This window comes from Enterobacter sichuanensis (assembly GCF_002939185.1).
Taxonomy (GTDB): Bacteria; Pseudomonadota; Gammaproteobacteria; order Enterobacterales; family Enterobacteriaceae; genus Enterobacter; species Enterobacter sichuanensis.
In genome coordinates this window covers 1-48,923 of record NZ_POVL01000040.1, presented here as the reverse complement: position 1 = coordinate 48,923, position 48,923 = coordinate 1, and the positions used below count along the sequence as shown (strand labels likewise).

General features: G+C 57.1%; 38 protein-coding genes, 2 pseudogenes and 1 riboswitch. Of the genes and pseudogenes, 23 read left to right on the top strand and 17 right to left on the bottom strand.

Annotated features, from left to right (window positions below):
* Positions 1–284 (bottom strand): annotated as a pseudogene (locus C5687_RS17145) (DUF4225 domain-containing protein); the annotation flags it as partial.
* A gap of 229 nt (positions 285–513) precedes the next feature.
* Positions 514–610, top strand: a riboswitch (TPP riboswitch).
* Between the two features lie 35 nt (positions 611–645).
* On the opposite strand from C5687_RS17145, the gene thiM reads away from it, so the two are divergent.
* The 3 genes from thiM to C5687_RS17130 are packed head-to-tail and all read left to right on the top strand — an operon-like array spanning position 646 to position 3,002.
* Positions 646–1,416 (top strand): hydroxyethylthiazole kinase, encoded by a 771-nt coding sequence (gene thiM, locus C5687_RS17140; RefSeq protein WP_104557434.1) that lies wholly within the window; start codon positions 646–648, stop codon positions 1,414–1,416.
* Positions 1,413–2,213, top strand: a complete 801-nt coding sequence (gene thiD, locus C5687_RS17135) for a bifunctional hydroxymethylpyrimidine kinase/phosphomethylpyrimidine kinase (protein WP_095450418.1) — start codon at positions 1,413–1,415, stop codon at positions 2,211–2,213. Before thiM ends, thiD begins: the two co-directional genes overlap by 4 nt.
* Positions 2,214–2,255: 42 nt before the next feature.
* A complete protein-coding gene (locus C5687_RS17130; protein ID WP_025760289.1) occupies positions 2,256–3,002 on the top strand; it encodes a GntR family transcriptional regulator in 747 nt (248 codons plus the stop codon).
* Here C5687_RS17130 and C5687_RS17125 read toward each other — a convergent pair.
* The 3 genes from C5687_RS17125 to C5687_RS17115 are packed head-to-tail and all read right to left on the bottom strand — an operon-like array spanning position 2,976 to position 6,204.
* Positions 2,976–3,929: a PfkB family carbohydrate kinase gene (locus tag C5687_RS17125; RefSeq protein ID WP_104557433.1), complete on the bottom strand. Its 954-nt coding sequence runs from the start codon at positions 3,927–3,929 to the stop codon at positions 2,976–2,978. The two genes, C5687_RS17130 and C5687_RS17125, sit on opposite strands and share 27 nt — an antisense overlap.
* Positions 3,926–4,930 (bottom strand): ADP-ribosylglycohydrolase family protein, encoded by a 1,005-nt coding sequence (locus C5687_RS17120; RefSeq protein ID WP_104557432.1) that lies wholly within the window; start codon positions 4,928–4,930, stop codon positions 3,926–3,928. Before C5687_RS17120 ends, C5687_RS17125 begins: the two co-directional genes overlap by 4 nt.
* Positions 4,927–6,204, bottom strand: a complete 1,278-nt coding sequence (locus tag C5687_RS17115; RefSeq protein WP_094919095.1) for a nucleoside permease — start codon at positions 6,202–6,204, stop codon at positions 4,927–4,929. The genes C5687_RS17120 and C5687_RS17115 overlap by 4 nt, the downstream gene beginning before the upstream one ends.
* 247 nt (positions 6,205–6,451) lie before the next feature.
* Here C5687_RS17115 and fbaB point away from each other — a divergent pair, with 247 nt between their 5' ends.
* Positions 6,452–7,504: a class I fructose-bisphosphate aldolase gene (fbaB, locus tag C5687_RS17110; RefSeq protein ID WP_025760285.1), complete on the top strand. Its 1,053-nt coding sequence runs from the start codon at positions 6,452–6,454 to the stop codon at positions 7,502–7,504.
* A 53-nt stretch (positions 7,505–7,557) separates the two neighbouring features.
* Here fbaB and yegS read toward each other — a convergent pair whose 3' ends face one another.
* From yegS to yegD, 11 genes are all read right to left on the bottom strand, one after another.
* The gene (yegS, locus tag C5687_RS17105; protein WP_104557431.1) at positions 7,558–8,457 is read right to left on the bottom strand and encodes a lipid kinase YegS; all 900 of its coding nucleotides are present in this window, start codon (positions 8,455–8,457) and stop codon (positions 7,558–7,560) included.
* Positions 8,458–8,618: 161 nt separating this feature from the next.
* Entirely contained in the window at positions 8,619–9,224 is a 606-nt protein-coding gene (locus tag C5687_RS17100; protein WP_025758704.1) for a hypothetical protein, read from the bottom strand.
* 344 nt (positions 9,225–9,568) lie between these two features.
* Positions 9,569–10,930 (bottom strand): prephenate-dependent tRNA uridine(34) hydroxylase TrhP, encoded by a 1,362-nt coding sequence (trhP, locus tag C5687_RS17090; protein WP_025758705.1) that lies wholly within the window; start codon positions 10,928–10,930, stop codon positions 9,569–9,571.
* Between the two features lie 154 nt (positions 10,931–11,084).
* A complete protein-coding gene (locus C5687_RS17085) occupies positions 11,085–11,417 on the bottom strand; it encodes a YegP family protein (RefSeq protein WP_025758706.1) in 333 nt (110 codons plus the stop codon).
* Positions 11,418–11,554: 137 nt separating this feature from the next.
* Positions 11,555–12,277, bottom strand: coding sequence for an envelope stress response regulator BaeR (gene baeR / locus C5687_RS17080; protein ID WP_025758707.1), 723 nt, complete (start codon positions 12,275–12,277; stop codon positions 11,555–11,557).
* On the bottom strand, positions 12,274–13,677 hold the full coding sequence (gene baeS, locus C5687_RS17075) for an envelope stress sensor histidine kinase BaeS (RefSeq protein ID WP_025758708.1): 1,404 nt from the start codon (positions 13,675–13,677) through the stop codon (positions 12,274–12,276). The genes baeR and baeS overlap by 4 nt, the downstream gene beginning before the upstream one ends.
* Positions 13,674–15,089 carry an MFS transporter gene (gene mdtD / locus C5687_RS17070; protein ID WP_104557430.1) on the bottom strand — a complete coding sequence of 472 codons (1,416 nt, stop codon included), beginning with the start codon at positions 15,087–15,089 and terminating at the stop codon, positions 13,674–13,676. The genes baeS and mdtD overlap by 4 nt, the downstream gene beginning before the upstream one ends.
* A complete protein-coding gene (gene mdtC, locus C5687_RS17065; protein WP_104557429.1) occupies positions 15,090–18,167 on the bottom strand; it encodes a multidrug efflux RND transporter permease subunit MdtC in 3,078 nt (1,025 codons plus the stop codon).
* On the bottom strand, positions 18,168–21,290 hold the full coding sequence (locus tag C5687_RS17060; RefSeq protein WP_104557428.1) for an MdtB/MuxB family multidrug efflux RND transporter permease subunit: 3,123 nt from the start codon (positions 21,288–21,290) through the stop codon (positions 18,168–18,170).
* Entirely contained in the window at positions 21,290–22,492 is a 1,203-nt protein-coding gene (locus C5687_RS17055) for an MdtA/MuxA family multidrug efflux RND transporter periplasmic adaptor subunit (protein WP_045285614.1), read from the bottom strand. Before C5687_RS17055 ends, C5687_RS17060 begins: the two co-directional genes overlap by 1 nt.
* Positions 22,493–22,669: 177 nt before the next feature.
* Complete coding sequence (gene yegD, locus C5687_RS17045) at positions 22,670–24,022, bottom strand: molecular chaperone (RefSeq protein ID WP_045285615.1); 1,353 nt, start codon at positions 24,020–24,022, stop codon at positions 22,670–22,672.
* Between the two features lie 255 nt (positions 24,023–24,277).
* Here yegD and alkA point away from each other — a divergent pair, with 255 nt between their 5' ends.
* Positions 24,278–25,150, top strand: coding sequence for a DNA-3-methyladenine glycosylase 2 (gene alkA / locus C5687_RS17040; protein WP_104557426.1), 873 nt, complete (start codon positions 24,278–24,280; stop codon positions 25,148–25,150).
* Here the strand turns inward: alkA and C5687_RS17035 are convergent.
* A complete protein-coding gene (locus C5687_RS17035; RefSeq protein ID WP_104557425.1) occupies positions 25,115–28,444 on the bottom strand; it encodes a diguanylate cyclase in 3,330 nt (1,109 codons plus the stop codon). The two genes, alkA and C5687_RS17035, sit on opposite strands and share 36 nt — an antisense overlap.
* Before the next feature lie 343 nt (positions 28,445–28,787).
* On the opposite strand from C5687_RS17035, the gene udk reads away from it, so the two are divergent.
* From udk to asmA, 3 genes are all read left to right on the top strand, one after another.
* Positions 28,788–29,429: a uridine kinase gene (gene udk, locus C5687_RS17030; protein ID WP_008500855.1), complete on the top strand. Its 642-nt coding sequence runs from the start codon at positions 28,788–28,790 to the stop codon at positions 29,427–29,429.
* A 91-nt stretch (positions 29,430–29,520) separates the two neighbouring features.
* Positions 29,521–30,102 (top strand): dCTP deaminase, encoded by a 582-nt coding sequence (gene dcd, locus C5687_RS17025; RefSeq protein WP_020883257.1) that lies wholly within the window; start codon positions 29,521–29,523, stop codon positions 30,100–30,102.
* A 22-nt stretch (positions 30,103–30,124) separates the two neighbouring features.
* Entirely contained in the window at positions 30,125–31,975 is a 1,851-nt protein-coding gene (asmA, locus tag C5687_RS17020; protein WP_025758718.1) for an outer membrane assembly protein AsmA, read from the top strand.
* A 128-nt stretch (positions 31,976–32,103) separates the two neighbouring features.
* Here asmA and C5687_RS17015 read toward each other — a convergent pair whose 3' ends face one another.
* Entirely contained in the window at positions 32,104–33,687 is a 1,584-nt protein-coding gene (locus tag C5687_RS17015; RefSeq protein WP_047959058.1) for a TerC family protein, read from the bottom strand.
* A 692-nt stretch (positions 33,688–34,379) separates the two neighbouring features.
* Here C5687_RS17015 and C5687_RS17010 point away from each other — a divergent pair.
* From C5687_RS17010 to C5687_RS16940, 15 genes and pseudogenes are all read left to right on the top strand, one after another.
* Positions 34,380–35,519, top strand: coding sequence for a polysaccharide export protein (locus C5687_RS17010; protein ID WP_014170829.1), 1,140 nt, complete (start codon positions 34,380–34,382; stop codon positions 35,517–35,519).
* 6 nt (positions 35,520–35,525) lie between these two features.
* The gene (wzb, locus tag C5687_RS17005; RefSeq protein WP_025758721.1) at positions 35,526–35,969 is read left to right on the top strand and encodes a low molecular weight protein-tyrosine-phosphatase Wzb; all 444 of its coding nucleotides are present in this window, start codon (positions 35,526–35,528) and stop codon (positions 35,967–35,969) included.
* A 2-nt stretch (positions 35,970–35,971) separates the two neighbouring features.
* A complete protein-coding gene (gene wzc, locus C5687_RS17000) occupies positions 35,972–38,134 on the top strand; it encodes a tyrosine-protein kinase Wzc (protein WP_045285620.1) in 2,163 nt (720 codons plus the stop codon).
* A gap of 127 nt (positions 38,135–38,261) precedes the next feature.
* Positions 38,262–39,104, top strand: a complete 843-nt coding sequence (wcaA, locus tag C5687_RS16995; RefSeq protein ID WP_095450370.1) for a colanic acid biosynthesis glycosyltransferase WcaA — start codon at positions 38,262–38,264, stop codon at positions 39,102–39,104.
* Entirely contained in the window at positions 39,104–39,595 is a 492-nt protein-coding gene (gene wcaB, locus C5687_RS16990) for a colanic acid biosynthesis acetyltransferase WcaB (RefSeq protein ID WP_014170825.1), read from the top strand. The genes wcaA and wcaB overlap by 1 nt, the downstream gene beginning before the upstream one ends.
* A complete protein-coding gene (wcaC, locus tag C5687_RS16985; protein WP_104557424.1) occupies positions 39,592–40,809 on the top strand; it encodes a colanic acid biosynthesis glycosyltransferase WcaC in 1,218 nt (405 codons plus the stop codon). The genes wcaB and wcaC overlap by 4 nt, the downstream gene beginning before the upstream one ends.
* On the top strand, positions 40,784–42,004 hold the full coding sequence (gene wcaD / locus C5687_RS16980; protein ID WP_025758726.1) for a colanic acid polymerase WcaD: 1,221 nt from the start codon (positions 40,784–40,786) through the stop codon (positions 42,002–42,004). Before wcaC ends, wcaD begins: the two co-directional genes overlap by 26 nt.
* Before the next feature lie 12 nt (positions 42,005–42,016).
* Complete coding sequence (gene wcaE, locus C5687_RS16975) at positions 42,017–42,763, top strand: colanic acid biosynthesis glycosyltransferase WcaE (RefSeq protein ID WP_025758727.1); 747 nt, start codon at positions 42,017–42,019, stop codon at positions 42,761–42,763.
* 15 nt (positions 42,764–42,778) lie between these two features.
* Positions 42,779–43,333 carry a colanic acid biosynthesis acetyltransferase WcaF gene (gene wcaF, locus C5687_RS16970; protein ID WP_025758729.1) on the top strand — a complete coding sequence of 185 codons (555 nt, stop codon included), beginning with the start codon at positions 42,779–42,781 and terminating at the stop codon, positions 43,331–43,333.
* 21 nt (positions 43,334–43,354) lie between these two features.
* On the top strand, positions 43,355–44,476 hold the full coding sequence (gene gmd / locus C5687_RS16965) for a GDP-mannose 4,6-dehydratase (protein WP_104557423.1): 1,122 nt from the start codon (positions 43,355–43,357) through the stop codon (positions 44,474–44,476).
* 2 nt (positions 44,477–44,478) lie between these two features.
* On the top strand, positions 44,479–45,444 hold the full coding sequence (gene fcl, locus C5687_RS16960; RefSeq protein ID WP_025758731.1) for a GDP-L-fucose synthase: 966 nt from the start codon (positions 44,479–44,481) through the stop codon (positions 45,442–45,444).
* A gap of 2 nt (positions 45,445–45,446) precedes the next feature.
* Positions 45,447–45,926 (top strand): GDP-mannose mannosyl hydrolase, encoded by a 480-nt coding sequence (locus tag C5687_RS16955; protein WP_095441738.1) that lies wholly within the window; start codon positions 45,447–45,449, stop codon positions 45,924–45,926.
* Positions 45,923–47,146 carry a colanic acid biosynthesis fucosyltransferase WcaI gene (wcaI, locus tag C5687_RS16950; RefSeq protein ID WP_025758734.1) on the top strand — a complete coding sequence of 408 codons (1,224 nt, stop codon included), beginning with the start codon at positions 45,923–45,925 and terminating at the stop codon, positions 47,144–47,146. The genes C5687_RS16955 and wcaI overlap by 4 nt, the downstream gene beginning before the upstream one ends.
* Before the next feature lie 3 nt (positions 47,147–47,149).
* Positions 47,150–48,586 (top strand): mannose-1-phosphate guanyltransferase, encoded by a 1,437-nt coding sequence (gene cpsB, locus C5687_RS16945; RefSeq protein WP_104557422.1) that lies wholly within the window; start codon positions 47,150–47,152, stop codon positions 48,584–48,586.
* 109 nt (positions 48,587–48,695) lie between these two features.
* Positions 48,696–48,923: pseudogene (locus tag C5687_RS16940) on the top strand (phosphomannomutase CpsG); the annotation flags it as partial.

The following is a 48,923-nucleotide window of genomic DNA, read 5'->3' as shown; positions in this document are numbered from 1 at the left end:
TTAGTTCTTAACAGACGCTCTTGTTCAAGCAGATTGTCTGTTTCAGCACGCAGATTTTTGATGCATACAATGCATTCTTCGTCTGTTTTAGCTCGCCGCGCTGTCTCAAACTCCTTTTCTACGACCTGTTTCATCTCTTCGACAAACTTGATACGTGTTATCCCATCTTGCAAATAGAATGCTGACAGCCGGTTTGCTGTTTCGACGAGTTTCCGGGCTTCCAGATTTACCATGGTATCTGACCAGGTTCTGTTCCATCCCCTGTTGAGCAGCGCGATATCCATAAAGCCTCCTTTCCTGAATGTGCCTGGTCATTTTACGTTCTATACGGTCAGGGGCAACAGGATATGCTTTGATATCATGACTAATGTAACAAAGGAGCTTAATGGCGACTTTTTTCATATTTAGAGTGGGGTACAAACCGAGGTACAGCGTGAAGAAGCGATAAGCGGAAGGGCGGGCTTGCGTCAGCAAACAACTTCCCCTAATCTGGCAAAAAGTAACAGAAATGTACCAAATGACTCGGGGTGCCCTTCTTTGTGAAGGCTGAGAAATACCCGTATTACCTGATCTGGATAATGCCAGCGTAGGGAAGTCAGATGCCTTCCCGGTCATCGCTTCTTCACGCAAGGCAGGAGCGAAACCATGCAGCCTGACCAGCTCGATTTACACGTTTTACACCACTTCCGAACCCGTTCTCCGCTTACGCATTGTATGACCAACGATGTCGTGCAGACCTTTACGGCCAACGTTTTGCTGGCGCTTGGCGCATCCCCCGCGATGGTGATTGAAGCCGAAGAGGCTGAACAGTTTGCCGAAATTGCCGATGCGCTGCTGATTAACCTTGGCACGCTAACCGTACCGCGCGCCCAGTCGATGCGTCGTGCCATTGAAAGTGCAGTGGAGGCAGGCAAACCCTGGACGCTGGACCCGGTGGCGGTGGGCGCCCTGGCGTTCCGCACCCGTTTTTGCCATCAAATTCTTGCCCTGAAACCGGCGGCCATTCGCGGCAATGCCTCCGAAATCCTGGCCCTTGCCGGCATGAGCACGGGTGGACGTGGCGTTGATACGACCGATACCGCTGCCAGCGCGGTGCCAGCTGCCGAGGCGCTGGCCCGCCAGACCAACGCCATTGTGGTCGTCACCGGTGAAGTGGATTACATCACCGACGGACAACGAACCCGCACGGTCACGGGCGGTGACCTGATGATGACGCGCGTGGTGGGCACCGGGTGTGCGCTCTCTGCCGTTGTGGCGGCAAGCTGCTCGCTGCCGGGCGACAGGCTGGATAACGTCGCTGCCGCCTGCGGCTGGATGAAACGGGCCGGATCGGTTGCCGTTGCGCACTCTCGTGGCCCGGGCAGTTTTGCCAGCGCGTTCCTGGATGCGCTTTACACGCTGGAGGTACCGGCATGAAACGGATTAACGCCCTGACCATTGCCGGCACCGATCCCAGCGGCGGCGCCGGTATCCAGGCTGACCTGAAAACGTTCTCGGCTCTTGGCGCGTACGGTTGCTCGGTGATCACCGCGCTGGTGGCGCAAAATACGCGCGGGGTGCAGTCGGTCTACCGTATCGAGCCCGATTTTGTCGCCGCACAGCTGGATTCGGTGTTCAGCGACGTGCGCATCGATACCACCAAAATCGGCATGCTGGCCGAGACGGACATTGTTGAAGCGGTGGCGGAACGGCTTAAGCGTTATCAGGTGCAAAACGTGGTGCTGGATACCGTCATGCTGGCAAAAAGTGGTGACCCGCTGCTCTCCGCTTCCGCCGTGGAGACGCTGCGCAAAAAGCTGCTGCCGCAGGTGGCGCTCATTACCCCTAATCTGCCTGAAGCTGCCGCGCTGTTAGGTGCGCCGCACGCGCAAACTGAGCGTGAAATGAAAGAGCAGGGGAATGCCCTGCTGGCGATGGGCTGCGGGGCGGTGCTGATGAAGGGCGGGCATCTGGATGACGCTGAAAGTCCGGACTGGCTCTTCACTCGCGAAGGCGAAGTGCGTTTCACCGCCCCGCGCGTGCAAACCAAAAATACCCATGGCACGGGCTGTACGCTCTCGGCCGCGCTGGCGGCGCTGCGTCCACGGCATGAAAACTGGGCCGATACGGTGCAGGAAGCGAAAGCCTGGCTCTCCGCAGCGCTGGCAAAAGCCGATACTCTGGAAGTGGGTCACGGTATTGGGCCGGTTCACCATTTTCATGCATGGTGGTAGGCCTTATACTGGCAGAACACATCACGCCTGAGAAAAACAGAGATGGAACAAGCGCATACCCGGTTAATCGCTCAATTGAATGAACGGATCGCCGCGCCCGATAACACGCCGCTGTACCTGAAGTTTGCCGAAACGGTAAAAAACGCGGTGCGCAGCGGGGTGCTGGAGCACGGTAATATTTTGCCCGGCGAGCGCGATCTGAGTCAGTTAACCGGCGTGTCGCGCATCACCGTGCGTAAAGCGATGCAGGCGCTGGAGGAAGAGGGCGTGGTGACGCGCGCCCGCGGCTATGGCACGCAAATCAACAATATCTTCGAATATTCCCTGAAAGAGGCGCGCGGTTTTTCCCAGCAGGTGGTGTTGCGCGGTCAAAAGCCGAATACGCTGTGGGTCAACAAGCGGGTGGTAAAGTGTCCGGAAGAGGTGGCGAATCACCTTTCCATCCCCCCTGAGAGCGAGGTATTCCTGCTCAAACGTATTCGCTACGTTGACGAGGACGCCGTCTCGATTGAGGAGTCCTGGGTGCCGGTTGGGTTAATTCCCGACCCGGATGCGATCGGTATTTCGCTCTACGATTACTTCCGCAGCCAGAATATTTTCCCGCAGCGTACCCGCTCGCGCGTTAGCGCCCGCATGCCGGACAGCGAGTTTCAGGCGCACATCAAGATGGATGAAAAAATACCGGTGCTGGTGATCAAGCAGGTTGCGCTCGATCAGCAGCACCGGCCGATTGAGTACAGCATCAGCTACTGTCGCAGCGACCTATACGTCTTTGTGTGCGAGGAGTAGCGCCTCGCGCGTCGGGGCGCAATCACCGCCGCGGTGGCTGACCACCCACGCGGCCACCGCGTTGCCGAGCTGCACCGCGTCTGCCAGTACCCATCCCGCGGCCAGCCCCGCAAGCGTACCGCCCGCATGGCTGTCGCCAGCGCCAATGGTGTCCACCACCGTGGCGGGAAACGCCGGAACAACGCCTGAGGCGTTCCCGTCATACCACGTAGCACCGTCTTTATCATGGCGCACAATCAGCGCGGCGCCGAAACGCTCCTGCCATACCTCACCCAGATTCTCAGCCTCCACATCCAGTCTTTCAGCAGCGATCTCCGCTTCCTGACGATTCAGCGAGACGATCGGCCTGCAGGCCATAATCCGTGCCATCAGCGCGTCAGGGATATCCGCAATGCGTGGGCCGAAATCGATAAACGCCGTCACGTCCCGCAACCCTTCCAGCCAGCCCGTCAGCAGCTCGCCGCACGGCGAGGCCAGCTGGTAGCCGGACAAATAGACCAGGCTGTTTTGCGGAACGTGAAGCGCAGCCAGCCAGCGCTGCTGCCACTGGTTCTCCACGCCGCTAAAGGACATAAAGGTGCGCTCGCCGTCAGGCTCCACCAGCGCCAGACACCAGCCGTTGTCGCCGGTTTCGGCCTCCACGGCGCTGTGCAGATCCTGCTTCGCCATCGAGTTACGAATAATATCCGCCCACACGCCGTGGCCGACAGGCAGGGCGTTTTGCGCCGAAATGCCGAGCCGCTTCAGGGCGATGGCCGTGTTCAGCGCGCAGCCGCCAATATTTACCCCCTTCTGTTTTAACTCGATATCGCACCCGCGCCAGGGCAGGGCCCAGGCGTCGGCGATGACGTCAATCACCGCCGCGCCCAGTACCGTCACCGGGCGCGTGGCGTGCAGGGTTTCCAGGCGTTGGGCAAATGAACTCATACCCCCTCCCTTTGCTCCCGGTAGTGCAGCAGTTTTTCGCAGTAATGGCCGAAATCAAGCTGATTGACAGCGTCGAGCTCGGCTTTAAGTGCCGGGTTAATGGCCTGCACGCCGTGGAGCGCCCCGCAGATGGCCGTCGCCATTGCGCCAATGGTGTCGGTGTCTCCGCCCAGGTTGGCGCATAACACCGCGCAGCGGTTCGGGTCGGTTCCCGCCAGTTCGACCATTGCGATGGCCGCCGGAACGGACTCAATGGTGCTGGTGCCCGCACCAGTCAACTGGTAAATCCGCTCGCTGGCGGAGTCGATACCGTTGGCTTCCCGTACGGTCTTCAGCGCCAGCTCAATACGTGCCGCCAGCGAGGCGCTGAAGGTAGTGGTTTTCGCTTCCTGGGCATAGCGGGCGATACCCGGCAGGGCATCGACGATGTTCTGCCAGCGTTCCCCGTCGATGGCGCGTGAAACCGCCCAGGCAATCACCACCGCGCCGGCAATCGCGAGGTCAGATTTATGGGTCGGGCTGGAGGCCAGCGCCACCTGCGCGACAAAGTGTTCCAGCCGCGTCGCCGGAAGCAGGCAGCCCAGCGGGGAGGCACGCATCGCCGCCCCGTTGGTGACACCGTTGTTTTCCAGCTCGCTGACCGGTTTCCCGTCACGAATAGCGTTGAGCGCGATTTTCGATGTCGGGCCAAGCACGTTCTTGTTAAAGGCGTCGAAATCGAGCGCCCAGCGCAGAATATGTTTGCCGATAACATCCGCGTTAATTTCCCCTTCGCACTCAATGATCGCATCCGCCAGGCACAGCGCCATTGAGGTATCGTCGGTGAACTCCGCGCGCTTAAAATAGCAGGCCGCGTTATTCTCCGCCGGGCCGGGTAAGAAGCGGTCTATCCAGCCGAAGTGCGCTTTGACGCGCTTTCGCGGCCACAGCTCCGACGGCATGCCCATCGCATCCCCTAACGCCTGCCCATAGAGGGCACCGAGAACACGTTCTTGTTTCATTTAACTTCCCCTTGTGTCAGCGCAGAATCGCCATCCACCACCTCAATTGCGGTGATCTCAGTGTCCGATTCGCGGAAAAACAGCATAAACAGCACGGCAATCACAGCAATCATGATCCCGCCGAATGTCCACATTCCGGCCCAGTTGAAGGTCAGCCCATTCACCGGCTCTTTGTATGCGAACATTTTTTCCATCATTACGCCGCCGAGGCGGTAGCCCAGCAGGCTACCAAACCCCTGACAGCAGAGCGTAATCAGGCCTTGCGCGGCGGTGCGCATATGCACCGGCGCTTTTTTATCCACGTAGATATACGCGGTGACGTAGTAGAAGTCGTAGCTCACCCCATGCAGCAAAATGCCGAGGAACAGCAGGGCATAGGTGAAGTACTGTTCTGCGCCGCCGTAAACAAAGAAACCGTAGCGGATAGCGGCGGTGATCAAGCCCAGCAGCAAGACCTTCTTAATACCAAAGCGTTTGGTGAAGAACGGCAGCGCCAGCATGAAGAAGATTTCAGAGAACTGACCGAGCGTCATCCAGCCGGTGGCGTTTTTCATTCCCACTTCCGTGAGATAGCCGTTGGCGAAGATGTAGTAGAAGGCCAGCGGCATGGCGAACAGAAACGAGCAGAAGAAGAACACCAGGAAGTTTTTGTCACGCAGCAGGATCAGCGCATCCAGCCCCAGCATCACTTTGAAATCCAGCTTGCCGGTACTTTTCGGTGGCGTGTTCGGCAGGAACAGGGCAAACACGCCGAGCAGGGCGGAGCTGGCCGCGGTCATCAGCAATGGAATATTGGTATCGGAAATATCGCTGTAGCCCAGCATCTGCGGCAGGAAGCCGCACGCCAGCCCGGAGGCGATCCAGCCGATAGTTCCCATCACGCGGATGCGCGGGAAATCGGCCTCGACGTCGTCCACGTTGGCGAAGGCAATACTGTTGGTCAGCGCGATGGTGGGCATGTAGGTCAGGGAGTAAACCAGCAGCAGCGGGAAGAAGGTGCTGAACTGGGTTTGCTGTGCGGCGAAGTACATCAGAATCGCGCCGGCAAACATTAGCACCGCCAATACTTTCTGCGCGGCAAAGAAGCGGTCAGTCAGCGAGCCGACAAGAATAGGTGAGAGGATAGCGGCAATAGCGGTACAGGCGTAAGACCAGCCGATTTCCCCGGCGGTAAACCCGCTTTTGCTCAGCCACAGCCACAGCGGTACGAACCAGGCTCCCCAGATAAACCATTCAACAAACATCATGAATGACAGTTGGACTTTCGTTTTCATTGTTTAATCCTGCATGTCAGAGGGTACGCCTTTAACATACCATTCAATAATACCTTTTAAATACCTTTGTGGTGATTGTTTGATCAATGTAACAGTTTTGTTGTACACGAATCGAGCCAGCAGATTGTGCTGAAAAAAATGCAAAAGGTGGAAAATCTGTTAAGTCGGTACCAGGCTTAGTCTGCCCAGAAATAATGGGACTGGATAAACACACACCGACACGACGTCGGACTTACGGGAGTATCACATGACTGATATTGCGCAGTTGCTTGGCAAAGACGCCGACAGCCTTTTACAGCATCGTTGTATGACCATTCCAGCCGACCAGCTTTATCTGCCTGGTCATGACTACGTCGACCGCGTGATGGTCGATAACAACCGTCCGCCTGCCGTGCTGCGAAATATGCAGACGCTCTACAACACCGGGCGGCTCGGTGGCACCGGGTATCTCTCTATTCTGCCGGTAGACCAGGGCGTTGAGCACTCGGCGGGTGCCTCTTTCGCAGCGAATCCGCTCTATTTTGATCCGAAGAACATTGTTGAGCTGGCGATTGAAGCGGGCTGTAACTGCGTGGCGTCCACCTATGGTGTGCTGGCCTCGGTCGCGCGTCGCTATGCGCACCGCATTCCGTTCCTCGTGAAGCTCAACCACAATGAAACGCTCAGCTACCCTACCGAGTATGATCAAACCCTCTACGCCAGCGTCGAGCAGGCGTTCAATATGGGGGCGGTCGCCGTCGGGGCGACGATCTATTTCGGCTCTGAACAGTCCCGTCGTCAGATTGAAGAGATCTCTGCGGCGTTTGAGCGTGCGCACGAGCTGGGCATGGTGACCGTGCTGTGGGCTTACCTGCGGAACCCGGCGTTCAAAAAAGAGGGCGTGGATTATCATGTGTCTGCGGACCTGACCGGTCAGGCGAACCACCTGGCGGCCACCATCGGCGCGGATATTGTGAAGCAGAAAATGGCCGAGAATAACGGCGGGTACAAAGCGGTGAACTTCGGTTACACCGATGACCGCGTGTACAGCAAGCTGACCAGCGATAACCCGATAGACCTTGTGCGCTACCAGCTGGCGAACTGCTACATGGGCCGTGCGGGGCTGATTAATTCCGGCGGGGCGGCGGGCGGGGATACTGACCTGTCAGACGCGGTGCGTACGGCGGTTATCAACAAGCGCGCGGGCGGCATGGGGCTGATCCTGGGCCGTAAGGCGTTTAAGAAATCGATGGCCGACGGCGTGAAGCTGATCAATGCGGTGCAGGACGTCTATCTGGACAGCAAAGTCACGATTGCCTGACCTGAGGGCGAAATGTAGGCCGGGTAAGGCGTAGCCGCCACCCGGCAATACAATTAGCGCAGAAGCGCACAGTCCGGCGGCAACCGACACTGCAGCGCGCCGGGTAAGACCTCAATGCGGAATTGCGTCCCGCTCAGCGGTTCCCCGTCAAGGTTAAACGTCATCCCGTGCGGGGCATTCACTTCAAACCATGCCGATTTCCCGGCAATGATATTTGGGCTCTCTTCCGGCTGCGTCAGCGTGGTAAACAGCGCGGGCAGCAGGCCGTCGCCCGTGAAAATCCGCAGCTGTAGCTGACCGTCATTAATCAGCGCCTCCGGGCACAGCTGCTGTCCGCCACCCGCCTGGCGTCCATTGCCAATGCCAATCACCAGCGCGTCGCCCTGCCACAGAAAATCCTCGCCGCGAATTTCGCAGCGGTCAGGTTTGAGGGTGTCCATGCGCATCAGGCCGTGGATCAGATATGACACGCCGCCCAGCGCCGCCTTCAGTTTTTCCGGCGTTTCGCTGGTGATGCGGGTGCCAAACCCGCCGGTCGCCATATTGATAAAGCAGGTTTTATCATTCACCTGAGCAATGTCCACGGAGGTAGCTTTACCGAGGATAGCCAGCTGAAGCGCCTTCGCTAACTCCTCAGGGATCCCGGCGCTGGTGGCAAAATCATTGGCGGTGCCGAGCGGTAAAATGCCCATCACCGGGCGGTTTGCCGGGGGCAGGTCGATAAGCGCAGAGGCGATCTCATTGATGGTGCCATCGCCGCCGCCGGAAATGATGGTCTTGACGCCCAGTCGAATGCCTTCATCGATGTACCGTGCTGCGTCACCTTTTTCGAATGTCACCCGGACGTGAATTCGCGCACCGTCTTCACGTAGTTCGGTAATTGCCTGGCGCAACAGATCGTTGCCTGCACTTTTGCCATTGAGAATCAATAAACTGTCTGGATAGGTTGCCATCCTCGCTGCTCCCTTTTTTAGCGTTAATAAGAGTGTATAGCAGAGAGAAAAAAAGCGGGTAAGAACAGGATGAAAGGCAAAAATAAGGCTGCGGAAAGGGGATTTATCCCCCTTCATGGCCTTTATCTTTTATATGCCGGTTCCTCAAAGGACTCATACCCTTAACGTTTGAGTCCTGCCGTTTGCTTTTCCTCTATTTTCAACTGCTTACGCCACACCCGATTATGTAGCGTTAGCGCAATTGAACGGTAAAAGACCGATGTATTCATCCACACGATATTCAGGCAGAAAAATCCCAATCCTAATAGTGAGGTTATTTGCGGTGTGTAATTCTCTACAGAGCTGAATAAAAGCGAAACCCACGTCCAGATAAAGTAAACGATGCTCATCAAGCCAGTCAGTGTAATGACAGAAATATGCAGTTTATATCCCGTTAAGGATCCTCTGGCAGTTAGAAACATCGTGCTCATCACAACCATGCAATACACCACTGCTGCAAGGAATACCCCCATCATTACCTTAAACTCAGGTAAGCCGAGCAGGCGAAATAGCAACATCCAGACAGAAACTTGTAGCATAGCGTAGCAAAAAATAGTGAGTAAGGTACTTATTGCTAAGGGTATGCCTGTCATATGTACACCCACAGGAACACCGAACTGACCTTTTAAGCGATCTTTCAATGATTCAAGCCGATGGAGATCGTCAGTCGCCATTTGACGTGTAATCAGAGTACTTAATGCAAGGCTCTTCTTGATGTATTTTATCATGTCCGGGTCAATTACTTCCTGTATATGAAAAAGACTGAATCAAACCAAAAACGTATATTCCAGATTGTGTAATATTCTGAGGATTCCGGATTGTACCCGAGATAGTACTGCCCAACACCCTTCATATGGTGGGTCTTTGCAATTTGATTCTTAATAAGTGGACTGAACGGTGCAAAAAAATAAGCCCGCGTAAGGGAGATTACGCAGGCTAAGGAGGTGGTTCCTGGTACAGCTAGCATTTATGGGTTATGTTTTTCAGCGGGGGGATAATACCCGTATTGAACGAAGCGGTATGTGATCCGATTCTAAGAATTATCCCAGCGCGAAAAAATTTCCCCGATTAACTATTTGCCGTGTGGGTTTCGGGTGCTTTCACCGTTGAAATTACGCATCAGCAGCGCAAACTTTAGCTCCACCTCTTCCGGTACCGGCAGCCAGACGGTATGACCGTCCCCCGGCGCTACGTCAATCGCTTCGCCTTTGCCGTTTTCCAGATGCTCCAGCGTGAAGTTCATGTTGCCCTGCGGGGTCATCAGCTCCAGGCTGTCGCCTTTGGTGAACTTGTTTTTCACCGCTACGGCCGCCAGCGCGCCTTTACGCTCGCCGGTGAAGTCTCCGACAAACTGCTGGCGCTCGGATACGGAGTAGCCGTGCTCGTAGTTCTGGTAGTCGTCGTGGGTATGACGGCGTAGGAAGCCTTCGGTATAGCCGCGATGCGCCAGGCCTTCCAGGGTCTCCAGCAGGCTGGTATCGAACGGTTTACCGGCGGCGGCATCGTCGATGGCTTTGCGGTACACCTGCGCGGTGCGCGCGCAGTAGTAATAGGATTTGGTGCGGCCTTCGATTTTCAGGGAGTGCACGCCCATCTGGGTCAACCGCTCGACGTGAGCAACAGCGCGCAGATCTTTTGAGTTCATGATGTAAGTGCCGTGCTCATCTTCAAAGGCGGTCATGTACTCGCCCGGACGTTTGGCTTCTTCAATCATAAATACGCTGTCGGTGGGCGCGCCGATGCCCAGTGTAGGCTCAACGTTAGTCACCGGGATAGGTTCATGCTTGTGGACGATATTGCCGATGTCGTCCTCTTTGCCTTCCTGGACGTTATATTCCCAGCGGCAGGCGTTGGTGCAGGTCCCCTGGTTCGGGTCGCGCTTGTTGATATAGCCGGAGAGCAGACAGCGGCCGGAGTAGGCCATGCACAGCGCACCGTGAACGAAGATTTCGATTTCCATATCCGGCACCTGGGTGCGGATCTCTTCGATCTCTTCCAGGGAGAGCTCGCGGGAGAGAATGACGCGGGTCAGCCCCATCTGCTTCCAGAATTTCACCGTCGCCCAGTTTACGGCGTTAGCCTGTACGGAGAGGTGAATATCCATCTCCGGGAAGTTCTCCCGAACCAGCATGATTAAACCCGGATCCGACATGATCAGCGCGTCCGGCCCCATCTCCACCACCGGCTTCAGGTCGCGGATGAAGGTCTTCAGCTTGGCGTTGTGCGGCGCGATGTTGACTACCACGTAGAATTTTTTGCCCAGCGCATGCGCTTCATTGATGCCGAGCTGCAGGTTCTCGTGGTTGAATTCATTGTTACGCACGCGCAGCGAGTAGCGCGGCTGGCCCGCGTAGACAGCGTCGGCACCATAGGCGAAAGCGTAACGCATATTTTGCAGCGTTCCCGCCGGGGAAAGGAGTTCCGGTTTAAACATGTTTGTTCTCGTTCTGATGACAGGTCAGATCCGCGTGCACACGGTGCAGCGGTAAGGGGAGATCCCCCACTTTAAGGGCGGGCATTGTAGCGCTGCGGGGCAGGGAGGTAAAGCGCCGGGTCGCGTCACCGTTCTCCCGGCGCGCGTCCTGCTGTCAGGTATTGTCTTTTACCGTCTGAGATGACCCGTTCGTTTTGACGGAGGCGATACCCTTATCACGCGATTGTTCCGTCGCATAAAGCTGGCTGCTGCCAATCACCTGATGATTACCCGCCCTGAGATTGAAATGGAACTTACCGTTCGAGGCTGTTTTCTTTTCGTAACGCTCGTCCTGCGGGCTGTTCGTGCGTACGGAAGCAATGCCGTTTTCGGCGGCACTTTTACTGGTGTAAAGCTCGCTGGTCAGGATGATCTCCCCGTTTCCAGCTTTCAGCACAAACCTGAACTGACCATCACTGCTTTTACTTAATTCGAACCAACCAGACATAGGAACTCCTTGAGCGAAAGTAAAAATTATCAGTACCAGTTATAAGTAAGCGAACCGGTAAAAAGAGTATGGTTGATTCCGGGATGGATTCCAGAAAAGAAAAAACCCGCCAGAGGGCGGGTTTCAGAGGTGAAACGTCACACTATCCGGCACGCATCCGCTTCCCAGCGATACCCCACGCCATACACCGCGCGAATAAATGACTGTTCAGCGTCCAGCGCCTCCAGCTTGCGGCGCAGGTTTTTGATGTGGCTGTCGATGGTGCGGTCGGTCACGACACGGTAATCGTCATACAGGCGGTTCAGCAACTGCTCGCGGGAGAAGACTTTCCCCGGCTCGTGGGAGAGGGTTTTCAGCAGGCGGAACTCGGCGGGCGTGAGGTCCAGCAGTTTGCTGCGCCAGCTCGCCTGGAAACGGCTTTCATCCACAATCAGCGGGCTTTGCGCGTCCAGCACCTGAAGCTCGCGCTGCGGTTTACAGCGGCGCAAAATGGTTTTCACGCGGGCGACCACTTCACGCGGGCTGTAAGGTTTGCAGATGTAATCGTCCGCGCCAATTTCGAGCCCCAGCAGGCGGTCGATCTCTTCAATTTTGGCGGTGACCATCACGATCGGCACGTCGGAGAAGCGACGAATTTCCCGGCACAGGGTCAGGCCATCGGTACCGGGCAGCATCAGATCCAGCAGGATCAGGTCCGGCGGCGTCTGGCGCACGTACGGCAGCACCTGGTCGCCGTGGCTAATCAGCGACGGGGCGTAGCTGGCCGCACGTAAATAGTCGATCAGCAACTGCCCGAGCTTGGGCTCGTCTTCGACGATCAAAATGCGCGGTGTGTTTTCGTCAATGGGTAACTCGGTCATACTTCTCTCGATAACTCCCGTTCCAGCGGTAACTCTACTGTAATGCTAACCCCGCCAAAAGGCGAATGGGCGGCGCGGATCGTCCCATTATGCGCCTCGACGATGTTAACGCAAATCGCCAGCCCCAGCCCGGAGCCGCCGCTGGCGCGGTTACGGGACCCTTCGGTGCGATAAAAACGCTCAAACAGTTTTTCCAGCTGCGCATCCTGCACGCCGGGGGCGGAATCCGCGAAGGTGAGGGCGAAGCGTCCGTTTTCCTGTTTGCCGGAGATATGCAGCCCGCCGCCGCTGTCGGTATAGCGCAGGCTGTTTTCCAGCAGGTTGTTGAACAGCTGCATCAGGCGATCTTTGTCGCCAAACACTACCGCGCTGTCCGGCAGGGAGAGATCAATCTTCAGATTGCGGCTGGCAAACCGTTCCCGGAAGGCGCCGCTGGCGACTTCAAGCACGTTGATCACATCGACGGGTGCCTTCTGGTAAGCCAGCGCCCCTTCATCGGACATAGAGAGCTGGTGGAGGTCATCCACCAGTTTGGTGAGCGTGCCCACTTCCGCCTGCAGAGAGGCCACTGATTCAGGCGTAAACTGGCGCACGCCGTCCTGAATGGCCTCCAGCTCGCCGCGTAGCACCGCCAGCGGCGTGCGCAGCTCGTGGGAGATATCGGCCATAAAATCGCGGCGCATCTGCTGGTTTTTTTCCAGGGTGCTGGCGAGCTGGTTAAAGTCCTGCGCCAGCTTGCCCAGTTCGTCCTGGCTGCGGGTGTCGACGCGGGTAGTGAAATCCCCGGCCGCCAGCTTGTGCGTACCTTCCACCAGCCGTTTTACCGGCGCGAGCAGACCCCGCGCCAGCGGGAAGGTGGCGAGCGCGGCGAGCAGGGTGGAGAGGGCGACAATCAGCCAGCTTGTCCGGCGCTGCTGGCGGTCAAAGTTGATGTCGGTGTTGCGCGTCAGGCGCTCCACCGGCGAGGCGATCACCCAGCCGACGGTGGCGTTATTCACTTTAATCGCCCGGCGGGTGCCGTCCGGCGGAATAGGCGCGCGCGGGCCAACCAGAGGGCGCATCTCCTGGTCGATCACCCAGAACTGGGTACGCCAGCCGTGCGGCGGCATGCCCGGTCCCGGGCGGTCATCACCGGTGTCGTGCTCCAGCGAACGCAGGATCTGGAAAATAAAGCGGTCGTTATTGCGCAGAAAACGCCAGTTGCCGTGCTGGGCGTACTGTTCACTCAGCGCATCGCTTAAGCCCTGTAAACGCTGTTCGTTGCCATGCTTGATGTAATCAATAAACCCGCGCTCGAAGCTGATCCGCACCGCCCAGTGCATGGTGATCAACAGAACGATACAGGTGGCAAAAATCGCCAGAAAGAGCTTACCGGTAATCCCCGGACGCCAGAATTTCATGAACCACTCCTTTTGCCGCGACCAATCACGACGTTCTTGCGGGTATCATCCGGCACTCGGGCGAAGATGAATGCGGGCAGGGCGATAATGACCGCCATGCTGAGATACGTATATAAAAAGACCTGATGTGCCACCGGCGTGTCGACGCTGAGGTGGTGCTGACCGTACATGCCGAGCAGCAGACCGGCGATAGTCACGCCGACGCTCATGGAGAGCTGCATGATCATCGACAGCAGGCTGTTGCCGCTGCTCGCCAGCTCATCCGGCAGGTCTTTCAGCGTCAGGGTATTCATCGATGAGAAGCGCATGGAGTTGATCACCCCCTGGCAGAACAGCACCAGCGGCAGGACGTAGTACCAGCCCATCAGCGCCACGGCCATAAACAGCAGGCTGACCAGCGCCAGGCCAAGCGTGGCGGCCACCAGCACGTGACGATAGCCAAAGCGGTTGACGACCTGCACCACGATGCGCTTCATCCCCATGCTGCCGAGCACCATCGGGATCATCATCAGGCCCGCGTGAAACGGTGAAAAGCCCATGCCGATTTGCAGAAAAACGGGCGTCATAAACGGCAGCATGCCGCTGCCGACGCGTCCGGCAAAGCTGCCGAACAGGCCAAGACGGTAGGTGGGATTTTTAAACAGCGTCAGGCTGAACAGCGCCTTGTCGTTTCCTCTGGCGTGCCAGAGGTACCCCAAAATAGCGGTGAGGCCGAGGGCGACCAGGATACCCAGCGTCCGGGACGAAATCCCCAGCCCTTTTTGCCCGTCGAGGGCGAGGGTGAGCGTTGCCATGCCTGCGGCAAGCAGGATAAAACCAAAGAAATCAAAGCGCCGCGTCTGCATTTTATAGTTTGGCATCAGCGCCAGGGTGGCAATCGCGCCAACGATGCCCACCGGCAGGTTGATTAAGAAAATCCAGTGCCAGGAGGCGTACTCCACCAGCACGCCACCCAGCGCCGGACCCAGCAGCGGTCCCACCTGGCCGGGCAGGGTGACAAAGGTCATTGCCGCCATGTACTGCTCGCGCGGAACAATCTTCATCACCGTTAACCGCCCGACGGGGACCATCATCGCCCCACCGATACCCTGCAGCACGCGCGCCATGACAAGCTGGTCGAGGGTATTGGCCTGGGCGCAAAATAGCGAGCCGGTGGTAAACAGCACGATGGCGGTGAAGAAGATATTCCGCACGCCGACTTTGTCGGCCAGCCAGCCGCTGGCAGGCAGCATCACGGCCACCGTCAGCACGTAGGAGACAATCACCATATGCATATGCAGCGGGCTCTCCCCCAGGCTTTTCGCCATCGAGGGGAGGGCGGTGTTAACGATAGTCGTATCCAGCGACTGCATAAAAAAGCCGAAGGCGACAATCCATAATTGCCAGCGAACGCTGCTGGGAAGCTCAGTCATTTACCCGGTCACCGTGGTTCTGTTTTTACGTGCAACGCGCAGCCGCAGGCGGTCAAAGAAAAGATAGACCACCGGCGTGGTGTAGAGCGTAAGCAACTGGCTCATCACCAGCCCGCCGACAATGGTGATCCCCAGCGGCTGGCGCAGCTCCGAGCCGTCGCCCCCGGAAATCACCAGCGGCAGCGCGCCAAACAGCGCCGCCAGGGTGGTCATCATGATCGGACGAAAACGCAGCAGGCAGGCCTGGAAGATGGCCTCTTCCGGCGACAGGTTGCCGTTGCGCTGGGCGTCCAGGGCGAAGTCGACCATCATGATGGCATTTTTCTTCACAATACCGATTAACAGCATGATCCCGATAAGCGCGATGAGGCTGAACGGCGCATCGAACAGCTCCAGCGCCAGCAGTGCCCCCACGCCCGCCGACGGCAGCGTCGAGAGGATGGTCAGCGGGTGCACGTAGCTCTCATACAGAACGCCCAGCACAATGTAGACCGTGGCGATGGCGGCCAGAATCAAAATCACCTGCGAGTTCATCGTCTCCTGGAACACCTGCGCGGTGCCGGCAAAGCTGCCGCGCACGGTGGACGGTACGCCAAGCTGCGTCATCGCCCGGTTGATCGCATCGCTGGCCTCCGAAAGCGACGAACCAGCGGGCAGGTTAAAGGAGATGGTCGAGGCCGCCGACAGCCCCTGATGGTTCACCGACAGCGGCGCGTTGGCGGGCTGCCAGCTGGCAAAGTACGAGAGCGGAATCGCCTTGCCGTCGTTGTTGATGACAAACATTTTGTCCAGGGCGCTGATGTCCTGGGTGTAACGCGGATCAACCTCCATCACCACCTTATACTGGTTCATTGGCTGGTAGATGGTTGAAATTTCGCGCTGACCGAACGCGTTGTTCAGCAGGCTGTTGGCGGCTTCAACGTTAATGCCCAGCCGCGACATGGTTTCGCGGTCATAGGTCAGGGCCATCTCGGCGCCGTTGTCCTGCTGATCGGAGTTTACGTCCGCCAGTTGGGGCAGGGCGGCCAGCGCCTTGCGGATCTTCGGCTCCCACTCGCGCAGGGCGGCTAAATCGTCAGAAAGCAACGTGTACTGGTAGCTGGCGTTCGCCTGACGCCCACCGACGCGGATGTCCTGAACGGCCATCAAAAACAGGTTGGCGCCCGGCTCTTTGGCGAGCTTCACCCGCAGGCGGTCAATTACCTGCTGGGCGGTTTCATTGCGCTCGCCGCGCGGCTTAAGGGTAATAAACATCATCCCACTGTTCACGCGTGACCCGCCGGTAAAGCCGGTGACGTTATCCACGGCTTTGTCTTCACGAATGATCTTCATAAAGTCCTGCAGCTTGCCGCGCATCGCCTGGAACGAAATGCTCTGATCCGCCTGAATACCGCCCATCAGCACGCCGGTATCCTGCTCCGGGAAAAAGGTTTTCGGGATGGAGATATACAGCCAGACGTTGAGCACGATGGTGCCGATCAGCACCAGACCGACAAGCCGGGTATGGTTCAGCACCCACTTCAGCGATTTTCCGTAGCCCTCCTGCATCGCCAGCAGAACGCGGCCAAAGCCTTTGCGGCGCGGCTGCGAGTGCGGCTTGCTGCGCTTAAGCATCCAGCCGCACATCATTGGCGTGAGCGTTAAGGAGATAATCAGCGAAATACCGATGGCGACGGAGAGGGTGACGGCAAACTCGCGCAGCAGCCTGCCCGGCAGCCCACCCATCAGCAGCAGCGGCAGGAACACCGCCACCAGCGACAGGCTCATGGAGAGCACCGTAAAGCCCACCTCGCGCGTCCCCTGCAGGGCAGCCTGCAGGGGTTTAACCCCGGCTTCCAGGTGGCGGGAAATATTCTCCAGCACCACAATGGCGTCATCCACCACAAAGCCCGTGGCAATCGTCAGGGCCATCAGCGACAGGTTGTTGAGGCTAAAGCCGCACAGATACATGGCGGCAAAGGTGCCAATCAGCGACACCGGCACGGCCACCGCCGGAATCAGCGTCGCCCGGCCGGAGCGCAGGAACAGGAACACCACAAGGATCACCAGCGCAACCGAGATCACCAGCGTTTGCTCCACCTCTTCCAGCGAGGCGCGAATGGTCGGGGAACGATCCTGGGCAATTTGCAGATCGATAGCCGCCGGGATGGTCTGCTGCAGCTCCGGGAGGCGGGCGCGAATGCTGTTCACCGTCTCAATGATGTTGGCTTCCGGCAGCTTGCGGATCATCAACAAAATCGCCGGTTTGGCGTTGGTCATCCCGGCGTTGCGCACGTCCTGCACCGAGTCGGTGACACTGGCGACGTCGCTTAGGCGCACCGCCGCGCCGTTGTTGTAGTGAATGATCAACGGCTGATATTCCGCCGCGGTTTTCAGCTCGTCGTTGGTGTGGATCTGCCAGCGGTGGCTTCCGTCCTCAATCGCCCCCTGTGGTTTGCGCACGTTGGCGTTGCTGATGGCGGAGCGCACGTCGTCCAGCGACACGCCCTGGTTAAACAGCGCCTGCGGGTTTAACCCCACGCGCACCGCGGGCAGAGAGCTGCCGCCGACGCTCACGTCACCGACGCCGTTAATTTGTGAAATTGTCTGCGCCAGCTGGGTGGACGCAAAGTCGTACAGCTGGCCCTGCGAGTAGGTGTCCGAGGTCAGCGTCAGGATCATGATCGGCGCGTCGGACGGGTTGGCTTTCCGGTAGGTCGGACGGCTCGGCATCCCGCTGGGCAGCAGACTTTGCGCGGCGTTAATGGCGGCCTGCACGTCGCGCGCCGCGCCGTTGATATCCCGGTCGAAGCTGAACTCCAGAATGATGCGCGTACTGCCGAGCGAGCTGCTGGAGGTCATCTCGTTGACCCCCGCGATCCGTCCGAGCGAGCGCTCCAGCGGCGTGGCAACGGACGAGGCCATGGTTTCTGGTGACGCACCCGGCAGCGAGGCGCTGACCATGATCACCGGGAAATCCACCTGCGGCAGTGGCGCTACCGGCAGCAGCCGGAAGCCCAACACGCCGCACAGTGTAATGGCGAGCGAGATTAATACCGTCGCCACCGGGCGATAAATGAAGAGGGCGAAAAACTTCACTTATGCCTCCTCTTCACGTTTCGGGAAGCGGCTTTTGGCCCACAGCGCCAGGCGGTCAAACAGCAGATAAATCACCGGCGTGGTGAACAGCGTCAGCACCTGGCTCACCAGCAGACCGCCGACCATGCCAATGCCCAGCGGACGACGCAGCTCCGCGCCGACGCCGGTGCTCAGCATCAGCGGCAGCGCCCCCAGCAGGGCCGCCAGCGTGGTCATCAGGATCGGGCGAAAACGCAGCAGGCAGGCCTGGAAGATGGCATCACGCGGCGACATGCCCTGCTCGCGCTCGGCGGCCAGGGCGAAGTCGATCATCATGATGGCGTTTTTCTTTACGATCCCGATAAGCAGGATGATGCCGATGATGGCAATCACGTCCAGCTCGCTCCCCGCCAGCATTAAGGCCAGCAGCGCCCCCACGCCCGCCGTCGGCAGGGTGGAGAGGATGGTGATTGGGTGAATAAAGCTTTCGTACAGCACGCCGAGCACGATATACATCGCCACCACGGCGGCGACGATCAGCCAGATGGTGTTGCCCAGCGCGGCCTGGAACGCCAGCGTGCTGCCCTGGAACTGGGTCTGAATATCAGCCGGGAAGCTTACCGCTTTTTCCGCCGCCTGAATGGCCTCCACCGCTTCGCCGAGTGAATAATTGTCCGGCACGTTGAAGGAGATGGTGGTGGACGGGAATTGATCCAGATGGTTAACCGACAGCGGGGTGTAGCGCTCTTCCACCGTCGCAATCGCGCTCAGCGGCACAATCCCACCGTCTTTGCTGGTCAGGCGCACCGAGTCCAGCCCCGCCAGGCCCGGCGTGTTTTCCGTGTTGTGCTCCAGCACCACGCGATACTGGTTCGCCTGGGTGTAGATGGTGGAGATCAGACGCTGCCCGAACGCGTTATACAGCGCGTTATCCACATCCGCCATAGTGATGCCCAGGCGGCTGGCGGCGTCGCGGTTGACGTTTACATACGCCGCCAGCCCTTTGTCCTGCCAGTCGCTGCTGACGTCGGAGAGCTGCGGCAGGGTATTAAGCTTATCCACCAGCTGCGGCACCCAGGTGCTGAGCGCGTCCAGTGAGGTGGCCTGCAGCGTGAACTGGTACTGCGTACGGCTGACCTGGGTATCGATGGTCAAATCCTGAATCGGCTGCAGGTAAAGCTCCACGCCCGGCACGCGGGCGACGGCGTTTTGCAGCCGTTCAATCACGGTGTTGACGCGATCGTCACGCTCATCCAGCGGCTTGAGGTTGATCTGCAGACGCGCGCTGTTCAGCGACGGATTGGTGCCATCCACCCCCACGTAGGCGGTCAGGCTTTCCACGGCCGGATCCTTCAGGACGATCTCAGACACCTGCTGCTGGCGCTGGGCCATGTTGGCGAAGGAGACCGACTGCGGGGCCTGTAGCGTACCCTGAATAATGCCGTTGTCCTGGATCGGGAAGAAGCCTTTCGGAATGAAAATCCACAGCATCACGCTGAGCGCCAGGGTTCCCAGCGCCACGCCGAGGGTGGCCCATGGATGGTTGAGGACTTTCGCCAGTACGCGACCGTAGGCGGCAATAATCCGCTCGAACATGCGCTCGGAGGCGCGCGAGAAACGGTTTTGCTTGCGCAGTGATTCGTGGCTCAGCATGCGTGCGCACATCATCGGCGTCAGGGTCAGTGAGACCACGGCGGAGATCAAAATGGCGACCGCCAGCGTCACGGCAAACTCGCGGAACAGACGCCCGACGATATCGCCCATAAACAGCAGCGGGATCAGCACCGCAATCAGCGAGAAGGTGAGCGAAATAATGGTAAAGCCGATTTCGCCTGCGCCTTTCAGCGCGGCGGCCAGCGGTTTTTCACCTTTCTCGATATAGCGCGAGATGTTCTCGATAACGACGATGGCATCGTCCACCACGAACCCGGTGGCGATGGTTAGCGCCATCAGCGTCAGGTTATTGATCGAAAAATCAAGGAACACCATGACGGCAAATGTGCCCACCAGCGAGAGGGGGACGGCGACGGCGGGAATAATGGTTGCCGGAACGTTACGCAGGAACAGATAGATAATCATCACCACCAGCGCAATCGCCAGCATCAGCTCAAACTGGGTGTCGGTGACCGAGGCGCGAATGTTGGTGGTGCGGTCGGAAAGCACCTTCACACTGACCGATTTCGGCAGGCTTTCAATCAGCTGCGGCAGCATCGCGCGGATGCTGTCGGCAGTTTCGATAATGTTCGCCCCAGGCTGGCGCTGCACGTTCATCACAATCGCCTGCTGTTTGTTAGCCCACGCCCCCAGCCAGCTGTTCTCCGCGCCTTGTTCCACGGTCGCCACATCGCCCAGACGCACCGGGGCGCCGTTCTGGTACGCGATGATCAGCTGACGGTATTCATCGGCGGGCTGCATCTGGTCGTTGGCAGAGAGCGTCACGGCGCGGGTCGGGCCGTCCAGCGAGCCTTTTGCCGAATTGACGTTGGCATTGCTGATGGCGCTGCGGATGGTTTCGCTGGTCAGCCCCAGCGCGGCAATTGCCTGCGCGTTCAGCTTAACGCGCACCGCCGGGCGTTGTCCCCCCGCCAGCGTGACGAGCCCGACGCCGGAGACCTGAGAAATCTTCTGCGCCACGCGGGTTTCGACCATGTCTTCGACCTGGGTCATCGGCAGGGCGGAGGAGGTGACGGCAAGGGTCATGATTGGCGGATCCGCCGGGTTCACTTTGCTGTAGACCGGCGGGTTAGGCAGGTCCGACGGCAGCAGGTTGGTGGCGGCGTTAATCGCGGCCTGAACCTCCTGCTCGGCGACGTCCAGCGACAGCGTAAGCTGGAACTGCAGCGTCACCACGGATGCGCCCCCGGAACTCTGGGAGGACATCTGCTTTAATCCCGACATCTGGCCGAACTGGCGCTCCAGCGGGGCGGTGATGGCGGAGGTCACCACGTCCGGGCTGGCGCCGGGATAAAGCGTCACCACCTGAATGGTGGGATAGTCCACCTCGGGCAGCGCCGAGACGGGCAGAAAGCGATAGCCGATAATCCCGGCGAGCAGGATCGCCACCATCAGCAGCGTAGTGGCGACAGGGCGGAGGATAAACAGGCGTGACGGCCCACCTGTGGAGCCTGGCGGCATCACCTGCATCAGGAGGTCGCTCCCTGTTTCGCCGGTTCCACCACTTCCACTTTGGCCCCTTCGGTCAGACGGTCAATGCCGTCGGTGACCACGCGGTCGCCTGCGGAAAGGCCCGCGCTAATCACCACCGTCTGGCTGTCCTGAATCCCGGTTTTCACCAGATGCTTGCTGACTTTATTGTCGCTGTTGAGCACCCAGACGAAGTTGCCTTCGTTACCCATCTGCAGCGCAGCGGTGGGGATCACCACCGCGTTCTCTTCGGTCGCTACCAGCATGCGCGCATTGACGAACTGGTTCGGGAAGAGGGCATCGTCCTGGTTATTAAAGCGCGCCTTCAGCTTGATGGTGCCGGTGGTGGTGTCGATCTGATTATCCAGACTGAGCAGGGACCCTTCGCTCAGTTTCTGCTTATTGGTACGGTCCCAGGCTTCAACCACCAGCCCTTTGCCAGCTTTTTGCGCCTGCACCACCGTAGCAATGTCACTTTCCGGCAGGGTAAAGACTAAATCAATCGGGTGGGTTTGGGTGATCACCACGATGCCGGTGGTATCCCCGCTCGAGATCTGATTGCCGATATCCACCTGCTTCAGGCCGACGCGGCCATCGATCGGCGCGGTGATGCGGCTCCAGTCCAGCTGCAGCTGCGCGCTGGCTACCGCGGCTTCGTCAGCCTTGATGGTGCCCTGCGTTTCGCTGACCAGCGACTGCTGCGTGTCCAGCTCCTGACGGGAGACCAGATTGGTTTTCACCAGCTGCTGGTAGCGCGCTAAATCGCGCCGGGCGTTGGCGAGGGTGGCTTTGTCTCTCGCGAGCTGCCCCTGCGCCTGGGCGAGGGCGACCTTAAACTGGCTCGGGTCGATTTCCGCCAGCAGATCGCCGGCTTTGACCTGCTGGCCTTCCTGGAAGTGAATGGCCATCAGCTGGCCGTCGACGCGGCTGCGCACCGTCACGGTGTTGGCGGCGGTGATGGTCCCGAGTCCCGTAAGATAGCGAGGAACGGCTTTATTCACCGCCGTGGCCGCCTGGACCGGTGCCAGCGCGCCGCCACGCATACCGTGACGTCCTCCGCCAGCCGGGCGCTGTGGCTGGCTGGTGGCACCGGCGGGTGCGGCGGAGTTCGCGGATTGACTGTGCCAGTACCAGGCGGCGGCAAGGACCACCACAATGATGCCAGCGGCGATTGCCCAGCGGGATTTGTTACTGCCTTTCATCGTTATACGTTCTCATCCTGAATACTTCGGGGAATGATACTAGTTTAGTCAGGCAACACAGCGGAAAAATGGAGGAAATATGGAAGACTGTCGGGAATTGTCTGAGTGTGGTGGTCTGTGTTTTCTCCCTCTCCCTGTGGGAGAGGGCCGGGGTGAGGGCACCAGACCGCACCAATATTACCTAAACATCACCTGCGCCCAGCGCGCAAGACCCGCCGTGACGGATCCAAAGTCATCTCCACCGGCAATCGGGATCCCTGGCAGTTGCTCTGCCAGCGCTTTTTTAATCAACGGTGAACGGGCGCTTCCTCCGGTCAGGTAGATCACGTCCGGCTTCTCTTTGCCGTTATCCAGCGCCAGCTGCACCTGTTCCAGAATGCGCTGCAGCGGTTGAGCGAGCGCCGTCTCCAGCCCCTCCTGAGAGATGGCGGTTGCCAGATCGTCGCTGATAAACGGCAGGGAGACCGCATGTTCCGGGCGATCGGAGAGGGCGATTTTGCTCTCTTCCGCGGTACGTACCACGCGGTAGCTGAGGCGTTGACGCCACACTTTATACAGCAGGGCGACTTTTTCGGCGTCCTGGGCATCGCGCACCAGGTCGTTCAGGAAGCGGCCATTCGCGGTGCTGTAAAAATCGCTCTGCGCAGGCACGTCGTTGATGGCGATAGCGTTCCACCAGGGCAGGATCGGCAGGGCGATCCCTTTCTCCGTTTGCCCGCCCATGCCCAGCAGCGGCATCAGGCTCTTAAAGGCCAGCGCGATATCGAGGTCGTTACCGCCCACGCGACAGCCGCTGTGCCCCAGCAGGCTGTTTTCGCGGTCACGGCGATGATGCCACTGCGGCCCCATCAGCAGCAGCGAGCAGTCCGTCGTTCCGCCGCCGATATCGACCACCAGCACACGCTTCTCTTCCGACAGCGTGGCTTCAAAATCCAGCCCCGCCGCAACCGGCTCGTACTGGAATACCACGTCGCGGAAGCCGGCGCGGTGCGCGGCGCGCTCCAGGATCCCCTGTGCCTGCTGGTTGGCCTCATCACCGCCCAGCCCCTGGAAGTTGATCGGACGGCCAATCACCGCCTGGGTAATCGCATCAGGAACCTGCATCTGCGCCTGATTGCGGATGTGCAGCATCATCGCGCAGACCAGATCTTCAAACATCGCCACCTGCTGCGGCTTTAATCCGCTGGCGCCGAGGAAGGATTTCGGTGATTTTACGAAGTAGACCTCTTCCGGGTCTTCAATGTAGTGCCCGAGCGAGGCAAGGCCAAACTGCACGCTGGACGGCGTGACGTCAATATCTTCCTCGCGGTTGAAGCTGACCGCCCGGCGCAGCAAGGCCTGGCTTTCCGCCGCCGTGGCCGGAACCTGATGGTGGCGGAACAGCCATTCGCTGACCGCTTCGCGGGTGGGTGCGCAGAGCATTGACGGCAGCAGCGTGCTCTCTTTTTCCATTTTCAGGAGCTGTGGTTGCCCGTTTTGCATAATCGCAACCGAGCAGTTTGCCGTACCGTAATCAAATCCAATAAACACGATAAATCCCCATGCCAGTGAGAAGGGGCGAGACTTTAGCGGAATGCCCGTCCGGCGACAACAGGAATATGAAAGCAAGGCAAAACAGGGTCTTTCCGTTTATGCTGATATACCCGTCATACTTCAAGCTGCATGCGCGTTGGCTGCGCTCGTTCACCCCAATCACATAGTTATCTATGCTCTTGGGGATTCACTCTCTTGCCGCCTTCATGCAGCTTGAATTATTTAGGGTATAAGATAAAAAAAGGAGCAACGATGTATACCCTGACCTGGCTTCCCCCTTACGACTGGCAATGGATGTTTGGCTTTCTTGGCGCCCGTGCGGTGACGGGCATTGAAACCGTCACCTGCGACTACTATGAACGCAGTTTTGCCTGCGAAGGACATCAGGGAGTCTTTCGCGTTACGCCCGACCTCGCCACCTCTACGCTGACCGTGACGTTGAGCCCGGGTCTTATTCCGGTGGCGCAGACCTGTCTTGAACGTATCGCCCGCCTGTTCGATCTCAGTTGTAACCCGCAGCAAATTGCAGACACGCTGGGCGATCTCGGTGCCGCGCGGCCGGGCCTGCGTTTGCCGGGGGCGATGGATGCGTACGAGCAGGGCGTCCGGGCTATCCTCGGGCAGCTGGTGAGTGTGGCGATGGCGGCGAAGCTGGCATCACGCGTGGTGGCGCTGAGCGGAGAACCCGTGGCGGATTGCCCCGGCTATCTCTGCTTCCCTACGCCGCAGGCGCTGGCGTCCACGGACCCGCTGGCACTGAAAGCGCTGGGCATGCCGGTAAAGCGCGCGGAGTCGCTGATTCATCTGGCGCAGTCGGTCATTGACGGGACGTTTCCGCTTTTCCCGCCCGCGAACATTGAGGCGGGGATGAAAGCGTTACAGCAGCGGCCGGGAATTGGCCGCTGGACGGCAAATTATCTGGCCCTGCGCGGCTGGCAGGCAAAAGATGTGTTTCTGCCGGATGATTATTTGATTAAGCAACGCTTTGCCGGGATGACGCCCGCGCAAATTCGGCGTTATGCCGAGCGCTGGCAGCCGTGGCGCTCGTACGCGCTGCTGCACATCTGGTATACCGACGGCTGGGCACCGTCAGTTGATGGCGAAGTAGCTGGTATTGAGAAGTAGATCCAGCGGCTGCGGCTCGGCGATGGTGTCACCATAGATAAAATCAATGCCGATGCCGGAGAGCGTATCCATCATAATGGGCTGATTGCAGGGACCCGCGATGGTCTTCATGCCCAGACGCTGGGCATGACCCTGGATGATGGTGACCATCATTTCCTCCATCAGATTGCCATATACGTTGCTCACCACTTCGGCGTCCAGCAGCAGATAGTCGGCCATATTTGCGCTCAGGTGTGCGAAGACGTTCATGTCGCGTCCCACCTGGCTGAAGATCACGCGACAACCTGCCTCGCGAAGCTTCTGCAGACCCTGCTCCAGGTTTTTATTCGGGTTACAGACCACATCGGCAGAGATGACCAGATGCAGCAGGCGACCCGGCATAGGGCTTTTATCCAGCAGGTCGAGCAGTTCATCAACCAGCGTCACGCTGGCTAAACCGGCCTCAGACAGCGGCAGTGCGACACCCATCCCTTTACTGGCGATCTGAGCGGCGGAGGTGCGGAAGAACTCGCTGAAAATCCGTCTGTCGAGGGCGTGCAACAGCTCTGGCTCCGCCAGGCCCGATCGGAAGGCGTGCTCTTCCTGGACTTCACCCTGGCTGGTCCACAGGCGTAACGAAATCAGCCAGAAGTTGCTGCTTTCCGGGATGCGCGGGGAGGCGACGCTGCGGGCAATCATCATCAGATGGTTGTCTTTAATCATGTGCCACTGCTCATCAAGCGACATCATGCTGCGCGTGCTGTGGTCCCGCTCCTGCTGGGGTTCGTAAACCGTCACCCTGCCACGCCCGCCGTTTTTCGAGGCATAGCAGGCAATATCCGCCTGCGACATGACCTCTGACGCCTGATGGTTATTTTCATCAATCAGCGTGATACCCGCGCTGGCGCCGATCCGGTGCAGGCGTCCTTCCCACATAAAGTGATAGTCATTGATCGTCTGAATCAGGCGACCGGCAATATAGCGTGCGCTTTCAATGTTGCAGTCGGGTAACAGTAACCCGAACTCATCCCCGCCCAGACGGGCCAGTACGTCACTGGAGCGGAGCATGGTCAGCATTAAGGAAGAGAGTTCCCGCAGCAGGGCATCGCCGGCGGCATGGCCAGCCGTATCGTTGACCGCTTTAAAGCGATCGAGATCGATAAACACCAGCGCATGCCGCTGGCGCGTCTCGCGCACGGTCTGCAGGAGGCGTTTGAGATGGTTTTCGAAGCTGACCCGGTTTGCCAGGTGGGTCAGGGCATCGTGGGAAGCGCTGTAGCTCAGCTGACGCAGCATTTTGCGCGACTCGGTCACGTCCTGAATGACGATCACGGAGCCAATACTCTGTCCGTCCAGCGTGCTGAGCGGCGTAATACTGTAATGAATATCGAAGCTTCCGCCGGTACGGCAGTTTAGCACCACATCCTGATCGATATCGGAACGGGACATATCGCCGCTGTGAATATTCTCCATCGGCGGCCCTTGTTCCCCAAAGGTGATGTGCAACACCTTCAGGATCGGCTGGCCTATCGCCTCGGTTTGCAGCCAGCCGCTCATTTTCTCGGCGACCGGGTTCATAAAGGTGACGTTCATGTTGATATCGGTACACAGCACCGCTTCACCGATGGAGTCGAGGGTAATATGCAGGCGCTCTTTTTCCTGGAAGAGGGCCTCGTTAAGCTGCTTCACCTCAGTCATGTCCATGTTGATGCCAAGCAGTCGTTCGACTTCGCCCTGTTTATTCAGCACCCGGTTCGCCAGAGAGCGAATATGGCGCACGCCTTCCTTCACGCGAATGCGAAATTCCAGCTTAAACGGCAGACGGGAGATAAGGGAGTCTCGCAGAACCTTCTCTGCATGGGCGCGATCTTCCGGCAGCATTGTGTCGTGCCAGAGCTGCCAGGTGGGTTTGATGTGCGGCGGAATTTCATACAGCTCAAACATCCGCTTATCCCAGCTAATAATGTCTGGCTCCAGATCCCACTCCCAGATGCCAATTCCGCCCGCTTCGTTAGCCAGCGTAATGCGCTCCATCAGACGTTTATTGACCCATTCGGTCTGCTTCAGGTCGTTAATATCTTCAATCTGAGCGATAAAATAGAGCGGTGAACCGTCGGTATGACGCACGACGGAGACGGCAAGAAGCGCCCAGACCACCTCTCCGTTACGGGTGTAGTAACGCTTCTCGAGGGTGTAGGTATTGGTTTCGCCGTTGACCAGCTGTTCCAGCTGCTCCAGGTCGGTATCGAGATCTTCCGGCCAGGTCAGCTGCTGAAAGGTCAGCGACTGCAGCTCCGTCTGGCTGTAACCGAGGAAGTTGCACAGCGCCTTGTTGGCCTGCAGCCATTTGCCTTCAATGCTGACCAGCGCCATACCGATGGCGGAATACTCCATCGCATTACGAAAACGCGCTTCGCTTTCGGTGATGTGCTTGCGTTCGGCGCGGAAGGCATACATCACCATGGTCATCACGTTGGCAGGCAGGAACAGCATCAGGAACGGCAGCCACGGCGCGTTCAGCATCGGCCCGGCATGCTGGGTGGTGAGCGCCAGAGGGTTACGGGCAATCATCAGCGACACGACCATCACGGTGACCAGAAACACCATGAACGCCTCCATCCGCGGCAGGCGCACGGCGCTCCACATCAGCAGAACGATCACACAGGTAAAGGGCCACGGAAGCCAGGTGATGGCCGCCCAACTGAGGGCTAACGTTATGGCCAGCGTGGTCAGCGTCTCCAGCAGCAGCCGCGGGTCACGGTGGCGCAGCAGATAATGGGGTTTAAATAACAGGCCCAGCGGTACCAGCGCCAGCGCGCCGATGGCTTCGGACAACACCCACACGAAGAAATTGCGCACGGGCTCAGTGCCGGGTGCCAACAGAGTCACCAGAACGCCGCCCACCAGCGGCGGCACCAGCGCGCTGCCAATGGCTACGCGGATCCAGTCATTCAGATTCTGCAGCGGGTTGTACCATGGGAGCCATTTGCGCAGGAACAACGCGCCGATAACGGCCTCAATCACGTTGACGGTGGGGTAGATCAGGCTTACCGATCCCCAGGAAAACAGCATCCATGAGGCCAGAATATTGCCAAACGAACAGGCCAGCGCAATTCCCGGCCACATTTTTCCGGCATGACGGTAAAACGCCACCATCATGATGGCAGTGGGAAACCAGAGCGGGGCCAGCAGGGTACCGAAGCGGGTGAGCTCCAGTGAAAACAAGGTAAAGATAAAGGTGACCAGGCCCAGACAGACAAGTCGTAATAAAGGATGTGGGGTGGTAACCAAAACCCGCTGGTATTGTTTATTCATTACCGCTTTATCCAGAGACGCCATGCCGTCAGGGAAGATGTCCGAATGCGTGAATTTGATAATTTGGTTTATGCTAGTACAAACAATTTACAATTCATATGGTGACTGTTCAGAATTTGACACCACAGACTTATTAAATAGAAGCTCTGTGAAAAAAAACGGTTAAACGCTGAAAAAACGTTCATTTAAATTTCACTCAGGGCGTAATGCGCCACTTTTCGGGCAGTCTCGCAGAACCTGTGCATTCGACTGGTATCACGCCGGCGAAATCCCTATAATTGCCGCGTTTGACGCTCCGGCGTCGTCCTTCCTTAACATCCAGGTTAATCAGGTCGCTAAATTTATGACTGATAAGTCTCATCAGTGCGTCATTATAGGTATCGCCGGCGCATCGGCTTCAGGTAAAAGTCTTATTGCCAGTACGCTTTACCGCGAACTGCGTGAACAAGTAGGTGATGAGCATATCGGCGTCATTCCCGAAGACAGCTATTACAAAGATCAATCCCATCTGTCGATGGAAGAGCGCGTCAAAACCAACTATGACCACCCCAATGCCATGGACCACAGCTTGCTGTTCCAGCATTTAGAAGCGCTTAAGAGTGGCCAGGCGATCGAGCTGCCCGTTTACAGTTATGTCGAACACACCCGCACTCAGGAAACGATCCGCATTGAACCGAAAAAGGTCATTATCCTGGAAGGCATCCTGCTGCTGACCGACGCCCGCCTGCGGGAATCCATGAACTTCTCCATTTTCGTTGATACCCCCCTGGATATCTGCCTGATGCGCCGCATCAAGCGTGACGTCAATGAACGTGGCCGTTCGATGGATTCCGTGATGGCGCAATACCAGAAAACGGTCCGCCCGATGTTCCTGCAATTTATTGAACCCTCCAAACAATACGCCGATATCATCGTGCCGCGCGGGGGCAAAAACCGCATTGCGATTGATATCTTAAAAGCGAAAATCAGCCAGTTTTTTGAATAAGCCGCGCGAATTGTGTACCGTTCAGAGATAACCTGGTTTTACCCTGAGTGCTTATTGCCTCAGGGTACGATGCATGAAAGGAGAGAGTGCCATGCGTCTTTGTGATCGCGATATTGAAGCCTGGCTGGATGAAGGCCGTTTGTCTATTACCCCACGTCCACCCGTGGAGCGTATCAATGGGGTGACCGTTGATGTACGGTTGGGGAATAAATTCCGCACCTTTAGCGGCCATACCGCGCCGTTCATTGACCTTAGCGGGCCGAAGGACGAAGTGAGCGCCGCGCTCGATCGCGTGATGAGTGACGAAATCGTTATTGACGAAGGTGAGGCCTTTTATCTGCATCCGGGTGAACTGGCGCTGGCGGTGACGTATGAATCCGTCACCCTGCCTGCGGACCTCGTCGGCTGGCTTGATGGCCGTTCTTCCCTGGCGCGACTGGGGCTGATGGTGCACGTGACCGCGCACCGTATCGATCCCGGCTGGTCAGGGCGTATCGTGCTGGAGTTCTTCAATGCCGGTAAACTGCCTCTGGCGCTGCGTCCCGGCATGATGATCGGTGCGTTAAGCTTTGAACCGCTGACGGGCCCGGCCGATCGTCCTTATAACCGTCGTCAGGACGCAAAGTACCGCGACCAGCAGGGCGCGGTCGCCAGCCGTATTGATAAAGACTGAACGCGAGTCCATTGAGGATGCCATGAGAAGAGTTCTGACAACGCTGATGATTTTGCTGGTGGTGCTGGTTGCTGGCCTTTCGGCGTTGGTTCTGCTGGTTAACCCTAATGATTTCCGCGCGTACATGGTGCGGCAGGTCGAGGCACGCAGTGGTTATCAACTGAAACTTGATGGACCACTGCGCTGGCACGTCTGGCCGCAGCTCAGCATTCTCTCTGGCCGCATGTCGCTCACGGCGCCGGGGGCCTCCCAGCCGCTGGTTTCCGCAGACAACATGCGCCTTGATGTGTCGCTGATCCCGCTTATTTCCCATCAGCTGCAGGTTAAACAGGTGATGCTGAAAGGCGCGGTGATTCAGCTGACCCCGCAAACCGAAGCCGTGCGTGATGCGAATGCGCCGGTGGCGCCGCATGAAAATACCCTGCCTGATGAGCCGTCTGATACCGGCTGGTCTTTTGATATTGGCAAACTGAAAGTGGCCGACAGCGTGCTGGTTTTCCAGCATGAGGACGAAGAGCAGGTTACCGTTCGCAACATTAATCTGCAGATGGAACAGGATGCTAATCATCTTGCCGCTGTGGAATTTAGCGGGCGCGTGAACCGCGATCAGCGCGATCTCACCCTGTCGCTGAATGCCAGCGTCAATGCGTCTGACTATCCGCATCAGCTCACGGCCGACATCCAGCAGCTGAACTGGCAGCTGACGGGGGCCGATCTTCCTGCTCAGGGAATTACCGGGCAGGGGACGTTGCAGGCCGTGTGGCGCGAAGAACAAAAGCAGATTGAACTGGATAATCTCAGCCTGCAGGCGAATGACAGTAGCCTGAAAGGGCAGGCGAGCGTCACGCTCGAAGAGAAACCGAAGTGGGTGCTCAATCTGCAGTTCGACAAGCTCAATCTGGAAAACTTACTGCCACCGCCGCCTGCAAGCGCAACGGACAGCGATGCCGCACAAACGGGGCAAAGCCAGATGCCGGTCTCTCGTCCGGTTATCTCGTCGAATCTTGATCAACCTGACTACAACGCCCTGCGCGGATTCACGGCGGATATTCTGCTGAAAGCCAATAGCCTGCGCTGGCGTGGCATGGATTTTACCGACGTGAGCAGCCAGATGTTCAACCATAATGGCTTGCTGGTGATCTCCGAACTGAGCGGCAAGATGGGCGCTGGGCACCTCTCACTGCCCGGTACGCTGGATGTCCGCAAAGACGTCGGCAGCGCCGAGTTCCAGCCGCGTCTCGACAACGTTGAGATCGGCACCATCCTGAAAGCGTTTAACTATCCGATAGCCCTGACAGGGCAGTTGACGCTGGCCGGTGACTTCTCGGGTACCAAAATTGATGCTGATGCTTTCCGCCGCGACTGGCAGGGACAAGCGCACATTGATTTAAAAGACTCCCGTATGGAAGGGCTTAACTTCCAGCAGCTGGTCCAGCAGGCGGTGGAGCGCAGCAGCGATGTGAAAGCGCAGGAGAACTATGACAGTGCCACGCGCCTCGACAGCTTCTCCACGGACCTGACGCTGGATAACGGACAGCTGACGCTGGCCGACATGCAGGGAACCTCTTCCATGCTGTCGCTGACGGGAGAGGGTTCGCTGGATCTGGTAAAAGAGACGGCGGATACGCACTTTAACGTCCGGGTGCTCTCCGGCTGGCAGGGCCAGGGTAAGCTCATCGACTTCCTGAAAGAGACGCCGATCCCGCTGAACGTTTATGGCAAATGGCAGGCGCTGAATTACAGCCTGCAGGTGGATCAGATCCTGCGTAAGCATCTGCAGGATGAAGCCAAACGTCGGCTGAACAGCTGGGCGGATCGGAATAAAGATTCGCAGACCGGGAAGGATGTGAAAAAGCTGCTCGATAAGCTGTGATGCCGTTGTGCCGGGTGGCGCTTCGCTTTACCCGGCTGCCAGTGCGGCCTGATGCCCTCACCCCATCCCTCTCCCACGGGAGAGGGAGCAAACCCTAAAACGGCAACCGGGTTGCCGTTTTGTTTTACCTACACCTCAAAATCGAGTTCTTCCTCGTCCCGCAACGGGATGAGCTGAACCTTCTGTACGCGATGGTTTTCAATCTGCAGCGTTTTCAGCAGATAGTCCCCCACCTGAACCTCTTCCCCCGGCTGCGGGATACGCTGCAAATACTCCATCAGCAGGCCGGCAATGGTGTGATATTCCCGTTTTTCATCCAGCGGCAAGGGCACATATTGCACCAGGTCTTCAAGGGGCATATGGCCGTTGGCCGTCCAGGAGCCGTCGGCGTTTTTCTGGATGTCATGGCGAGCATCAATCTCATCCACCTCGTTAGGCAAATTACCGGCGATGGTTTCCATCACGTCGCTGAGCGTGACCAGCCCTTCAACCGATCCAAACTCATCCACCACAAAGGCAAAATGCGTGCGCGCGTTGCGGAACTGCTCCAGGGCGGAGAGCAGCGGAAGTCCCTCCGGAAACACCAGCGGCTGGCGTACCAGAGCGCGGAGATTAAGCGCCTCACCGTGCAACTGCTGTTGCAGCAGGTCGATGACGTGCACCACCCCCAGCAGCTCCTCCTCCTCTTCACCGCCGGTCACCACCACGCGGGTGTGCTGGTTTTTATCCAGCAGGGCGCGGATTTGCGCTTCCGGGGCCGTCAGGTCGATATGCTCAATGTCATGGCGCGAGGTCATGATACTGCTGACCGTGCGCTGGTTGAGATTGAGCACCCGCTCAATCATCAGCCGCTCCTGCGGGTTAAAGATTTGCCCTTCGCTGTGATCGGCCAGCATGGCGGAGGATTCGGCGTCCAGCTCCGCATCCTCTTTCTTACCGCTCAGCAGGCGCATGACCGTGTCGGCCGTGCGCTGGCGCAGGGTCTGATTGGCGGAAAGGAAGCGGCGGCGGTTAAATATCGCCAGCTGGTTAAGCGCCTCAATCATCACGGAGAAGCCAATGGCGGCGTACAGATAGCCTTTCGGGATATGGAATCCAAAACCGTCGGCCACCAGGCTAAAGCCAATCATCAGCAGGAAGCTCAGACAGAGGATAACGATGGTCGGGTGACTGTTCACAAACCGGGTCAGCGCCTTGCTGGCCATCACCATCAGCGTAATGGCGATAATCACCGCCGCCATCATCACCGCAAGATGGTCCACCATCCCGACGGCGGTGATCACCGAGTCGAGGGAGAAGACCGCATCCAGCACCACAATTTGTGCCACCACCGGCCAGAATTTCGCCCCGCGGCGCTGGGTCGGGTTCTCACTGTCTTTACCTTCGAGCCGTTCGTTGAGTTCTACGGTGGCTTTAAACAACAGAAATAACCCGCCGAAGAGCATGATCAGATCGCGGGCGCTAAAGCTCAGGCCGTGTATCGAAAACAGAGGCTGAGTCAGGGTCACCAGCCAGGAGATAGAGGCCAGCAGCAGTAAGCGCATCACCATCGCCAGCAGCAGACCCGTCACGCGCGCGCGGTCGCGCTGGGAAGGGGGCAGTTTTTCAGCGAGGATGGCGATAAAGACCAGATTATCAATCCCGAGCACAAGCTCGATGACGACCAGCGTAACCAGCCCGGCCCAGATTGAGGGATCGGCAATCCATTCCATAGTAATAGCAATACCTTCTGTTATATGACGAATGTCACACTTCGATCATGGATAAAGCCGGGGGAAATTGCAATGCCGGGCTGAGATTTCTCTTAATACGTCTCGCTAAAAAGAGCCTGTTCTGCTGACCCTGTAAATAAGGAAAATACGTCTCTTTTATTACCGGAATATCATTTTAGGATATATCGCAGGTAATGGTTTTAGCTCTCTTTTTGTCAATATAAAGAAAATCCTAAAAGGTCAAAAGTTTGCTCTTAATATTAATCTTAAAAACCGATATTAGGACAGTTGTCTCCTTGCCTGCTATTAGGTTAGCTGCAACAATTCTCCCAGCATCAAATGTTAAATCTCAGTGTTGCTATTATTGTTCGGTCTTCAGGGATGGTTATTCATTATCCGTCGGGCATCGCCAGCGGCTGATATATTTCCAGAAGACCTTGCTCAAGAGGGTGTCTATCCATAACACATTGTTTAGTCAGTGGATTGGTAACTGAAAGCCAAGGGCGGTAGCGTGCCTGAAAGCGTGTGAATCAGCCTCGATTATTCTGTCAATAGCCAATGGATGAATAAGCTTTTTTTAGGACTGATGCCAGTTATATTTCTATTTGATTAACTGCATGCTGAAACCCAATACGACCCGAGCTTATTTAAATTGCACAGGATAATTACTCTGCCAAAGTGATAAATAATCAATGATGAAATCCAAAATGAAATTGATGCCATTATTGGTGTCTGTGACCTTGATGAGTGGTTGCACGGTCTTTCCCGGCAGCAATATGTCAACAATGGGTAAGGATGTGATCAAGCAACAGGATGCCGATTTTGATCTCGACAAAATGGTGAATGTTTATCCACTTACGCCTCGACTGGTCGAACAATTACGTCCACGTCCGAATGTTGCCCAGCCGAATATGTCGCTGGACCAGGAAATTGCCTCTTATCAGTACCGCGTGGGGCCAGGTGACGTGATTAACGTGACCGTCTGGGACCACCCTGAACTGACCACACCCGCGGGCCAGTACCGCAGCTCAAGCGACACCGGTAACTGGGTGCAGTCAGATGGCACCATGTTCTATCCCTATATTGGTAAGGTCCATGTTGCCGGCAAAACGCTTGCCGAGATCCGTAGTGATATTACCGGCCGCTTAGCGCAGTACATCGCCGATCCGCAGGTGGACGTTAATATCGCCGCATTCCGCTCGCAAAAAGCCTATATCTCCGGCCAGGTGAATAAATCGGGCCAGCAGGCTATTACCAACGTGCCGCTGACCGTGCTGGATGCCATTAACGCCGCGGGCGGCTTAACCGACGGTGCCGACTGGCGCAACGTGGTGCTGACTCATAACGGGAAAGAGCAGCGCATTTCGCTGCAGGCGCTGATGCAAAACGGCGATCTGACCCAGAACCGCCTGCTCTATCCGGGCGACATTCTCTACGTACCACGCAACGACGATCTGAAAGTCTTCGTGATGGGTGAAGTGAAGAAACAGAGCACCCTCAAAATGGACTTCAGCGGTATGACCCTGACCGAAGCGCTGGGCAATGCTGAAGGTATCGATCTGACGACCTCTAACGCGACCGGTATCTTCGTCATCCGTCCGCTGAAGGGTGAAGGCAGTGCGAAAGGCAAGATTGCCAACATCTACCAGCTGGATATGTCCGATGCGACCTCTCTGGTGATGGCGACGGAGTTCCGTCTCCAGCCATACGATGTGGTGTATGTCACCACCGCGCCGGTTGCCCGCTGGAACCGTCTGATCAACCAGTTGCTGCCAACCATCAGTGGCGTTCGCTACATGACGGATACGGCGCGCGACATTCATACCTGGTAATTCGCGATGTTTAACAAAATTCTGGTGGTATGCGTGGGGAACATTTGCCGTTCCCCCACGGCTGAACGGTTGTTGAAACACTACCAGCCCGAACTGACCGTTGATTCAGCAGGGCTGGGCGCGCTGGTCGGTAAAGGTGCCGATGAGCGGGCAACGAGCGTCGCACGGGATCATAACCTTTCCCTTGACGGTCACGTTGCCCGTCAGGTCACCAGCCGCATGTGCCGGGAGTACGACCTGATCCTGGCGATGGAGAAACGCCATATCCATGCGCTGTGCGATATCGCACCGGAGATGCGCGGCAAAGTGATGCTGTTTGGTCACTGGGACAATGAACGCGAAATCCCCGATCCGTATCGCAAAAGCCTTGAGGCCTTCGAGGCGGTTTACACCTTACTTGATCAGTCTGCCCAGCAGTGGGCGCAGGCACTGAAAGCTCAGCAGGGATAACAATGACAGAAAAAACACGATCTTCTGCCGCCCCGACTTCGGGCAGTGATGAAATTGATATTGGGCGCCTGGTCGGCACGGTTGTCGAGGCAAAGTGGTGGGTGCTGGGCATTACCGCCGTGTTTGCCGCTGCGGCCGTCGTCTACACGCTGTTCGCCACCCCTATCTACAGCGCCGACGCGCTGGTGCAGATCGAGCAGAACACCGGCAACTCGCTGGTGCAGGACATTGGCTCTGCGCTGGCGAACAAGCCACCGGCGTCCGAGGCTGAAATTCAGCTTATCCAGTCGCGCCTGGTGCTGGGCAAAACGGTTCACGACCTCGGGCTTGATATCTCCGTCACCAAAAACACCTTCCCGATCTTTGGTGCTGGCTGGGATCGGCTGATGGGCAGAAACAACGACACGGTGAAAGTAACGGACTTCGTGCTACCGAAAGGGGCCGCCGATCAGACTTTTACCCTGACGGTGCTCGGTCCGAAACAGTACCAGTTAACCAGCGATGCGGGCTTTAGCGCACGCGGAGAAGTGGGGCAGATGCTGACCAAAGACGGCGTCAGCATGATGGTCAGCGCGATCAACGCCCAGGAAGGCGGGGAGTTTACCGTCACCAAATTCTCCACGCTGGGGATGATTAATAACCTGCAAAACAACCTTACTGTGACCGAAAACGGTAAGGACACCGGCGTGCTGAGCATGACCTTTACCGGTGAAGATAAGGATCAAATCCGTGACATCCTGAACAGCATTACCCGCAACTATCTTGAGCAGAACGTTGAGCGTAAGTCGGCTGAAGCGGCGAAAAGCCTGGCGTTCCTGTCAAAACAGCTGCCGGAAGTGCGCGCCCGCCTGGATGAAGCCGAGAACAAGCTGAATGCCTATCGTCAGGATAAAGACTCTGTCGACCTGCCGCTGGAGGCGAAATCGGTCCTCGATTCGATGGTTAACATCGATGCCCAGCTCAACGAGCTGACCTTCAAAGAGGCGGAGATTTCCAAGCTGTATACCAAACGCCACCCGGCCTACCGCACGCTGCTGGAGAAACGCCGCACCCTGGAAGAGGAGAAGGCGAAGCTCAATGACCGCGTCACCGCGATGCCGAAAACCCAGCAGGAAATTGTACGTCTGACCCGTGACGTGGAGTCCGGCCAGCAGGTTTACATGCAGCTGCTGAATAAACAGCAGGAGCTGAAAATCACCGAGGCCAGTACCGTCGGTGACGTGCGCATCGTCGACCCGGCGATCACCCAGCCTGGCGTGCTGAAGCCGAAAAAAGCACTGATCATTCTCGGCAGCATTATTCTCGGCCTGATGCTCTCCATCGTGGGCGTGCTGCTGCGTTCGCTGTTCAACCGCGGCATCGAAAGCACGCAGGTGCTGGAAGAGAGCGGTATCAACGTCTATGCCAGCATTCCGCTGTCGGAGTGGCAAAAATCCCGCGACAGCGTCAAAACCATCAAAGGCGTCAAGCGTTACAAACAGAGCCAGCTGCTGGCGGTGGGTAACCCAACCGACCTCGCCATCGAAGCGATACGTAGCCTGCGTACCAGCCTGCACTTCGCCATGATGCAGGCCAAAAACAACGTTCTGATGTTGACCGGCGTCAGCCCGTCAATCGGCAAAACCTTTGTCTGCGCCAACCTGGCGGCGGTGGTCAGCCAGACCAACAAGCGTGTTCTGCTGATCGACTGCGATATGCGTAAGGGCTATACCCACGAACTGCTGGGTACCAATAACGTCAACGGTCTGTCGGAGATCCTGCTCGGCAAAGGTGACATTAGCCAGAGCGCGAAACCGACCACCATCCCGAAATTCGATCTCATCCCGCGTGGTCAGGTGCCGCCAAACCCCTCTGAACTGCTGATGAGCGAACGGTTCACCGAGCTGGTGGAGTGGGCGAGCAAAAACTATGACCTGGTGCTGATCGATACGCCGCCAATTCTGGCCGTAACCGATGCCGCCGTGGTAGGGCGCCTGGCGGGAACCACCCTGATGGTAGCGCGCTATGCGGTGAACACCCTGAAAGAGGTAGAAACCAGCCTGAGCCGCTTCGAGCAAAACGGTATTGAGGTGAAAGGGGTGATCCTGAACTCCATCTTCCGCCGCGCGAGCGGGTATCAGGATTACGGGTATTACGAGTACGAATATAAGTCTGACAGTAAATAAGCAAAAAATATAAACACAACCCCCCTCACCCTAACCCTCTCCCCGGAGGGGAGAGGGGACGGCTCGGTGCAGTTTTTCTCCCTCTCCCCTCCGGGGAGAGGGCCGGGGTGAGGGGTAAGGGGAAATGATGAGTACATATAGCCCTTTGATTTCAATCTATATGCCGACATGGAATCGTCAGCAGCTGGCGATCCGCGCAATTAAGTCGGTACTACGTCAGGATTACGAAAACTGGGAACTGATCATCGTGGATGACTGTTCCTCCTCGTATGAACAGCTGCAAAAATTTGTAACTGACCTCAACGATCCGCGGGTGGTCTATACGCACAACGCGATTAATTCCGGTGCCTGCGCGGTGCGTAATCAGGCGATTATGCAGGCCAAAGGGCAGTATCTGACCGGGATCGATGACGATGACGAATGGACGCCAAACCGCCTGTCTGTGTTCCTCTCGCACAAAGAACAGCTGGTCACGCACGCATTCCTGTATGCCAACGACTATGTCTGCCAGGGCGAGGTGTACTCGCAGCCGGCCAGTCTGCCGCTGTATCCGAAATCACCGTATTCCCGTCGCCTGTTCTACAAGCGCAACATTATCGGTAATCAGGTCTTTACCTGGGCGTGGCGCTTTAAAGAGTGCCTGTTCGATACCGAACTGAAGGCCGCGCAGGATTACGACATCTTCCTGCGCATGGTGGTGGAGTATGGCGAGCCGTGGAAAGTGGAAGAGGCCACGCAGATCCTGCACATCAACCACGGGGAGATGCAAATCACCTCCTCGCCGAAGAAATTCTCTGGCTACTTCCATTTTTACCGCAAGCACAAGGACAAGTTTGACCGTGCCAGCCGTAAATATCAGCTCTTTACCCTCTATCAGATCCGCAATAAGCGTATGAACTGGCGCACGCTGCTGACGCTGCTTTCCGTACGTAACGGCAAGCGCCTGGCTGATGGACTTCGGGGGAAATAATGTTTCTGGAAGATTGCCGCGCAAACAGCTGGAGCCTGCGCCCGTGCTGCATGGTTCTGGCGTACCGCATCGCCCATTTCTGCTCAGTGTGGCGTAAGAAAAACGTGCTGAATAATCTCTGGGCGGCACCGGTTCTGGTGCTGTACCGCATCATCACGGAATGCTTTTTTGGCTATGAGATTCAGGCCGCTGCCACCATTGGCCGCCGCTTCACCATCCACCACGGCTATGCGGTGGTGATCAACAAGTTTGTGGTCGCGGGGGATGATTTCACCATTCGTCATGCGGTCACCATTGGCAACCGCGGGCCAGACAGCCTGGCCTGCCCGGTCATCGGCAATAACGTTGAGCTGGGCGCGAACGTGGTAATCATTGGTGACATCACGATTGGTAACAACGTCACGATTGGTGCTGGCAGCGTGGTGCTGGACAGCATTCCGGATAACGCGCTGGTGGTGGGAGAAAAAGCCCGCGTGAAGGTGATTAAATGAACATTCTGCAATTTAACGTACGCCTCGCAGAAGGCGGAGCAGCAGGCGTGGCACTGGATCTGCATCAGCGCGCCCTGCAAAAAGGACTTCAGTCCCGGTTTATTTACGGCTATGGCAAAGGCGGCAAGAAAAGCGTCAGCCACGATAACTTCCCGCAGGTGCAGAAGCACACGCCGCGCCTGACATCGATTGCTAACATTGCGCTGTTCCGTCTGTTTAACCGCGATCTGTTTGGCAACCTGAACTCTCTTTATCGCACGGTGACGCGCACCACCGGCCCGGTTGTGCTCCATTTTCACGTGCTGCACAGCTACTGGCTGAATCTGGAAGAGGTGGTGGCGTTTTGCCAGAAGGTGAAGGCCCACAAGCCCGATACCCGCTTTGTCTGGACGCTGCACGATCACTGGAGCGTGACCGGCCGCTGCGCGTTTACCGACGGCTGTGAAGGCTGGAAAAATAACTGTCAGAAATGCCCGACCCTGAGCAACTACCCGCCGGTGAAAGTGGACCGCGCCCACCAGATGGTGGAAGGAAAGCGTCAGCTGTTTCGGGACATGCTCTCGCTCGGCTGTACGTTTATCTCCCCGAGCCAGCACGTGGCCGATGCCTTCAACAGCCTGTACGGGGCAGGGCGCTGCCAGATTATCAACAACGGCATCGACGTGGCGACGGAAGCCATTCTTGCCGAACTGACGCCGGTGGCGGAAACCACAGGCAAACCGAAAATCGCTATCGTTGCCCATGACCTGCGCTACGACGGCAAAACCAACCAGCAGCTGGTGCGCGACATGATGGCGCTGGGTGACAAAATTGAACTGCACACCTTCGGCAAATTCTCGCCGTTCGAAGGGGCCAACGTGGTGAACCACGGGTTTGAAACCGACAAACGCAAACTGATGAGCGCGCTGAATGAAATGGATGCGCTGGTGTTCAGTTCCCGCGTGGATAACTATCCGCTGATCCTCTGTGAAGCGCTCTCCATTGGTGTACCGGTACTTGCCACCCACAGCGACGCGGCGCGAGAAGTGCTGGAGAAATCCGGCGGGAAAACCTTCGCGGAACAGGAAATTTTGCCGCTGGTTCAATTGCCGAAGGCGCAGATTGCCCGGACTGTTTTTGGCACTGACCTGGAATCGTTCCGCAACCGCAGCCGCAAGGCGTACAGCGGACAACAGATGCTGGAGGAGTATGTCTCGTTCTATCAGAATCTGTAGTTATCTGCTGCTGCCGCTGATCTACCTGCTGGTCAACGTCAAGATTGCCCAGCTCGGCGAAAGCTTCCCGATAACCATCGTCACCTTCTTGCCCGTTCTGCTTCTGCTGTATGTCGATAAAATCAACCTGAAGAAGCTGATGATTGCCTTAGGGTTGGGCACGGGCCTGACGCTGTTTAACTACATCTTTGGCCAGTCGCTGGATGCCAGTAAATACGTCACCTCGACCATGCTGTTTGTTTATATTGTCATTATTATCGGTATGGTCTGGAGTATTCGGTTTAAAACTATTTCTCCGCACAATTATCGGAAAATCCTTAGGTTCTTTTATATTGCCGTTGCGTTAATTGTTATGCTTGCCGCCATGGAGATGGCGCAAATTATTCTCACCGGTGGCAGCAGCCTGATGGAGATAATTTCGAAATATCTCATTTACAGCAACAGCTATGTATTGAACTTCATTAAGTTTGGCGGGAAACGTACCACCGCGCTCTATTTTGAACCGGCGTTTTTTGCTCTGGCATTAATCTCAATTTGGCTCAGCATCAAACAGTTTGGTATCAAAACGCCTAAGACCGATGCTATGATTCTTGCAGGAATTGTTCTGTCTGGATCGTTCTCAGGGGTAATGACATTTATCCTGTTTTACCTGCTGGAGTGGGCGTTCCAGTACCTGAACAAAGAGGCGATTAAGAAAAAACTGCCGCTGGCGATTATCTCCCTGACGGTATTTTTGGTAGGCGTGATATTTGCATTCCCGTACATCTCAGAACGTCTGGGTGATTTGGGAACGGAAGGGTCTTCGTCCTATTATCGCATTATTGGTCCACTGGTGATGGTGGGTTATTCCTTAACCCATATTGATGGCGTAGTAAGATTCGGCTCACTTTACGAATATGTTGCATCATTCGGAATCTTTAACGGTGCGGATGTCGGTAAAACCATAGACAATGGTCTGTATCTGTTAATTATTTATTTTTCGTGGTTCGCCGTACTGTTGACTCTGTGGTATCTGTTTAAAGTTTTCAAAATGATGATTAACGCGTTTGGGGATAACCAGAACTTTCGCGTGCAGCTTTATCTGTTCACACCGGTGTCGCTGTTTTTTACCGGGTCAATATTTAGCCCGGAATATGCGTTCTTAATTGTTTGTCCGTTTATTTTGCGTAAAGCGCTTAATATTACGAATTCATGACGAGGTGGTCTTATGTTTCTTAGCGTCATTACTGTCGCTTTTCGTAATTACGAAGGGGTGGTAAAAACCTGGCGCTCGCTGCGTAACCTGGCGCGCGACCCAAGCCTCACCTTTGAGTGGATTGTGGTCGACGGTGGCTCGAACGATGGCACGGCGGAGTTTCTGGAAAAACTCAACGGTGAGTTCAACTTACGCTACGTCAGCGAGAAAGATAAAGGCATCTACGATGCAATGAACAAAGGCATCAACATGGCGCAAGGGCGCTACGCCATCTTCCTCAATTCCGGTGATGTTTTCCATGACGATGTAGCGCTGTTTGCCCGTCAGCTGGCGCGCCAGAAAGAGGATGCCATGTATATTGGCGACGCGCTGCTCGATTTTGGCGACGGACATAAAATATGCCGGAGCGCGAAGCCAGGCTGGTATATCTACCACAGCTTGCCGGCCAGCCATCAGGCCATTTTCTTCCCGGTTAAGGGTCTGAAAAAACAGCCTTACGATTTGCAATATAAAGTCTCTTCGGATTATGCGCTGGCCGCCAGTCTGTATAAATCCGGCTACCCGTTCCGTCGCCTGAAAGGCCTGGTGTCGGAATTTTCAATGGGCGGCGTGTCAACGTCTAATAATCTGGAATTGTGCCAGGATGCCAAAAACGTGCAGCGTAAAATATTACGCGTGCCGGGGTTCTGGGCGGAATTATCTTATTTGTTACGCCTGCGTACGACAGGTAAAACGAAAACCTTATATAACAAAGCCTGAATATAAGGAAACGCAATGCAGGATCTGAGCGGTTTCTCCGTGCCGAAAGGTTTTCGGGGCGGGAGCGGTATTAAAGTGCAACTGTGGTGGGCCGTTCAGGCAACGTTATTTGCCTGGTCACCGCAAATATTGTACCGCTGGCGAGCATTTTTATTGCGCCTGTTTGGCGCAAAAATCGGAAAAAACGTAGTCATTCGGCCTTCGGTGAAAATTACCTACCCCTGGAAATTAACGCTCGGGGATTACGCATGGGTAGGGGATGACGCGGTGTTATATACCCTGGGTGAGATTACGATTGGCGCAAATTCGGTGGTGTCACAGAAATGTTATTTGTGCACCGGCAGCCATGACTTTATGAGTCAGCATTTTGATATTACCGCTTCGCCTGTTGTGATTGGCGAAAAATGCTGGCTGGCAACGGATGTTTTTGTTGCACCGGGTGTTTCTGTTGGTGATGGCACGGTAGTCGGTGCCCGCAGCAGCGTTTTTAAATCGCTACCGGCAAATACAGTTTGCCGTGGCAACCCCGCAGTGGTGATACGCGAACGCGTTGAAACTGAAAAACTTTGATAAGTACAGAGGAATATAAACATGTCTAAAGTCGCTCTCATCACCGGCGTTACCGGGCAGGATGGTTCTTACCTGGCAGAGTTACTGCTGGAAAAAGGTTATGAAGTACACGGTATTAAACGTCGTGCGTCTTCTTTCAACACCGAACGTGTCGATCATATTTACCAGGATCCGCACGCGGCGAACCCGAAATTCCACCTGCACTACGGCGACCTGACCGATACCTCCAACCTGACCCGTATCCTGCAGGAAGTGCAGCCGGATGAAGTCTACAACCTGGGCGCGATGAGCCACGTTGCGGTCTCCTTCGAATCCCCGGAATACACCGCTGACGTGGATGCCATGGGTACGCTGCGTCTGCTGGAAGCCATTCGCTTCCTGGGTCTGGAGAAGAAAACCCGCTTCTACCAGGCATCCACCTCTGAGCTGTACGGTCTGGTGCAGGAAATCCCGCAGAAAGAGACCACGCCGTTCTACCCACGTTCTCCGTACGCGGTAGCAAAACTGTACGCCTACTGGATCACCGTGAACTACCGTGAATCCTACGGCATGTACGCCTGTAACGGCATTCTGTTCAACCACGAATCACCGCGCCGCGGCGAAACCTTCGTGACCCGCAAAATCACCCGCGCTATCGCCAACATCGCGCAGGGTCTGGAATCATGCCTGCACCTCGGCAACATGGACTCCCTGCGTGACTGGGGCCATGCCAAAGACTACGTGAAAATGCAGTGGATGATGCTGCAGCAGGACAAACCGGAAGACTTCGTGATTGCCACCGGCGTGCAGTACTCCGTACGTCAGTTCGTGGAAAAGGCTGCCGCGCAGCTGGGTATCAAACTGCGCTTTGAAGGTACCGGCGTGGAAGAGAAGGGCATCGTGGTGTCTGTGACCGGTCACGACGCGCCGGGCGTGAAGCCAGGCGACGTGATTGTCCAGGTTGACCCGCGCTACTTCCGTCCTGCTGAAGTGGAAACCCTGCTGGGCGACCCAACCAAAGCGCACGAGAAACTGGGCTGGAAACCAGAAACCACTCTGCAGGAGATGGTCTCTGAGATGGTGGCCAAAGATCTTGAAGCAGCGAAAAAACACTCTCTGCTCAAGTCTCATGGCTACGAGGTTGCCATCGCGCTGGAGTCCTGAGAATGACAAAACAACGTATTTTTGTCGCCGGTCATCGCGGAATGGTGGGTTCCGCGATTGTTCGACAGCTGGAACAGCGCGGTGACGTCGAGGTGATTGTCCGCACGCGTGACGAGCTGAACCTGCTCGACAGCCGTGCGGTACAGGACTTCTTTGCCAGCGAACGCATTGACCAGGTGTATCTGGCGGCGGCGAAGGTGGGTGGCATTGTTGCCAACAACACCTACCCGGCGGATTTCATCTACGAAAACATGATGATTGAGAGCAACATCATTCACGCGGCGCATCTGCACAACGTGAACAAGCTGCTGTTCCTCGGCTCATCCTGTATTTACCCGAAAATGGCGAAGCAGCCGATCGCCGAAAGCGAGCTGCTGCAGGGTACCCTGGAAGCGACCAACGAGCCGTACGCGATTGCCAAGATTGCCGGGATCAAGCTGTGCGAGTCCTACAACCGCCAGTACAACCGTGACTATCGTTCGGTGATGCCGACCAACCTGTACGGACCGCACGACAACTTCCACCCGAGCAACTCGCACGTGATCCCGGCGCTGCTGCGTCGTTTCCACGAGGCGACCGCCGAGAACGCACCGGACGTGGTGGTGTGGGGCAGCGGCACGCCGATGCGGGAATTCCTGCACGTGGACGACATGGCTGCCGCCAGCATTCACGTGATGGAGCTGGATCGCGAAGTGTGGCAGGAGAACACCGAGCCGATGCTGTCGCACATCAACGTGGGCACCGGCGTGGACTGCACCATTCGCGAGCTGGCGCAAACCATCGCGCAGGTGGTGGGCTACAAAGGCCGCGTGGTGTTTGACGCCACCAAGCCGGACGGCACGCCGCGCAAACTGCTGGACGTGACCCGACTGCATCAGTTGGGCTGGTATCACGAGGTGTCACTGGAGCAGGGGCTGGCCAGTACCTACCAGTGGTTCCTGGAAAACCAGCATCGCTTCCGGGGGTAATGATGTTTTTAAGTCAGGAAGATTTTGCCACGGTGGTGCGTTCCACTCCGCTCATCTCAATTGATTTGATCGTGGAGAACGAACGCGGCGAGTTCTTGCTGGGGAAACGAACCAACCGTCCTGCTCAGGGCTTCTGGTTCGTGCCCGGCGGGCGCGTGCAGAAGGATGAGACGTTGAGCGATGCGTTTGAGCGTCTCACTCTGGCGGAACTGGGCCTGCAGCTGCCGATGGCAGCGGGCCAGTTTTACGGGGTCTGGCAGCACTTCTATGACGATAACTTTTCAGGTACCGGGTTCTCCACGCACTACATCGTGCTGGGGTTCCGCCTGAAGGTGAGTGAGGCAGACCTGCGTCTGCCTGATTCTCAGCATGACGACTACCGCTGGCAGACGCCAGAGGCACTGCTGGCGAGCGACAATGTGCACGACAACAGCCGTGCCTATTTCCTTGCCGATCGTCAGTCTGAGGTGCCGGGCTTATGAAAATATTGGTGTATGGAATCAACTACTCGCCGGAGCTGACCGGTATCGGGAAATATACCGGCGAGATGGTCGAGTGGATGGCGAGCCAGGGACATGACGTGCGGGTCATTACCGCGCCGCCGTACTACCCGGAATGGAAAGTGGGGGAGCGCTACTCAAGCTGGCGCTACCGTCGCGAAGAGGGCGCGGCGACCGTCTGGCGCTGTCCGCTGTATGTGCCAAAGCAGCCCTCGACGCTGAAACGGCTGATTCATCTCGGCAGCTTTGCGCTGAGCAGCTTCTTCCCGCTGATGGCGCAGCGTCGCTGGAAGCCGGATCGCATCATCGGCGTGGTGCCGACGCTGTTTTGCACGCCGGGCATGCGCCTGCTGGGCAAACTCTCCGGCGCCCGCACCCTGCTGCACATTCAGGATTATGAAGTCGACGCCATGCTGGGTCTGGGGATGGCAGGCAAAAGCAAAGGCGGCAAGGTGGCGAAGCTCGCCAGCGCGTTTGAGCGCAGCGGTCTGCATAACGTCGATTATGTCTCGACCATTTCGCGCTCAATGATGAACAAGGCGCAGGAGAAGGGCGTCCCGGCCCAGAAGGTGATCTTCTTCCCGAACTGGTCCGAAGTGGCGCGTTTTCGCGACGTGACTGAGCAAGACGCCCAGACGTTACGTGCAGAGCTCGGTCTGCCTGATGATCAAAAAATCATTCTTTACTCAGGCAACATCGGCGAAAAGCAGGGGCTGGAGAACGTGATTGAAGCGGCTCAGCAGCTGAGCCAGCATCCATGGATGTTTGTGATTGTCGGGCAGGGTGGTGGGAAAGCGCGGCTGGAGAAGATGGCGAGCGAGCGCGGCCTGTCCAACGTGAAGTTCTTCCCGCTTCAGTCCTACGAGGCACTGCCTGCGTTGCTGAAGATGGGCGACTGCCATCTGGTGGTGCAAAAACGCGGCGCGGCGGATGCGGTGCTGCCGTCCAAGCTGACCAACATTCTGGCAGTGGGCGGTAACGCAGTGATTACGGCCGAAGCCGAAACCGAATTAGGCCAGCTGTGTGACAGCTACCCGGGGATTGCGGTGTGCGTGGAGCCGGAATCGGTCCCGGCGCTGGTCTCCGGCATTGAACAGGCACTTGCCATGCCAAAAGTAAACACGGTGGCACGTGAATATGCCGAACGCACGCTCGATAAAGAGAACGTGCTGAGCCAATTTATTGCAGATATACGGGGATAAATCATGAGTCAAACCACTTTGTATCCGGTTGTGATGGCTGGTGGCTCTGGTAGCCGGTTGTGGCCGCTGTCCCGCGTGCTCTATCCAAAACAGTTCCTCTGCCTGAAAGGGGATCTCACCATGCTGCAGACGACGGTAAACCGTCTGCAGGGCGTGGAGTGTGAAAGCCCGGTGGTGATTTGTAACGAACAGCACCGTTTTATTGTTGCCGAGCAGCTGCGCCAGCTGAACAAACTCACAGAAAATATCATTCTGGAGCCTGCCGGACGCAACACCGCACCCGCGATCGCCCTGGCGGCGCTGGCGGCAAAACGCAGCAGCCCGGATTGTGATCCGCTGATGCTGGTGCTGGCGGCAGACCATGTTATTCAGCAGGAAGAGGCCTTCCGCGACGCGGTTCGCGCGGCCATTCCTTACGCGGAAAGCGGCAAACTGGTGACCTTCGGCATCGTGCCGGATCTGCCGGAAACCGGCTATGGCTATATTCGTCGCGGCAACGTAACGCCGGGCGAAGGCGACAGCGTGGCGTTTGACGTTGCGCAGTTCGTTGAGAAACCGAATCTGGAAACCGCGCAGGCCTACGTCGCCAGCGGGGAATATTACTGGAACAGCGGCATGTTCCTGTTCCGCGCCGGTCGCTATCTGGAAGAGTTGCAGAAATACCGTCCGGATATCCTGAGCGCCTGCGAAAAAGCCATGAACGTGGTGGATCCGGATCTCGATTTTATCCGCGTCGATGAAGCGGCTTTCCTCGCCTGCCCGGAAGAGTCTATTGACTACGCGGTCATGGAGCGCACGGCAGACGCCGTGGTGGTGCCGATGGATGCGGGCTGGAGCGATGTGGGCTCCTGGTCCTCACTGTGGGAGATTAGCGCCCATACCCCGGAGGGTAACGTCCATCACGGTGATGTGATTAGCCACAAAACCGAGAACAGCTACGTCTACGCCGAATCCGGCCTGGTCACTACGGTCGGGGTGAAAGATCTGGTGGTGGTCCAGACGAAAGACGCCGTGCTGATTGCCGACCGTAACGCCGTGCAGGACGTTAAAAAAGTGGTTGAGAAGATCAAGGCGGATGGCCGATACGAGCACCACATTCACCGCGAAGTGTACCGTCCGTGGGGCAAATACGACTCCATCGATGCGGGCGAGCGTTATCAGGTGAAGCGCATCACCGTGAAACCGGGCGAGGGGTTGTCGGTGCAGATGCACCACCACCGCGCGGAGCACTGGGTGGTGGTAGCAGGTACGGCGAAAGTCACCATCGACGGTGAAGTGAAGCTGCTGGGCGAAAATGAGTCCATCTATATTCCGCTGGGGGCGACGCACTGTCTGGAGAACCCCGGGAAAATTCCTCTCGACTTAATTGAGGTGCGCTCCGGCTCGTATCTGGAAGAGGACGACATCGTGCGCTTCCAGGACCGCTACGGCCGGGTCTAGCACCGTCTTTAACGCCGGATGGCGCTTCGCTTATCCGGCCTACGAATGAATAAAAACAATTTTGCCTGTTAATCGGGCGGGCCAACTGTTGCCTGAAAAAGGGGTCATCATGGAAAAGTTAACCTGTTTTAAAGCCTACGATATTCGCGGCAAGCTGGGCGAAGAGCTGAATGAAGACATTGCGTGGCGCATTGGCCGCGCGTACGGCGAATATCTGAAGCCAAAAACCATCGTGCTGGGCGGCGACGTGCGTCTGACCAGTGAATCCCTGAAGCTGGCCCTGGCGAAAGGGCTGCAGGACGCGGGCGTGGACGTGCTGGATATCGGCCTGTCCGGG

Excerpts from the sequence above, each read along its gene's own strand:
- thiM (WP_104557434.1), top strand. The coding sequence starts at position 646 with ATGCAGCCTGACCAGCTCGATTTACACGTTTTACACCACTTCCGAACC.
- thiD (WP_095450418.1), top strand. The coding sequence starts at position 1,413 with ATGAAACGGATTAACGCCCTGACCATTGCCGGCACCGATCCCAGCGGC.
- C5687_RS17130 (WP_025760289.1), top strand. The coding sequence starts at position 2,256 with ATGGAACAAGCGCATACCCGGTTAATCGCTCAATTGAATGAACGGATC.
- C5687_RS17125 (WP_104557433.1), bottom strand. The coding sequence starts at position 3,929 with ATGAGTTCATTTGCCCAACGCCTGGAAACCCTGCACGCCACGCGCCCG.
- C5687_RS17120 (WP_104557432.1), bottom strand. The coding sequence starts at position 4,930 with ATGAAACAAGAACGTGTTCTCGGTGCCCTCTATGGGCAGGCGTTAGGG.
- C5687_RS17115 (WP_094919095.1), bottom strand. The coding sequence starts at position 6,204 with ATGAAAACGAAAGTCCAACTGTCATTCATGATGTTTGTTGAATGGTTT.
- fbaB (WP_025760285.1), top strand. The coding sequence starts at position 6,452 with ATGACTGATATTGCGCAGTTGCTTGGCAAAGACGCCGACAGCCTTTTA.
- yegS (WP_104557431.1), bottom strand. The coding sequence starts at position 8,457 with ATGGCAACCTATCCAGACAGTTTATTGATTCTCAATGGCAAAAGTGCA.
- C5687_RS17100 (WP_025758704.1), bottom strand. The coding sequence starts at position 9,224 with ATGATAAAATACATCAAGAAGAGCCTTGCATTAAGTACTCTGATTACA.
- trhP (WP_025758705.1), bottom strand. The coding sequence starts at position 10,930 with ATGTTTAAACCGGAACTCCTTTCCCCGGCGGGAACGCTGCAAAATATG.
- C5687_RS17085 (WP_025758706.1), bottom strand. The coding sequence starts at position 11,417 with ATGTCTGGTTGGTTCGAATTAAGTAAAAGCAGTGATGGTCAGTTCAGG.
- baeR (WP_025758707.1), bottom strand. The coding sequence starts at position 12,277 with ATGACCGAGTTACCCATTGACGAAAACACACCGCGCATTTTGATCGTC.
- baeS (WP_025758708.1), bottom strand. The coding sequence starts at position 13,677 with ATGAAATTCTGGCGTCCGGGGATTACCGGTAAGCTCTTTCTGGCGATT.
- mdtD (WP_104557430.1), bottom strand. The coding sequence starts at position 15,089 with ATGACTGAGCTTCCCAGCAGCGTTCGCTGGCAATTATGGATTGTCGCC.
- C5687_RS17060 (WP_104557428.1), bottom strand. The coding sequence starts at position 21,290 with ATGCAGGTGATGCCGCCAGGCTCCACAGGTGGGCCGTCACGCCTGTTT.
- C5687_RS17055 (WP_045285614.1), bottom strand. The coding sequence starts at position 22,492 with ATGAAAGGCAGTAACAAATCCCGCTGGGCAATCGCCGCTGGCATCATT.
- alkA (WP_104557426.1), top strand. The coding sequence starts at position 24,278 with ATGTATACCCTGACCTGGCTTCCCCCTTACGACTGGCAATGGATGTTT.
- C5687_RS17035 (WP_104557425.1), bottom strand. The coding sequence starts at position 28,444 with ATGAATAAACAATACCAGCGGGTTTTGGTTACCACCCCACATCCTTTA.
- udk (WP_008500855.1), top strand. The coding sequence starts at position 28,788 with ATGACTGATAAGTCTCATCAGTGCGTCATTATAGGTATCGCCGGCGCA.
- dcd (WP_020883257.1), top strand. The coding sequence starts at position 29,521 with ATGCGTCTTTGTGATCGCGATATTGAAGCCTGGCTGGATGAAGGCCGT.
- asmA (WP_025758718.1), top strand. The coding sequence starts at position 30,125 with ATGAGAAGAGTTCTGACAACGCTGATGATTTTGCTGGTGGTGCTGGTT.
- C5687_RS17015 (WP_047959058.1), bottom strand. The coding sequence starts at position 33,687 with ATGGAATGGATTGCCGATCCCTCAATCTGGGCCGGGCTGGTTACGCTG.
- C5687_RS17010 (WP_014170829.1), top strand. The coding sequence starts at position 34,380 with ATGATGAAATCCAAAATGAAATTGATGCCATTATTGGTGTCTGTGACC.
- wzb (WP_025758721.1), top strand. The coding sequence starts at position 35,526 with ATGTTTAACAAAATTCTGGTGGTATGCGTGGGGAACATTTGCCGTTCC.
- wzc (WP_045285620.1), top strand. The coding sequence starts at position 35,972 with ATGACAGAAAAAACACGATCTTCTGCCGCCCCGACTTCGGGCAGTGAT.
- wcaA (WP_095450370.1), top strand. The coding sequence starts at position 38,262 with ATGAGTACATATAGCCCTTTGATTTCAATCTATATGCCGACATGGAAT.
- wcaB (WP_014170825.1), top strand. The coding sequence starts at position 39,104 with ATGTTTCTGGAAGATTGCCGCGCAAACAGCTGGAGCCTGCGCCCGTGC.
- wcaC (WP_104557424.1), top strand. The coding sequence starts at position 39,592 with ATGAACATTCTGCAATTTAACGTACGCCTCGCAGAAGGCGGAGCAGCA.
- wcaD (WP_025758726.1), top strand. The coding sequence starts at position 40,784 with ATGTCTCGTTCTATCAGAATCTGTAGTTATCTGCTGCTGCCGCTGATC.
- wcaE (WP_025758727.1), top strand. The coding sequence starts at position 42,017 with ATGTTTCTTAGCGTCATTACTGTCGCTTTTCGTAATTACGAAGGGGTG.
- wcaF (WP_025758729.1), top strand. The coding sequence starts at position 42,779 with ATGCAGGATCTGAGCGGTTTCTCCGTGCCGAAAGGTTTTCGGGGCGGG.
- gmd (WP_104557423.1), top strand. The coding sequence starts at position 43,355 with ATGTCTAAAGTCGCTCTCATCACCGGCGTTACCGGGCAGGATGGTTCT.
- fcl (WP_025758731.1), top strand. The coding sequence starts at position 44,479 with ATGACAAAACAACGTATTTTTGTCGCCGGTCATCGCGGAATGGTGGGT.
- C5687_RS16955 (WP_095441738.1), top strand. The coding sequence starts at position 45,447 with ATGTTTTTAAGTCAGGAAGATTTTGCCACGGTGGTGCGTTCCACTCCG.
- wcaI (WP_025758734.1), top strand. The coding sequence starts at position 45,923 with ATGAAAATATTGGTGTATGGAATCAACTACTCGCCGGAGCTGACCGGT.
- cpsB (WP_104557422.1), top strand. The coding sequence starts at position 47,150 with ATGAGTCAAACCACTTTGTATCCGGTTGTGATGGCTGGTGGCTCTGGT.